Source organism: Actinomadura luzonensis (genome assembly GCF_022664455.2).
In the GTDB taxonomy this organism is placed as follows: Bacteria; Actinomycetota; Actinomycetes; order Streptosporangiales; family Streptosporangiaceae; genus Nonomuraea; species Nonomuraea luzonensis.
Map to the genome: position 1 here is coordinate 393,196 of NZ_JAKRKC020000001.1, position 55,879 is coordinate 449,074.

General features: G+C 73.8%; 55 protein-coding genes, 1 tRNA gene, 1 pseudogene and 1 riboswitch (1 of these 58 cut by a window edge). Of the genes and pseudogenes, 28 read left to right on the top strand and 29 right to left on the bottom strand.

Annotated features, from left to right (window positions below; translation table 11 throughout):
* Positions 1-41: 41 nt before the first annotated feature.
* A riboswitch (cyclic di-AMP (ydaO/yuaA leader) is annotated at positions 42-177 on the bottom strand.
* Between the two features lie 128 nt (positions 178-305).
* Positions 306-506, bottom strand: a complete 201-nt coding sequence (locus tag MF672_RS01900) for a DUF5302 domain-containing protein (protein WP_242379801.1) — start codon at positions 504-506, stop codon at positions 306-308.
* Between the two features lie 48 nt (positions 507-554).
* On the bottom strand, positions 555-2,015 hold the full coding sequence (locus MF672_RS01905) for an MDR family MFS transporter (RefSeq protein WP_242379803.1): 1,461 nt from the start codon (positions 2,013-2,015) through the stop codon (positions 555-557).
* A gap of 56 nt (positions 2,016-2,071) precedes the next feature.
* Between MF672_RS01905 and MF672_RS01910 the strand changes: the two genes are divergently transcribed.
* From MF672_RS01910 to MF672_RS01920, 3 genes are all read left to right on the top strand, one after another.
* Entirely contained in the window at positions 2,072-2,572 is a 501-nt protein-coding gene (locus MF672_RS01910) for a PadR family transcriptional regulator (RefSeq protein WP_242379805.1), read from the top strand.
* Between the two features lie 87 nt (positions 2,573-2,659).
* Entirely contained in the window at positions 2,660-3,655 is a 996-nt protein-coding gene (locus tag MF672_RS01915; protein WP_242379807.1) for a rod shape-determining protein, read from the top strand.
* Between the two features lie 161 nt (positions 3,656-3,816).
* Positions 3,817-4,353, top strand: coding sequence for a hypothetical protein (locus tag MF672_RS01920; protein ID WP_242379809.1), 537 nt, complete (start codon positions 3,817-3,819; stop codon positions 4,351-4,353).
* On the opposite strand, the gene MF672_RS01925 is transcribed toward MF672_RS01920, so the two are convergent.
* From MF672_RS01925 to MF672_RS01940, 4 genes are all read right to left on the bottom strand, one after another.
* On the bottom strand, positions 4,296-5,471 hold the full coding sequence (locus MF672_RS01925) for an ABC transporter permease (protein ID WP_242379831.1): 1,176 nt from the start codon (positions 5,469-5,471) through the stop codon (positions 4,296-4,298). The two genes, MF672_RS01920 and MF672_RS01925, sit on opposite strands and share 58 nt — an antisense overlap.
* Before the next feature lie 50 nt (positions 5,472-5,521).
* The gene (locus MF672_RS01930) at positions 5,522-6,289 is read right to left on the bottom strand and encodes an ABC transporter ATP-binding protein (protein ID WP_302893142.1); all 768 of its coding nucleotides are present in this window, start codon (positions 6,287-6,289) and stop codon (positions 5,522-5,524) included.
* Positions 6,286-7,335, bottom strand: coding sequence for an efflux RND transporter periplasmic adaptor subunit (locus MF672_RS01935; protein WP_242379812.1), 1,050 nt, complete (start codon positions 7,333-7,335; stop codon positions 6,286-6,288). Before MF672_RS01935 ends, MF672_RS01930 begins: the two co-directional genes overlap by 4 nt.
* Before the next feature lie 227 nt (positions 7,336-7,562).
* The gene (locus MF672_RS01940; protein WP_242379814.1) at positions 7,563-8,096 is read right to left on the bottom strand and encodes a hypothetical protein; all 534 of its coding nucleotides are present in this window, start codon (positions 8,094-8,096) and stop codon (positions 7,563-7,565) included.
* A 184-nt stretch (positions 8,097-8,280) separates the two neighbouring features.
* Here MF672_RS01940 and MF672_RS01945 point away from each other — a divergent pair, with 184 nt between their 5' ends.
* Together MF672_RS01945 and MF672_RS01950 are read left to right on the top strand one after the other, a co-directional pair.
* Complete coding sequence (locus MF672_RS01945) at positions 8,281-8,937, top strand: response regulator transcription factor (RefSeq protein WP_242379816.1); 657 nt, start codon at positions 8,281-8,283, stop codon at positions 8,935-8,937.
* Positions 8,938-9,006: 69 nt separating this feature from the next.
* Entirely contained in the window at positions 9,007-10,251 is a 1,245-nt protein-coding gene (locus MF672_RS01950; protein WP_247815137.1) for a sensor histidine kinase, read from the top strand.
* A gap of 13 nt (positions 10,252-10,264) precedes the next feature.
* Here MF672_RS01950 and MF672_RS01955 read toward each other — a convergent pair whose 3' ends face one another.
* Positions 10,265-10,720: a YciI family protein gene (locus MF672_RS01955; protein ID WP_242379820.1), complete on the bottom strand. Its 456-nt coding sequence runs from the start codon at positions 10,718-10,720 to the stop codon at positions 10,265-10,267.
* Positions 10,721-10,886: 166 nt separating this feature from the next.
* On the opposite strand from MF672_RS01955, the gene MF672_RS01960 reads away from it, so the two are divergent.
* Positions 10,887-11,330, top strand: coding sequence for a VOC family protein (locus tag MF672_RS01960; protein WP_242379822.1), 444 nt, complete (start codon positions 10,887-10,889; stop codon positions 11,328-11,330).
* Here MF672_RS01960 and MF672_RS01965 read toward each other — a convergent pair.
* The 8 genes and pseudogenes from MF672_RS01965 to MF672_RS02005 all read right to left on the bottom strand — a co-directional run bounded on the left by MF672_RS01965 (position 11,327) and on the right by MF672_RS02005 (position 20,747).
* The gene (locus MF672_RS01965; protein WP_242379825.1) at positions 11,327-12,283 is read right to left on the bottom strand and encodes a hypothetical protein; all 957 of its coding nucleotides are present in this window, start codon (positions 12,281-12,283) and stop codon (positions 11,327-11,329) included. The genes MF672_RS01960 and MF672_RS01965 overlap by 4 nt on opposite strands.
* Positions 12,280-13,539 (bottom strand): SbcC/MukB-like Walker B domain-containing protein, encoded by a 1,260-nt coding sequence (locus MF672_RS01970; RefSeq protein ID WP_247815138.1) that lies wholly within the window; start codon positions 13,537-13,539, stop codon positions 12,280-12,282. The genes MF672_RS01965 and MF672_RS01970 overlap by 4 nt, the downstream gene beginning before the upstream one ends.
* A gap of 602 nt (positions 13,540-14,141) precedes the next feature.
* Positions 14,142-14,717: pseudogene (locus tag MF672_RS52000) on the bottom strand (AAA family ATPase); the annotation flags it as partial.
* Positions 14,717-15,859 (bottom strand): exonuclease SbcCD subunit D, encoded by a 1,143-nt coding sequence (locus MF672_RS01980; RefSeq protein ID WP_242383718.1) that lies wholly within the window; start codon positions 15,857-15,859, stop codon positions 14,717-14,719. The gene MF672_RS01980 and the pseudogene MF672_RS52000, both read right to left, overlap by 1 nt.
* A 30-nt stretch (positions 15,860-15,889) precedes the next feature.
* On the bottom strand, positions 15,890-17,662 hold the full coding sequence (locus MF672_RS01985) for an ATP-binding protein (RefSeq protein ID WP_242383719.1): 1,773 nt from the start codon (positions 17,660-17,662) through the stop codon (positions 15,890-15,892).
* 75 nt (positions 17,663-17,737) lie between these two features.
* A complete protein-coding gene (locus MF672_RS01990) occupies positions 17,738-18,697 on the bottom strand; it encodes a glycoside hydrolase family protein (protein WP_242383720.1) in 960 nt (319 codons plus the stop codon).
* A gap of 5 nt (positions 18,698-18,702) precedes the next feature.
* Positions 18,703-19,833, bottom strand: a complete 1,131-nt coding sequence (locus MF672_RS01995) for an ROK family transcriptional regulator (RefSeq protein WP_302893143.1) — start codon at positions 19,831-19,833, stop codon at positions 18,703-18,705.
* Between the two features lie 80 nt (positions 19,834-19,913).
* Positions 19,914-20,747 (bottom strand): SDR family oxidoreductase, encoded by an 834-nt coding sequence (locus MF672_RS02005; protein WP_242383721.1) that lies wholly within the window; start codon positions 20,745-20,747, stop codon positions 19,914-19,916.
* Between the two features lie 511 nt (positions 20,748-21,258).
* Here MF672_RS02005 and MF672_RS02015 point away from each other — a divergent pair.
* The 6 genes from MF672_RS02015 (at position 21,259) to MF672_RS02040 (ending at position 28,654) form a co-directional block, all read left to right on the top strand.
* Positions 21,259-21,969: a phosphotransferase gene (locus MF672_RS02015; RefSeq protein ID WP_328517125.1), complete on the top strand. Its 711-nt coding sequence runs from the start codon at positions 21,259-21,261 to the stop codon at positions 21,967-21,969.
* Between the two features lie 92 nt (positions 21,970-22,061).
* Positions 22,062-22,850 (top strand): hypothetical protein, encoded by a 789-nt coding sequence (locus tag MF672_RS02020; protein ID WP_242383940.1) that lies wholly within the window; start codon positions 22,062-22,064, stop codon positions 22,848-22,850.
* A gap of 55 nt (positions 22,851-22,905) precedes the next feature.
* Positions 22,906-23,724: an ABC transporter ATP-binding protein gene (locus MF672_RS02025; RefSeq protein ID WP_242383941.1), complete on the top strand. Its 819-nt coding sequence runs from the start codon at positions 22,906-22,908 to the stop codon at positions 23,722-23,724.
* 30 nt (positions 23,725-23,754) lie between these two features.
* Complete coding sequence (locus MF672_RS02030; RefSeq protein ID WP_242383942.1) at positions 23,755-24,735, top strand: ABC transporter substrate-binding protein; 981 nt, start codon at positions 23,755-23,757, stop codon at positions 24,733-24,735.
* Positions 24,732-26,846, top strand: a complete 2,115-nt coding sequence (locus tag MF672_RS02035; RefSeq protein WP_247815141.1) for an iron ABC transporter permease — start codon at positions 24,732-24,734, stop codon at positions 26,844-26,846. The genes MF672_RS02030 and MF672_RS02035 overlap by 4 nt, the downstream gene beginning before the upstream one ends.
* Before the next feature lie 194 nt (positions 26,847-27,040).
* Complete coding sequence (locus MF672_RS02040; protein WP_242382645.1) at positions 27,041-28,654, top strand: hypothetical protein; 1,614 nt, start codon at positions 27,041-27,043, stop codon at positions 28,652-28,654.
* A gap of 107 nt (positions 28,655-28,761) precedes the next feature.
* Here the strand turns inward: MF672_RS02040 and MF672_RS02045 are convergent, their stop codons facing one another.
* The gene (locus MF672_RS02045) at positions 28,762-29,160 is read right to left on the bottom strand and encodes a YbaB/EbfC family nucleoid-associated protein (RefSeq protein WP_242382646.1); all 399 of its coding nucleotides are present in this window, start codon (positions 29,158-29,160) and stop codon (positions 28,762-28,764) included.
* A gap of 130 nt (positions 29,161-29,290) precedes the next feature.
* Between MF672_RS02045 and MF672_RS02050 the strand changes: the two genes are divergently transcribed.
* Positions 29,291-29,590, top strand: coding sequence for a hypothetical protein (locus tag MF672_RS02050; RefSeq protein ID WP_242382647.1), 300 nt, complete (start codon positions 29,291-29,293; stop codon positions 29,588-29,590).
* 18 nt (positions 29,591-29,608) lie between these two features.
* On the top strand, positions 29,609-30,313 hold the full coding sequence (locus MF672_RS02055; RefSeq protein WP_242382648.1) for a hypothetical protein: 705 nt from the start codon (positions 29,609-29,611) through the stop codon (positions 30,311-30,313).
* 70 nt (positions 30,314-30,383) lie between these two features.
* Here the strand turns inward: MF672_RS02055 and MF672_RS02060 are convergent.
* A tRNA-Lys gene (locus MF672_RS02060) sits at positions 30,384-30,460 on the bottom strand.
* 100 nt (positions 30,461-30,560) lie between these two features.
* On the opposite strand from MF672_RS02060, the gene MF672_RS02065 reads away from it, so the two are divergent.
* Positions 30,561-31,400 carry an AAA family ATPase gene (locus MF672_RS02065; protein ID WP_242382649.1) on the top strand — a complete coding sequence of 280 codons (840 nt, stop codon included), beginning with the start codon at positions 30,561-30,563 and terminating at the stop codon, positions 31,398-31,400.
* Positions 31,393-32,769 (top strand): vWA domain-containing protein, encoded by a 1,377-nt coding sequence (locus MF672_RS02070; protein ID WP_242382650.1) that lies wholly within the window; start codon positions 31,393-31,395, stop codon positions 32,767-32,769. Before MF672_RS02065 ends, MF672_RS02070 begins: the two co-directional genes overlap by 8 nt.
* A gap of 108 nt (positions 32,770-32,877) precedes the next feature.
* Here the strand turns inward: MF672_RS02070 and MF672_RS02075 are convergent, their stop codons facing one another.
* Positions 32,878-33,651, bottom strand: coding sequence for a nuclease-related domain-containing protein (locus MF672_RS02075; protein ID WP_242382651.1), 774 nt, complete (start codon positions 33,649-33,651; stop codon positions 32,878-32,880).
* Positions 33,652-33,839: 188 nt separating this feature from the next.
* Here MF672_RS02075 and MF672_RS02080 point away from each other — a divergent pair, with 188 nt between their 5' ends.
* Complete coding sequence (locus MF672_RS02080; protein ID WP_242382652.1) at positions 33,840-34,430, top strand: TetR/AcrR family transcriptional regulator; 591 nt, start codon at positions 33,840-33,842, stop codon at positions 34,428-34,430.
* Here MF672_RS02080 and MF672_RS02085 read toward each other — a convergent pair.
* From MF672_RS02085 to MF672_RS02095, 3 genes are read right to left on the bottom strand one after another with little or no spacing between them, the layout of a single operon-like run.
* Positions 34,389-35,444 (bottom strand): acyl-CoA dehydrogenase family protein, encoded by a 1,056-nt coding sequence (locus MF672_RS02085; protein ID WP_242382653.1) that lies wholly within the window; start codon positions 35,442-35,444, stop codon positions 34,389-34,391. The genes MF672_RS02080 and MF672_RS02085 overlap by 42 nt on opposite strands.
* The gene (locus MF672_RS02090) at positions 35,441-36,604 is read right to left on the bottom strand and encodes an acyl-CoA dehydrogenase family protein (protein WP_242382654.1); all 1,164 of its coding nucleotides are present in this window, start codon (positions 36,602-36,604) and stop codon (positions 35,441-35,443) included. The genes MF672_RS02085 and MF672_RS02090 overlap by 4 nt, the downstream gene beginning before the upstream one ends.
* A gap of 49 nt (positions 36,605-36,653) precedes the next feature.
* Positions 36,654-37,856, bottom strand: a complete 1,203-nt coding sequence (locus MF672_RS02095; RefSeq protein ID WP_242382655.1) for an acyl-CoA dehydrogenase family protein — start codon at positions 37,854-37,856, stop codon at positions 36,654-36,656.
* Positions 37,857-37,962: 106 nt separating this feature from the next.
* Between MF672_RS02095 and MF672_RS02100 the strand changes: the two genes are divergently transcribed.
* From MF672_RS02100 to MF672_RS02110, 3 genes are all read left to right on the top strand, one after another.
* Positions 37,963-38,544, top strand: coding sequence for a GNAT family N-acetyltransferase (locus MF672_RS02100; RefSeq protein ID WP_242382657.1), 582 nt, complete (start codon positions 37,963-37,965; stop codon positions 38,542-38,544).
* Positions 38,545-38,565: 21 nt separating this feature from the next.
* Positions 38,566-41,070 (top strand): nSTAND1 domain-containing NTPase, encoded by a 2,505-nt coding sequence (locus tag MF672_RS02105; RefSeq protein ID WP_247815142.1) that lies wholly within the window; start codon positions 38,566-38,568, stop codon positions 41,068-41,070.
* Positions 41,071-41,181: 111 nt separating this feature from the next.
* Positions 41,182-41,814 carry a VOC family protein gene (locus MF672_RS02110; protein WP_242376064.1) on the top strand — a complete coding sequence of 211 codons (633 nt, stop codon included), beginning with the start codon at positions 41,182-41,184 and terminating at the stop codon, positions 41,812-41,814.
* 3 nt (positions 41,815-41,817) lie between these two features.
* On the opposite strand, the gene MF672_RS02115 is transcribed toward MF672_RS02110, so the two are convergent.
* The gene (locus tag MF672_RS02115; protein WP_242376065.1) at positions 41,818-42,411 is read right to left on the bottom strand and encodes a TetR/AcrR family transcriptional regulator; all 594 of its coding nucleotides are present in this window, start codon (positions 42,409-42,411) and stop codon (positions 41,818-41,820) included.
* 85 nt (positions 42,412-42,496) lie between these two features.
* Here MF672_RS02115 and MF672_RS02120 point away from each other — a divergent pair, with 85 nt between their 5' ends.
* Positions 42,497-43,675 (top strand): FAD-dependent monooxygenase, encoded by a 1,179-nt coding sequence (locus tag MF672_RS02120; RefSeq protein WP_242376067.1) that lies wholly within the window; start codon positions 42,497-42,499, stop codon positions 43,673-43,675.
* Here the strand turns inward: MF672_RS02120 and MF672_RS02125 are convergent.
* From MF672_RS02125 to MF672_RS02135, 3 genes are all read right to left on the bottom strand, one after another.
* Positions 43,650-44,585 carry a DMT family protein gene (locus MF672_RS02125; protein WP_242376069.1) on the bottom strand — a complete coding sequence of 312 codons (936 nt, stop codon included), beginning with the start codon at positions 44,583-44,585 and terminating at the stop codon, positions 43,650-43,652. The genes MF672_RS02120 and MF672_RS02125 overlap by 26 nt on opposite strands.
* A gap of 260 nt (positions 44,586-44,845) precedes the next feature.
* Complete coding sequence (locus tag MF672_RS02130) at positions 44,846-45,223, bottom strand: VOC family protein (RefSeq protein ID WP_242376070.1); 378 nt, start codon at positions 45,221-45,223, stop codon at positions 44,846-44,848.
* Positions 45,224-45,354: 131 nt separating this feature from the next.
* A complete protein-coding gene (locus MF672_RS02135) occupies positions 45,355-45,699 on the bottom strand; it encodes a PRC-barrel domain-containing protein (RefSeq protein WP_242376071.1) in 345 nt (114 codons plus the stop codon).
* Between the two features lie 180 nt (positions 45,700-45,879).
* On the opposite strand from MF672_RS02135, the gene MF672_RS02140 reads away from it, so the two are divergent.
* From MF672_RS02140 to secA2, 3 genes are all read left to right on the top strand, one after another.
* Positions 45,880-46,695 carry an SAM-dependent methyltransferase gene (locus tag MF672_RS02140; RefSeq protein ID WP_242376072.1) on the top strand — a complete coding sequence of 272 codons (816 nt, stop codon included), beginning with the start codon at positions 45,880-45,882 and terminating at the stop codon, positions 46,693-46,695.
* A gap of 159 nt (positions 46,696-46,854) precedes the next feature.
* Positions 46,855-47,745 carry a DMT family transporter gene (locus tag MF672_RS02145; protein ID WP_242376073.1) on the top strand — a complete coding sequence of 297 codons (891 nt, stop codon included), beginning with the start codon at positions 46,855-46,857 and terminating at the stop codon, positions 47,743-47,745.
* A gap of 138 nt (positions 47,746-47,883) precedes the next feature.
* Complete coding sequence (secA2, locus tag MF672_RS02150) at positions 47,884-50,085, top strand: accessory Sec system translocase SecA2 (protein ID WP_242376075.1); 2,202 nt, start codon at positions 47,884-47,886, stop codon at positions 50,083-50,085.
* Here secA2 and MF672_RS02155 read toward each other — a convergent pair whose 3' ends face one another.
* The gene (locus tag MF672_RS02155) at positions 50,086-51,039 is read right to left on the bottom strand and encodes a TIGR03557 family F420-dependent LLM class oxidoreductase (protein ID WP_242376076.1); all 954 of its coding nucleotides are present in this window, start codon (positions 51,037-51,039) and stop codon (positions 50,086-50,088) included.
* Positions 51,040-51,109: 70 nt separating this feature from the next.
* Here MF672_RS02155 and MF672_RS02160 point away from each other — a divergent pair, with 70 nt between their 5' ends.
* Both MF672_RS02160 and MF672_RS02165 read left to right on the top strand, forming a co-directional pair.
* A complete protein-coding gene (locus MF672_RS02160; RefSeq protein ID WP_020543887.1) occupies positions 51,110-51,259 on the top strand; it encodes a GPGG-motif small membrane protein in 150 nt (49 codons plus the stop codon).
* Positions 51,260-51,403: 144 nt separating this feature from the next.
* A complete protein-coding gene (locus MF672_RS02165) occupies positions 51,404-53,185 on the top strand; it encodes a PP2C family protein-serine/threonine phosphatase (protein WP_242376077.1) in 1,782 nt (593 codons plus the stop codon).
* Between the two features lie 20 nt (positions 53,186-53,205).
* On the opposite strand, the gene MF672_RS02170 is transcribed toward MF672_RS02165, so the two are convergent.
* The 3 genes from MF672_RS02170 to MF672_RS02180 are packed head-to-tail and all read right to left on the bottom strand — an operon-like array spanning position 53,206 to position 55,157.
* On the bottom strand, positions 53,206-53,937 hold the full coding sequence (locus MF672_RS02170; RefSeq protein ID WP_242376078.1) for a metallophosphoesterase family protein: 732 nt from the start codon (positions 53,935-53,937) through the stop codon (positions 53,206-53,208).
* Positions 53,930-54,178: a BON domain-containing protein gene (locus MF672_RS02175; RefSeq protein WP_242376080.1), complete on the bottom strand. Its 249-nt coding sequence runs from the start codon at positions 54,176-54,178 to the stop codon at positions 53,930-53,932. Before MF672_RS02175 ends, MF672_RS02170 begins: the two co-directional genes overlap by 8 nt.
* Before the next feature lie 43 nt (positions 54,179-54,221).
* Positions 54,222-55,157 (bottom strand): DNA topoisomerase IB, encoded by a 936-nt coding sequence (locus tag MF672_RS02180; protein WP_242376081.1) that lies wholly within the window; start codon positions 55,155-55,157, stop codon positions 54,222-54,224.
* 233 nt (positions 55,158-55,390) lie between these two features.
* Between MF672_RS02180 and MF672_RS02185 the strand changes: the two genes are divergently transcribed.
* Complete coding sequence (locus MF672_RS02185) at positions 55,391-55,549, top strand: hypothetical protein (RefSeq protein WP_242376082.1); 159 nt, start codon at positions 55,391-55,393, stop codon at positions 55,547-55,549.
* A gap of 7 nt (positions 55,550-55,556) precedes the next feature.
* Positions 55,557-55,879, top strand: the 5' portion of a protein-coding gene (locus MF672_RS02190) for an SDR family oxidoreductase (protein ID WP_242376084.1). Its footprint extends 685 nt past the window's final position; the window shows 323 of its 1,008 coding nt (coding positions 1-323); its start codon is at positions 55,557-55,559; its stop codon lies beyond the right edge, outside the window.

Consider the following 55,879-nt stretch of genomic DNA (forward strand, 5'->3'; position numbering starts at 1 on the left):
GGGAGCCGGCGTCCGGGGGTGTGACGCGGTGGGGCATGCGGGGTTCCTCTCCATCACGCCTACCGGGTTAGCTGACGGGTTCGGGCGAGGAGATGCCCTACCGGCGCAGTGCCGGATTCACCCCAACAAGGTGGGTCCCCGGTTCCCGAGGGGCTCGGGATTCGGCTGGTTGATTGGCTGACACTTAACCACGCGTACCGGACGAACGCAAACGAATCGTCATGAATCGGGCGAAAGATCTACCTATCTCCTGGGCAAAGAAAGAGGGGGCGCGGAATAACCGCGCCCCCTTCGTCAAGCCGGCCTCAGCCGCCGCTCTTGCGCCTGAAGGATCGTTTGTTCGCAGCCGGACCGTGCGTCCCATGGATCTTCGACGGGTCGCCGCCCCTGCCACCAGCGCCGTTGCCCGCGGCCTGGCCGCGCTTGCGCTCCAGCGCCTCGCGGAACTTGCGCTTCATCTCGTCCTCGGGAGTTTCGCTGACTTCCGGCTCCGGTGATTCCGCCATTGAGGACCTCCATGGTGTTGGGACCCCTCCAGCTTCGCACGATGCTCCTTACGATGCGAAACCGGCTTCAATCTTGCTCGGCGGCGCAGCGGGCGTCTCCAGCCGCCTGCCGGGCATGGCCGCCAGCGCCACGAAGGCGATCAGCGCTCCGGCCACGCCGATCGACGGGATGACGGCCGCCGCGGCGGCGGCGTGGGCGGCGGGCAGGCCGTGCGCCGGGGCCTCCGCCGCGACGGTCGAGGTGTAGAGGGTGCCGCCCACGGCCAGCGCCACCGAGCCGCCGATCTGGCGGAAGAAGGTGAGGTTGGCCGAGGCCGTGCCGATGTACTGGGGCGGCACCGCCTGCTGCACGGCCACGGTCAGCCCCGACAGCATCGGCCCCATGCCGAGCCCGATCAGCGCCATCCAGGCCGCGAGCGCCAGGCCGCCGGTGTCGCGCGCGAGGTTGAGGCAGAGCAGCGTGCCGGCCGTCAGCAGGAACGGGGAGACCAGCAGCCACGGCTTGTAGACCCTGGTCCTGGACATGAGCGTGCCCATGAGCGCGCTGCCGGCGACCATCGCCAGTGTCATCGGGTAGATCCGCAGGCCCGACTCCGTGGCGCTGGCGCCCAGGGCCTCCTGGAAGTAACGCGGCAGGAAGACGACTCCCGCGTACATGCAGAAGGCCGTGACGAACGAGGTCGCGTTCACCAGCGTGTACGTCCGCACGCCGAACAGGTGCAGCGGCATGATCGGGTTGGCCGCCCGCCGCTCCACCGCCACGAACGCGGCGAGCGCGGCCAGCGCGAGCAGGATGGGCCCCGCCACGGCCGCGTCGGTCCAGGTGTGGCCGTCGAGACCCTTCTCCGTCAACCCCAGCAGCAGAGCGGTGACGGCCACCGTGAACACCGCGATCCCGGCGTAGTCGGGACGCCCGCCCGCGCCGGAGCCCGGCCGGTTCGGCAGCCGCAGCACCACGGTCGCGATCACCGCCGCGCCGAGCGGCACGTTCACGTAGAAGGCCCAGCGCCAGCTCGCGTGGTCGGTGAACAGGCCGCCGAGGAACGGCCCCGCCAGGTACGTCAACGCCATCACGCCGCCGAGCGCGCCCTGCGTGCGGGCGCCGCGCGGGCTGCCGGGCGGGAACATCTCCATCACCAGCGCGAGCGACAGCGGCAGCAGCGCGCCCGCGCCGAGGCCCTGGAGGGCGCGGAAGGCGATGAGCTGCACCATGTCCTGGGCCACGCCGCACAGGGCCGAGCCGAGGACGAACACCACCATGCCGACCAGCAGCAGCGGCTTCCTGCCGTGCTGGTCGGAGAGCCGGCCGTAGAGCGGCACGGTCACCGTCGAGGTGAGCAGGTACGCGGTGACCACCCACGTGTACAGCTCGCCGCCGCCGAGGTCGCCGACGATGCGCGGCAACGCCGTGCCGACGATCGTCTGGTCGAGCATCGCCAGGAACATGCCGCCGAGCGCGGCCACGAGCACGGGCACGTCGCCGCCTCGCGTCTTCATGTCATCAGTCACAGGTGAACATTGATATGTAAAAGCTTACATGTCAAGTCTTCGCTATGCTGGCGGGCATGTCCCTGCGGATCGCGCTCCTGGGGCTGCTCTCGGCCGTGGGCCCCGCGAGCGGCTACGACCTGGCGAAGAAGTTCGACCGGTCGCTCAACCACGTCTGGCAGGCCGGGCACACGCAGATCTATCCGGAGCTGGTGAAGATGGCGGCCGACGGGCTGGTGGACGCCGGCTCGGAGGGCGCGCGCGGTCGCAAGACCTACACGATCACGCCCGAGGGCGCCCGGCAGCTCCACGAGTGGATGCTGGAGCACACGCCCTCGGTCGTGGTGCGCAACGAGGTCGCGCTCCAGGCGTTCCTGCTGCCGCTGCTCGATCGCGACGACGCGATCGCGGTGGTCGAGCGCATCAGGGCCGGGCTGGAGGCGCGCCTCGCGACGCTGCAGTGCCAGCAGGCCGGCGCGTTCGGCTCGTACGCGCTGAAGCTGGGGCTGGCCCAGCTCCGCACCAGCATCGGCTGGACGGAGGAGACGCTGGCCGACCTCAGGAGGGCCGCCGGGTAAAGGGGAACCGTTCGGTTCCTGGTGTTGCGTTGGGACGCTGCCGGATAGAAAACCCGACATGGTGGACATATCCCCTGGGCGGCGGGCATGAGCGTCCTCGGCCTGGACGTGGCGGTGGATCTGGGGGCGGCGCGCACGCGGATCTACGTCAAACGCAGGGGCATCGTCCTCGACGAGCCCTCCGCCGTCGTCCGCGACGCCATGACCGGCAAGGTCGTCGAGTACGGCGCCGAGGCACACCCTGACGGGGGCCACGAGACCTGCTGGCCCGTCAACGCCGGCCTGCCCGCCGACGGCGAGCTGACCCGGCGGCTGGTCCGCCACTTCCTGCGACGGGTGCACCGGCGGCGGCCCTTCGCCCGGCCGCGCCTGGTCATGGCGCTGCCCGAGGGCGCCACGCCGATCGACCGGGCCGCGCTGCGCGACGTGGCGTACGAGGCCGAGGCCCGCACCCTCCTGCTGGTCCCGCACGGGCTCGCGGCGGCGCTCGGCGCGGGCCTGCCGGTCAAGGACGGCGCCGGGCGGATGGTCATCGACATCGGGCGGGACACGGCGCGGGTCGCCGTCCTGTCCCACGGGGCCGTGGTGGCCGCCGGGACGGTGCCGGTCGGCGGGCGGGCCATGAACCTCGCCATCGCCCGCCTGGTCGAGCGCGAGCACGGGCTGCTGCTCGACGAGGCCGCGGCGGAGGACGTCAAGCGCCGCGCGGGGACGGACTGGAAGCCGCTGCACCGGCACGTGATCGTCCGGGGGCGGGACGCCGGGACCGGCCGCGAACGCGCGGTGACGCTGCCCGTGCAGCTCATCTACGAGGCGACCCGGCAGCCGATCGAGACCGTCGTGCGGGCGGCCGTCGGCACCGTCGAGCGCTGCCCGCCCGAGCTGGTGGCCGACCTCGGGGAGCGGGGGGCGGTGCTGGTGGGCGGCGGCGCGCTGCTGCGGGGGCTCGGGCGGCGGCTGCGGGCGGCGCTGTGCATGCCGGTGCGGCGGGCCGAGCAGCCGCTGGAGTCGGTGGCGCTGGGGCTGGGGCGGTACGTGGAGGACCTGAGCCTGGTCCGCCGCCTGAAGGCGACCGTCCACTGACCCCGCCCCGCCTCACCGCCCCGACTCGCGCAATCCGCCCCTCGCCCTCGCCCTCGCCCTCGTTCTCGCCCTCGTTCTCGTCGGGTGTTCATCGGCGGGGACTTGCGCGATTTGCGGCATTTGCCCTATAGGGCGCGCGCACCTTCGGTAAGGTCCGATCCATGCGTACCCGCCGATACGCTGCCACCACGGCGCTCCTCTGCGTCGCGGCGGTCACCGCATGTGCGGCGGGCCACGGCCTCCCCACGCTCGACGAGGCCACCCGCCGCCTGACCACCGACGCCGACCGCCTCCTCGGGACGCCCGGCCTCCGGCCCGGCGGCCTGCACCGCTCAGGGCCCCAGCAGATCGAGGACACCACCTGCGTCCCCGGCGAGGTGCGCGGCTTCCTCCAGGTCGAGGCCGAGCGCGTGGACGCCTCCTCGGGGCTGCAGGAAGAGCTCCAGGCCATGGGGTACGACAAGGTCGCCGACGACCTCGACCTGCGGGACGACACCCAGGACGTGTCGGTGCTGCGCAACCCCGAGACCTGGCTGACGTTCGAGCTGACCGTGGTGCACGGCGAGCGGCCGGGGGTCCGCCTGGTCGGCAAGACGACCTGTTACGCGGCCACCGGCCGGCCCGCGTCCCCCGATCACGATCAGGGCGTGGACAACGCCTCGGTCGGAGCGAGCCGCGAGGCGCGCACCGCCGGGTAGAGGCCCGCCACCGCGCCGATCGCCAGCGTCGCCGCGAGGCCGCCCGCCGTCGCCCAGAGCGGCACCACCGACGGCCAGCCGCTGTACAGCGCGTACCCCATGGTCACCGCCGTCCCCAGCAGGACGCCGCCCGCCCCGCCCAGCGCCGACAGCAGCAGGGACTCCGCCAGGAACTGGGTGCGGATCTGTCCCCGCGTCGCGCCCAGCGAGCGGCGCAGGCCGATCTCGGCCCGGCGTTCCAGGACGGAGATGACCATGGTGTTGGCCACGCCGACCCCGCCCACGAGCAGCGCGACCGCGCCCACCCCCAGCAGCAGGTTGGCGAAGGCCTGGCTGGTGGCCTGCTTGGCGGCCAGCGCGTCGGACGGGCGGGAGACGTCCACCTCGTTCGGCGCCTCCGGGTTGGCGGTGCCGGCCAGGACCTCCCGCACGGCCTCCAGCTTCGCCTCCTCCGAGCGGGTGTAGAGGGTGGTGGGGTGCCCGTCGAAGCCCAGCCGTTCCTCGGCGACCGGCCAGCCGACCAGCACGCCGCTGTCCAGGTCGGTGGCGAGGGCCACCGGGTTCAGCACGCCGACCACGGTGAAGCGCACGCCGCCGACCACGACCTGCGTGTCCGGGCCGGCCGCGCCGATGCCGAGCCGCTGCGCCGCGGACGCGCCGAGCACGGCGGCCGGGTACCGTTCGGTGGCGGCGTTCAGCCAGATGCCGTCGCGCAGGGTCGCGCCGAGCGTGCCGAGCAGGTCGAGGCGGGCGGCGTAGGTGACGAGACCGCCGGTCTGGGCCTCGGGGATGCGCTCCGTCCGGTACACCTTCGCCTCCGGCACCTTGCCCACGGACGAGACCGCCTCCACGGGGCCGATGCGCTCGATCATCGCCTCGGCCTCCGTCGGCATCTGCGCCGCCTCCCCCATGAGGGTGGTGCCGGCGGAGACGGTGAGCAGGTTGGTGCCGAGGGCCGAGAGCGTGCGGTCCAGCTCCGCGCCCGACGACGACGACAGCCCGACCACGCCCACCATGGCCGCGATGCCGATGGCGATGCCGAGCGCGGACAGGAACGCCCGCAGCGGACGGGTCCGCAGGCCGACCGCGCCGACGCGCATGACGTCGCCGGGCCGCATCCGGGCCGGGGACAGCTTCGGACGTTCCACCACCACCTCCAGGGCGGCCATCACAGCGCCCGCCCGTACTCGGCGGCGCGCGACGCCGACCCGTTCTCGGCGGCGCGCGACGCCGGCTCGTGGACCCGCTCGTTCTCGCGGTGGCGCGCCGAGTCGGCGACGACGCGGCCGTCGCGCATGCTCACCTGGCGCGGCAGCCCGGCCGCGATCTCACGGTCGTGCGTGATGATCACGATGGTGGTGCCGGCCGCGTTGAGCTCGTGCAGCAGCTCCATCACGCCCGCGCCGGACACCGAGTCGAGCGCGCCGGTCGGCTCGTCGGCCAGCAGCAGCGGCGGCTCGCCGGCCACCGCGCGGGCGATGGCGACCCGCTGCCGTTCGCCGCCGGACAGCTCGTGCGGCTCGTGATCCATGCGGTGCCCCAGCCCCACGCGCTCCAGCGCGGCCGCGGCGCGGCGGCGGCGCTCGGCCCGCCCTTGACCCGTGTAGATCAGGCCGTCGGCCACGTTGTCCAGCGCCGGGACCTTCGCGGCCAGGTGGAAGTGTTGGAAGACGAAGCCGATCGTGGTGGCGCGCAGCGCGGACAACTGCCCGTCGGACAGCCTGGACACGTCGTAGCCGTCGATGTGGATGGTGCCGGAGGTCGGGCGGTCCAGGGTGCCGACGACGTTCAGCATCGTGGACTTGCCCGACCCCGACGGGCCGACGATGGCGACCAGCTCGCCGTGGTCGATGCGCAGCGACACCTCGCGCAGCGCCGCCACCCCGCCCGGATAGGTGCGGGAGACGTCCGCGAGGGCGATCATCGGGTACGTCATCGCGGCATCCCCACGGTCATGCCCTCGCTCAGCCCTTCACCCTTGACCTCGACCCGGCCGCCGGAGAACAAACCCGTCTCGACCGCCACGTACCGGGCCGTGCCGCCCTCGACGACCTGCAGCCCGAAGCCGCCCTCGCGCAGCGCGACCAGCGCCGCGACCGGCACGGTGAGCACGTTCTTGCGCTGCGAGGCGGTGAACGTCACGTCCACCGAAGCCTTGTCCAGGCCCTTGGCGGACTTCGCGTCGCCGATCGAGACCAGGGCCTCGACGCGGGTCTCCGGGTCGGCGTTCTGGCCCTCGCCCGGCTCGATCACGGTGGCGACCTCGGTCACCTTGCCCGGCACGCTCTTGCCGTCGGGCAGCGTGACCTCGACCTTGGCACCCTTCCTGGCCATCCGCTGGTCCTCGGCCGCCAGCTCGGCGGTGACGACCTTGGACGTGCCGGTGTAGCTCAGCACCTTCTGGCCCGGCTGGGCCGGCTGGCCCTCCTCGGCCTCCAGGCTCTCCACGCGTACCTTGCCGGGCGCGAAGACGACCCGGCCCAGCTCGACCACGCCCGTCTCGGGCAGGCCGCGGTCGTCCTGCCACTCCCTGACCGCTTCGGCCGTGTCGTAGGTGTACTCGTCGTCCACGGTGAAGCCGTCATAGCCGAGCTTGCTGAGGTTGCGCTCCAGGTTCTCGACGTCCTCGCCCTCCGTGCCGGGCCGCAGGTCGCGGTAGGCGGGCGTGTCGCCGTACATGAGCGTCACCGGCTGGTCGTCGAGGCGGTAGAGCGAGCGGCCGCGGGTGATCTGGCGGCCGGTGTCCGGCAGCCAGGTGATCGTGCCGGGCTTCCTGGCGACGGCGCCCGTGACCGGGCCGTAGCCGAGCTCGCCGTCGGCGTCCACGGTGTCGTTCAGGGTCTCCCTCTTCACCGGGGTGGTGGCCGGGGGCAGGACCGGCGCGGAGCTGGTGGGGCCGGCCGCGCCTGCCAGCAGGCCCGCGCTGTTGATCGCGACGAAGCCGCCGCCGGCGGCGGCCACCACGACCAGCAGCCCGGCCACCACCCTGCCCCGTCCACGCCGGCGACGCGACCGCACGGGTGCGGGCCCGGACGCCGGCCCGGACGCCGGCCCGGACACCGGGCCTGCTCTGCCGCTCCTTCCGTCCTCCCCGCCGCTTCCTCCCTTTCCTCCCTTTACGTCCTTCTCGCTGTTCCCGTCGGTCCCGTCGGTTCCGTCCGTTCCGTCTGTACCGTCTGTACCGTCTGTACCGTCGAGCGCGGCCATGCTCATCCCAGCGCCCCCATGCCGGCCTCGGCCATCTCCTTCTGGCACTTCTCCTGGGCGGCCTTGAAGTCGGGGTCCTGACCGACGTCACCGGTGATGCGGACCGCGTTGCCCTCGGGGTCCGGGTACTTCTCGACGCCGTTGTCCCGCATGCACTGGGCGGCCTTGCGCAGCGCCTCGGCGCGCTTGGGGTCGCCGCCGCCCTGCATCTGTCCGCTCGGGGCCCACTCCTTGCACGCCTCCTGGGCCTTCTCCAGCTTCTCCGGCGGCGTGTCGGGGCCGACCTTGAGCATGATGCCCTTGCCCGGCTCGGGGTCGTCCATGTCGATGCCGTTCTCGCGCATGCACTGGGCGAACTTGATGCCCTTCTCCTGCGGATCCTGGCTCGGCTTGGGGGCGGCGGACGCGCTCTGGCCGCCGGTGCCGGCGACCGACGCCACGTCCGCGCCGCCGCCGTCGTCCGCGCCACAGCCGGCCAGGAGCAGGGTGACCGCGACGGGTGCCGCGGCCAGCGCGCTGAGGACTCGTCCTCGCATGAGTGATCTCCCATCTCGTCGGACGGTGCACGTCCGGGTGTCTTCGAGGGGAGATGCAATAGGGCGCGCTGTTTCCTCCGCGTTTCCACCCACGGCCCTGCAGGCCCGGGCCGCGCTTACTTCGAGCAAATGCCGCCTGCGACACACTCGGCCTGTAAGCGAACGAAAGGGTCAGAGGGACGTCATGCGGGTGCTGGTGGTTGAGGACGAGCCCGTGCTCGCCGACGCGATCGCCGAATGGCTGCGCGAGGAGACCCACGCGGTCGACCTCGCGCACGACGGCGAGACGGCGCTCGAACGCATCGCGGTCAACGACTACGACGTGGTCGTGCTGGACCGCGACCTGCCGCGCGTGCACGGCGACGACGTCTGCAAGGAGCTGGTCGCCTCCGAGCGCGACGCGCGCGTGCTCATGCTGACCGCCGCCGCCCAGCTCGACGACCGGGTGACGGGCCTGTCCCTCGGGGCCGACGACTACCTGTCGAAGCCGTTCGCGTTCCCCGAGCTGGCGGCCCGGGTGCTGGCGCTGGGACGGCGTTCGCGGCCGGCCGTGCCGCCCGTGCTGCGGCGGGCCGGGATCACGCTGGACCCGGCGCGCAGGGAGGTGTTCAGGGACGGGCGGTTCGTCCCGCTGTCGAAGAAGGAGTTCGCGGTGCTCGCCGAGCTGCTGCGGGCGGCGGGCGGCGTCGTCTCGGCCGAGCACCTGCTGGAGAAGGCGTGGGACGAGCACGCCGACCCGTTCACGGGTGCGGTCCGGCTCACGATCTTGAAGCTGCGCCGCAAACTGGCCGACCCTCCGGTCGTCGAGACCGTGCCCGGGGTCGGCTACCGCATCCCCTAGCCCGCAACGAAGATCACCACCAGGAGTCCGCGCGTGCCGCCCACCCTTCGTGCGTCAGGAGCCCCGCGGGTGCCGGGCTCCCGCGATGTGCCCGCGTTCCTCCGCCTCCCCCGGGCCCTGTCGCGGCACCGGCCGCGCACCCTGCGGCTGCGGCTCACCCTCGTCTACGGAGCGCTCTTCCTGCTGGCCGGCCTGGCCCTGCTCGGCGTCACGTACCTGCTGTTCAACCAGCAGCTCACGCGATCGTTCGAGGACCGCACGACCGCGCCGCCCGGACGGATGAAGCAGATGATCGTCGTCGACAACGGCGTCCGCCTCACCGGGGACATGGCCGTCGAGTGGCTGCGGCAGCAGGAGCTGGAGCTGCGCGGCGCCGCGGTGACCTCGCTGCTCACGCAGGGCGTCATCGCGCTGACCGTGGTCGGCGGGACGGCTGCCGTCCTCGGCTGGGTGGTCGCCGGACGGGTGCTGGCGCCGCTGCACCGCGTGACCGACACCGCGCGCAGGATCGCCGCCGCGCCGATGGCGGAGCGCGGGCTGCACGAGCGGATCGCGCTGGAGGGGCCGGAGGACGAGGTCAAGCAGCTCGCCGACACCTTCGACACCATGGTCGAACGGCTGGACCACTCCTTCGACGGGCAGCGCCGCTTCGTCGCGAACGCCTCGCACGAGCTGCGCACGCCGCTGACCCTGAACCGGGCGCTGGTCGAGCTCGCCATGCACCGCCGTACCGCGTCGCGGGACGTCAAGGAGCTGGGCGAGAGCCTGCTGGAGATCAACGCCAGGCACGAACGCCTCATCTCGGGCCTGCTGCTGCTCGCCAGGTCGGAGCAGGAGATCGCCGACCGTTCGCCGGTGGACCTCGCCGACGTGGTGACGCACGTCGTGCGGCAGACCGCCGGCGACGCCGCCGACGCAAAGATCACGGTGTACGAGGTCACCGCCCAGGCCCCCACGACCGGGGACGCGCTGCTCCTCGAACGACTGGTGCACAACCTGGTGGAGAACGGCATCCGGTACAACCTGGACGACGGCAGCGGGTGGGTGCGCGTGGTGAGCCGCACCGTGGGGGACGGGAAGGTCGAGGTGGAGGTCAGCAACACCGGGCCCGGCGTGCCGCCGTACGACGTCCCGCTGCTGTTCAAGCCCTTCCACCGGCACGGCGCCGAACGCGTGGTCACGGCGCGGAGCGCGGGGCTGGGGCTGTCGATCGTCCGGTCGATCGCGCTCGCGCACGGAGGCGACGTACGGGCGCGGCCGCGCGAGGACGGCGGCCTCGTCGTCATCGCCTCCCTCCCCCGCGCCCGCCACTGACCACCCACCGGGCTCACGAGAGCAGCGCGCGCAGCGCCGCGCCGGCCCGGCCCGCCTCGACGGTGACGATCTCGTACGCGGCCACGCCCGCCACCGCGAACGGGTCCTCGGCCGCCGCCTTCTCCACGTGCTCCCGATCGCCGACGGCGAGGATCACACCGCCGAGGTCGTCGGGCACGGTTTGCCCGGACAGCAGGAACGTGCCGTCCGCATGCCGCCGTTCGAGGTAGGCGACGTGCCCTGGGACGTGCGGGGCGACCTCGGCGACCGGGACGGTGTAACGCACCAGCAGCACGTGCACCATGGGCACGGCCGCAGCCGCAGCGGCGGGGGCTGTGGGCGCCGTGAGCGGCGACGTCCCGCCGTCGCGGGGGGATATGGAGGCGGCAGGCGGTGCCGACGCTTCGGGGGGTGCCGGGTGGCCGGCGTAGTAGCGGCGCAACTCGGGGGCCGCCAGTGGCGCGAACATCGGTGTCTCCCGCCTCGACGTGGATCAGGTGCGGGACCACTCTGCCAGGGCGGACCGACAGAATCGGCTGCCCTTTCGAGTGACCAGGCGAGGGGGTGGAAAGGGTGGGTTCGGGTGGGGGCGGGGGCGGGTAGTGATCGGCGAAAAGGTCGGGAGGGAGTCCCCCATGTCCGGTCCGTCGATCCCCCGTTTCCACCTGGCCGTGCCCGTTGACGATCTTGACGCGGCCCGGCGGTTCTACGGCGAGCTCATCGGGTGTGAGCAGGGCCGCAGCTCCGACAGGTGGATCGACTGGAACCTGCACGGGCATCAGTTCGTGACGCATCTCGCGCCCGTCGCCGGGCGGTTGCGGGCGCACAACGCGGTGGACGGGCACGACGTGCCGGTGCCGCATTTCGGACTGATCCTGACGATTCCGGAATTTCATGAACTGGCGGCACGGTTCCGGGACGCCGGGACGGAGTTCGTCATCGACCCCTACCTGCGCTTCGCCGGCGAGCCCGGCGAGCAGTGGACGATGTTCCTGCTCGACCCGGCCGGCAACGCCCTGGAGTTCAAGGCGTTCGCCGACGACTCCCAGGTCTTCGCCGTCCAGCCGGCGGGCGGCTAGGCCAGCCGGTCGCCCAGCGCGGCCGTGCGCAGCGAGCGGTACAGCAGCCGGGCGTCGCCCAGGTGGTGCCGCAGCAGCTTCTCCAGCCCGCCGATCGGGACGAGGTTCTGCGGCGCGCGCGGGTCCTTGTAGTCGACCCCGGCGAGCGGCGGCAGCGCCAGCGTCACGGCGTCGGCGAGCGCCACGACCTGGGCGGGCTCCAGCTCGGCGCTCGCCTCGCAGCGCGCCACCCCCGCCCACGGCGCGGACGACCGCACCGGCAGCCGCACGTACCAGGCGTGCCGCCGCCAGCTCGTGCCCATGAGGAACACCGGCGTCCGCTGCCCCGGCGCGAGCGCCCCCACCACGGCGGACTGCGGCGACGGCAGGTACGCCGTGTGGTGGGTCTTGATGTAGCCGACCGTGCGCGGCAGGTGGCTGCGGCCCCGCAGCGGGCCGTCCACGAGCAGCAGGTCGTCGGTCGTGGAGCGGTGGCGCACCGCGAGGTCCACCTCGAGCTGGGTGACCTGCCGCTGCAGCGCCAGCGACAGCTCTTCGAAGCTGGCGTCGGCGGCCTTGCTCGGATGGTACGTGGCGTGCGCCGTCTTCACCTCGGGCGCGTGCGGCGAGGCGGAGATGAGCGTCCTGCTGACCTCGATCTCGGCCAGGTCGGCGCCCTCGGCCCCGCACCTGACGATCCCCGCCGCGTACGAGGCCGCGATCCCCGGCACCGGCATGGGCGCGTCGGGGTCGTCGACCCAGACCCGCGCGTCCACGCGCCGCACCCCGTCGGCGACCAGCAGCGTCGCGGGCGGGACGGCGTCGGGCCCGGGCGTGACCGGCCGCCAGGCGGCGGGCGGGCACTCGATGTCGAGCACCAGCTCGGCGCTGGTGGCCCCCATCTCGGCGACGTTCTCGACGGCGAGCGCGGCGGCGTAGCCGGGGTCCCATGGATCGACGGTGAAGCCGCTCACGAGGCGGCCCCGCTCGCGATCCCGGTCTTGGTGACGTGCGAGCCCTTGCCGTCGCGCCGCACCTCGAAGCGCACCGGCACCCGCTCGGCCAGCGCGGGCACGTGCGTGACGACGCCGATCATGCGGTCCTGGCCGGCGGCCAGGCGTTCGAGCGTGGTGGCGACGGTGTCGAGGGTGGCGGGGTCGAGGGTGCCGAAGCCCTCGTCCAGGAAGATCGAGTCGAGGCCTTTGGCGACGGCCCCGGACAGCGCGAGGGCGAGGGCGAGCGCGGCCTGGAAGGTCTCGCCGCCGGACAGGGTGCGGGCGCTGCGCCGCAGGCCGGCCTCGGCGAAGTCGATGACCTCGATGTCGCCGGTCCGGTCGGCGAGGGCCAGCTCGTACTGGCCGTCGGACAGCTCGCGCAGCGTCTCGGAGGCCGCGGCGACGAGCACCGCCAGGGCCTCGGCGCACAACCAGCGCTCGAACGCGTTGGCGCGCAGCCGGAGCGCCAGCTCGTGGGCGACCTTGGCCTCGTGCTCCTTCATCGCGACGCGGTTCTCCAGGTCGGCGGCGCGCCGGCGCTCCTCCCTGAGCCGTTCGAGGTCGCTCTCGGCGCGCGCGAGCGCCCCGGCGACGGCGGCGCCGAGCTGGTCGGGCGAGGCCTCGCGGGGCGCGACGACGCCGTGCCCGGCCAGGCGCTCGGCGAGCCTGCGGCGGTCGGCGGCGAGCCGGTCGCGGGCCTCGGCGAGCGCGCGCTCCCGCTCGGCGAGCGCGGCGCGGGCGGCCTGCGCCGCCCGGTCGCGCCAGCCGAGCAGCTCCTCCCAGGCGCGGTGCAGGTCGTCGCGGATGAGGGGCGGCGGCGGGTCGTCGGGCGCCCCGGACACCAGCAGCCGGTCGCGGGCGGACTCGAGCGCCTGCCAGGCCGACGCCTCCTGGCGTTCGACCTGGCCGGCGTGGTCGCGGGCGCGTTGCAGCCGGCCGCGGGCGGCCCGGACGGCGCTCCGCGCCTCCCCCGCCACCGAGTCGGCCTTGGCGATGGCGGCCAGCCTGGCCTCCAGCTCGGCCCGGTCGCCGGGGGCGGGCAGCGCGGCCAGCTCGGACTCCATCCGCTCGGCCTGCCGGGCCAGCATGGCGGCCGACGTCTCGGCCTTGGCGTGGGCGGCCTGGGCGCGCTGGGCGCGTTCGCGGGCCTGGGCGAGCGCGCGGTCGGCGGTGCGCATGTCGGCGGGCGAGCGGTGCAGCGGCAGCTCGGCGACCGGGTGGTGGCAGACGGGCACGGCTCGCCGACGGCCAGCCGGTGCACCAGGTGGGCGGCGGCGTGCGCGTCGCGCAGCCGTTCGACGCTCTCCTCGGCCTCGGCCGCGGCCTGCCCGGCGGCCTCGGCGGCGGCGGCCAGGCCGGCGAGGGCGGCGGCGGCCTCGGCCGCCTCGACGCGGGTGCGCGCGGCGTCGGCGGCCAGCCGTTCGCGGGCGTCGAGCGCGGCGAGGGCGGCGCGGGGCGCGCCGCGGTCGCCCAGCGCGGCCAGCGCCTCGAACGCCTCGTGCTCGTCGGCCTCCAGCGTGGCGACCTCGCCGGCCAGCGTCTCGACGGCCGCGGCGGCGGCGCGGCGGGCCGAGGCCAGGGTGGGGACGGCGTCCGGCATGGCGAGGCGGCCCAGCACGGCCTGCCGCTCGGCGACGGCGGCCCGCTCCTGCTCGGCGCGGCGGATGTCGGACTCGCGGGCCCGCAGCAGGTCGAGGTCGGCGCCGATCGCGTCGGACAGCCGGGCCAGCGCGGCCAGCCGGTCGGTCAGCTCGCGCTCGGCCTCCTCGCTCGCCCCGGACAGCTTGGCGAGCTGGTCGCGGGCGAAGGACGCCTCCTGCCTGGCGGTCTCCTCCTCGCGGGCGGCGCGCTGCCTGATCAGCTCGTAGACGTCGGCGTCGAGGAGCTGCACCAGCAGGTCCTGCCGCTCGCGCGGGGCGGCGTGCAGGAACTCGGCGAAGCGGCCCTGCGGCAGCACCACGCACTGGGTGAAGAAGCGGTATTCGAGGCCGGTGACCCGCTGCGCCTCGGGGGTGACGCCCTCGCCCTCGGCGAGCGGCTTGACCACGGCCTCGAACGCCTGCTCCAGCGGCGCGGCCGGGTCCAGCTCGTCCAGCCGGGCCTCCTTGGTGCGGACCGCGCCCTTGGCGTCGCGGACCATGGCGCGGACCACGCCGTAACGCCGGCCGTCGCTGTCGAAGACCATCGCGACCTTGCCCGCCGCGACGGACGGCGCGAGCGCGTGGGCGACCGCGCCCTCCCGGCCCCAGCGCGGGACGGTGCCGTACAGGGCGAAGCAGATCGCGTCGATGATCGTGCTCTTGCCCGCGCCGGTCGGGCCGATCAGCGCGAAGTACTCGGTGTCGGAGAAGTCGACGACGACCGGCTCGCGGAAGCTGCCGAAATGGTCGAGATGGAGCAGCAGGGGACGCATCAGCCGGTCACCTCGTCGTAGAGCCGGTCGAACAGGGCGGCCACCTGGTCGTCGTGGCGTCCGGTGGCGGCGAGGTAGTCGCGGAACAGCTCGCGCGGGCTGCGCCCGGCCGTGCCGGCACGGCGGGTGGCGGGCACGGGGCGGAACTTCTCGTCCAGCATGACGTCCACGGCGGCGCCGGACAGCAGCTCGCGGACGTCGTCGGCGAGCCCGACGCGGGGTTTCTCCTCCACGACGACCTTGAGCCAGTCGTCGCCCGGGTCGATGCCCTCCAGCTGCTCCAGCGTGCCGCGGACGGTGCGGAGCCGGCGGGCGGAGGCGAAGGTCAGCTCACGCACGACCGCCGGGCGGCCCGGCGAGACCTCGACCAGCAGCGCGCCCGGGGTGTTGCCCTCCTCGCCGAAGTCGACGTTGAGCGGCGAGCCGCTGTACCAGATCGGGCAGGGGCCGGGGATCTGCTGGCGGCGGTGCAGGTGGCCGAGGGCGGCGTACTGGGTGGCGGGCGGGAACGCGGTCGGCTCGAAGTAGTAGGAGAAGATCGACTGGGCCTCGCGCTCGCCGCCGCCGAACGCGCCGCCGGGCAGGGTGCCGTGGGTGGTGACGAGGTTGACGGTGTCGCCGTGGAAGCCCGCGGTGAGCGCGCCCATCAGCTCGCCGATGCGGGAGGCGTAGTCGCGGTTGTGCTCGGCGGCGGTGCCGGTCAGCACCTCGGCGGCGCGGACGACGTACCGGTGCGACAGGAACGGCAGCACCGCGAGCCGCACCGGCTCGCCCGTGCGCGCGGTGAAGGCGAGCGTGCCGCCCGCGTCGGGCCGCCGGAAGACGCCGACCACGTGCAGGCCGAGCTTGCCCAGCACCGGCCGGTAGACCTCCAGGAGCTGCGGGTTGTCGTGGTTGCCGGCCAGCACGATCACGTCGCGGTCCTCGCCGCGCAGCGCCATGAGGGCGCCGAGCACCAGCGACTGGGCCTCGGGCGTGGGCGCGGAGGTGTCGAACAGGTCACCGGCCACGATGACGGCGTCGACGTCGTGGGCGCGGGCGGCGGCGACCAGCTCGCGCAGCACCTCGCGGTGCTCGTCGAGACGGGAGCGGCCTTTGAGCACCTTGCCCACGTGCCAGTCCGCGGTGTGCAGGATCTTCACGGAACCACCTGTACGGATCGAGAAGGGCGGTCAGAAGGGCGGGATGTCGTCCTCGACGGCGGACGGGAGCCCCTGGAACGGGTCGGCGTGCGCCTTGGCGGCCGGCAGGGGCGCCGCCTCGGCGGGCCGGGTGGCCCACGCCGGGAACGGGAACGCCACGGCCAGCGGCACCGGGATCTCCGGCTGCGCCACGAACATGGTGCCCGGCTTGGCGATCGTGGCGCGCTCGCGCACGGCCGGGGGCATCCAGCCGTACTCCGACCGGGCGGCCTCGGCCGGGTCGAGGCGGCCGGCGACGCGGACCGCGCTGTTGGAGACGATGCGCCGCTCCACCTCGGAGGCGGTCTGCTGGGCGCCGATGAGGATGACGCCGAGCGAGCGGCCGCGTTCGGCCACGTCCAGCAGGATCTCCTTGATCGGGGAGTCGCCCTCGCGCGGGGCGTACTTGTTGAGCTCGTCCAGCACCACGAACAGCAGCGGCTTGGCCGTGCCCGAGGACTCCTTGCGGTGGAACTCGCCGCGCAGCACGACGCCGACCACGAACCGCTGCGCCCGCTCCGGCAGGTTGTGCAGGTCGACGATGGAGACCTGGGCGTCGGAGGTGCTGACCGAGTGGGCCCGGTAGAAGGGCAGGTCGCCGCGGACGATCGGCGACAGCGGGCGCACGGCGCTGCGCAGGCGGCGCAGGAAGGCGTTGACGGTGCCGAGCGGGGTCTGCGCGCCCGTCCAGTCACGCCGGCTCTCCTCCTCCTGGAGCTGGTCGGACAGCATCTCCACCAGGTCGGCGAACGTGCGGCAGGTGGTGCCCTGGACGCGGACCGCGCCGCCGTCGCCGACCGGCTCGGCCCACGACTTCAGCCGGGCCGCGACCTGCCCGACGAGCAGGGAGTAGCCGGCCCGCTCGTCGTCGGCGTCGGCGAAGACGAAGCGCAGCAGCTCCTCCTGGCAGAACTCGACCAGCGTCCAGTAGAAGGCGCTGACGCCCTGCGTGCGAGCGGCGACGTGGGGCACGCCGTTGGGGTCGTTCGGGCGGGGCGGGGCGAAGACGTGGACGCTGCCGAAGGCCCGCGCGGGCAGCCCGAGCCGGGCGTAGACGTCGCGGGCGCGCTGGTCGAGGCGGGTGTTGTCGTGGTCGAGGAAGAGCAGGTCCTCGCCCTTGACGGAGAAGATGAGCGCCTTGGTGTTGGCGGACTCGGCGTCGAGCACGCCGGAGTTGAAGATCGAGTAGAGCAGGAACGTGGCGAAGGACGTCTTGGTCGCCACGCCCGACACGCCGGAGATCGACACGTGCGCGCCGCGGGTGCCGTCGAGGAAGTCGAAGTTGACGTAGAGCGGCTGGCCGTCGCGGCCGGTGCCGAGCGGGATGCGCCGCTCCATCACGTCGAAGTAGAGCGCCTGGTCGCGGTCGCCGGCGCCGGCCAGGTAGACCTGGGCGCCGGGCAGCGGCGGCACGAACACCTCCGGCTCGACCCTGGTCACCCGCACCTCGGCCACCTCGACGACGGCGGCCGGGAGCGCGCCGTCGGCGATGAGGAAGACGTCGGAGTCGTAGGCGGCGCCCTCGTGGCGGGCCTCCACCGTGGTCACCACGCCCGCCACCAGCACGGGGCCGTGGCCGGGCACCTCCCGCCTGGTCACCACGACGTCGTCGAGCTGGACGACCTTGCCCGGCTCCAGGCCCACCCAGAACGACAGCGGCGAGGCCGCCTGCGTGCCGAGGACCCGACCGACCACCTCACCGGTCACCTGCGCCCCGGCCGCCGCCTGGGCCGCGTGCGGGCTCGCCGCTCCGTTGACCGTCACCAATCCCTCCGCCCCCATCAATGCCCTTCTCAAGGAGAGTAGTGGGGCGGACGGGGTGCGTCCGGCTCATTACCCTCAATGCGGGATCGGGAGGCGCTGCACGCGCAGCTCGTGCGCGCCGTCGGCGCGCGACATCTCGTAGTAGAGCCACCAGTGGCCGTCGTGGATGAGCGCGTCGACATAGCGGACGGAGCCGGTGCCGTACGGGGAGGTCACCCAGGGGCCGTACTCCGACAGCCGCCGCCAGGTGAACAGGTCGGAGGAGATGGCGACGCCGCAGCGTTCCTCGTAGTTCTCGGTGTGGGAGGCGGAGCCGTCGTAGAAGCCGACGTAGCCGCCGGCGACCGGGACGACGCTGTTGAGCCGGGCCTGGTAGCGGTCCCAGCCGGTGCCGACCGGCAGGACCGTGCCGCGCCAGGTGAACGACTCGCCGTCCAGGCTGGTGGCCAGGCCGGTCGGGTGGGTGGTCGCGCCGACGTTGTAGATGTCGGCGGTGGCGTGGGCGGCCGGGTCGGGGCGGCCCATGGGCTCGGCGAAGCTGGCGAACAGGTACGTGACCGGGCCGGCGCGCAGCACGTACGGGTCCTTGACCCCTTCGGTGCCGGTCGAGGCCGCGGTCAGCACCGGGCGGGCCCGGGTGACGTCGAACGCCGACGGGTGCTCGGCGGTCAGCGCGTCGATCCGCCACCGGTTGTCGGCGGGGTCCACGTACGACAGGTACAGCCGGTAGCCGCCGCTGACCGGCATCAGGCAGAACCGTTCCATGGAGGGGGTGCCCAGCTCGTCCTTGTGCACGCTCCACACGTCGGTGAAGCTGAGGCCGTCGTCGCTGACGGCCACCGCGCACTGCCAGCCGCGCTCGGCAGCCGCGCCCCTCGGCCGGCGCCGCCGGTAGGTGAGCCAGAACCGCTCGCCGTCGTGCAGCACGCCGGCCGCGCCGGACCAGTACCCGGAGGCGTCCTTCTCCGGCTCCAGCACGACGGAGCCCGCCAGCGGATCGAACGCCGACAGCGGCGCGTATACCCGATGAGCCACAATGCCTACCTTTCGTACAAGAAACTGTCCAGGGCGACGGCGGCCCCGCCCACCACCCCGGCGTCGCCGGCGAGGGTCGGACGTCCCACCCGTACCAGGTCGCGCAGCACCGGGAACGTCTTGGCGCGCAGCGCGGCGCGCACCCGGTCGAAGACCGGCTCGGGGGCCGCGCCGAAGATCCCGCCGAGCAGGATCAGCTCGGGGTTGAGCAGGTTGACGGCGCCGGCCAGGCCGGTGGACAGGTGGCCGGCCACCTCGTCGAGCAGCGCGTCGTCCAGCTCCGCGAGGAGGTCGGCGGAGCGCCGGCCGAGCCGCGCGGCCAGGTACGGCTCGGACACCACGGTCTCCAGGCAGCCGGTCGCGCCGCACGCGCAGGGGCGGCCCTTCTCCTGCACGCGCAGGTGGCCGAGCTCGGTGACGCCGTGCGGGCCCGGCCGGAACGGCTGCCCGCCGATCACCAGGCCGGCGCCGACGCCGGTGCGGACGTGCACGTACAGGAGGGGGTCCGCGCCGCCGGTCGCGCCGTAGCGGCTCTCGGCGAGCGCCATGGAGCGCACGTTGTGGTCCACGACGGCCGGCACGCCGAGGGCGCGCTCCAGCAGGTCGGCGAAGGGCACGTCGCGCCAGCCGAGGTTGACCGACAGGACGACGCGCCGGCGCGCGGCGTCCACCGGGCCGGGGGCGGCGACGCCGACGCCGAGCAGCCGGCCGGCGGGGACGGCCGCGGCCAGCCCGGACGCCTCCTCCGCGATCCGGGCGGCCACCCGTTCCGGGCTCTCGGCGGCGGCGTCGAAGGCGAACGACCTGCTCTCCCGCACCCGGGCCCGCAGGTCGCACAGTCCCAGCTCGACCGCGCCCGCGCCGACGCGCACGCCGATGACGTGCCGGGCGTCGGCCCGGATGCCGATGCCGGTGGACGGCCGGCCGACCCGCCGGCCGGCGCCCGCCACCGCGCCTTCGGCGACCAGGCCTTCGTCGAGGAGCTGGCCGACGACCTTGGTCATGGTCGTGGCGGACAGGCCCAGCCGGCGCGCGAGGTCGGCGCGCGGCTGGGGGCCGTCGTCGCGCAGGCTGCGCAGCACGAGGCGGCGGTGGTGCCGGCGCACGTCCTGAACCGGTGAGTACCGCTGGTCCATGGATCGCCCCTTTAACTAACTACCCGTGAGAAAATAACGGGGACCGGACGATTCGGTCAAGTCTCCCAAAAGGGATTCCGTCAGCCGCCGAACAACTCCGCCAGCGAGGTCGCCGGATGCCCGGTGAGCGCGGGCACGGCGTCGCTCACGCCGTCCAGCTCGCCCGCCGCGATCGCCAGATACGTGGACACCCACGCCTCCACCTGCCAGCCGGGCGCCCCGTGGACCTGGCGGGAGGCGTACGCCTCATCCAGCGTCTCCTCGTGGTAGACGTGGCGGCGGCCGGTGGCCGCGGTCAGGACGGTCGCCACCTCCTCCAGCGTCAGCGCCTGCGGCCCGGTCAGGTCGTAGGTCGCGCCCGCGTGGGCGGCCGGGTCGAGCAGCACGGCGACGGCGGCGTCGGCGATGTCGTCCTGGGCCACGGCCGCCACCCTCCCCCGGCCCGCGGGGCCGCGGATCACGCCGTCCTCGCCCGCCATGCCCGGCAGGAAGTCGGCGTAGAGGTTGTCGCGCAGGAACGTGAACGGCACCCCGCCGGCGCGGATGTGCTGCTCGGTCGCCCAGTGGTCGCGGGCCAGGGTGAACGTCGCGTCGGGGGCCGCGCCGAAGAAGGAGACGTAGACCAGGTGCGACACGCCGGCCGCGCGGGCCGCGTCCACGAACGCGCGGTGCCGGTCGAGCCGGTCGGCGCTCTCGGCCGCCGAGACGAACAACACGGTGCCGGCGCCGTCGAGCGCGCGCCGCACCGCCTCAGGATCGCCGTAGTCGGCGCTCACCGCGCTCGCGCCGGGCAGTCTCGGGGCGCGCCCGGCGTCCCTGGAGACCAGCCGCTGCTCGACGCCGGCCGCCGCGAGCCGGGCGGCGACCCGCCCGCCGAGCTTGCCGGTGGCGCCCGTGGTCACGACGAAGGCCATGGCGCACAGCCTAGAGGCCCGGCGGCGCGGCGGACCGTCGGCGCGCTGCCGGAGGGCGCCCGAGCGCGCCGCCGGAGGGCGCCCGGCCGCGCCGCCGTGATCGTCCGGTCCCGCGGGAGGCCGTAGGCTGCTCGGATGACCGGCAGTCCCGCTGAGGTGGAAACGCTGCTGTCCGACGCCGTCGCCGGGTGGGAGCCCGTGCCGCCCTGGGCCGTGGCGCGGGCCCGGCTCGCCGGGGGCGGCACCGCGATCGCCAAGTGGACGCGCCCGCACGTCCTGCAGGCGCGCGAGCGCGGCTGGCGCACCCGTACCGAGGTGGCCGCGCTGCGCTTCCTCGCCGACGACCTCGGGCTCGCGCTGGCGCCGCGCGTCCTCGCCGCCGACCTGGACGCCGGCCTGGTCGTGCTGGAGGACCTGGCCCCGCGCACGCCGCTGGACGGGCTGCTGCGCGCCGACGGCGCCGCCGCGCACGCGGACCGGCTGGCCGCCGCCGCCCGCGCCCGCGGCGCTGCTGAACGCCGCCACCGCGGGCCGGGCGGAGACGTACTACGCGCGGCGCGCCGCGCTCGGCCCGGTCGACCCGCGCGCGACCGCGCCGGGGCCTTCGCCGGCCACCACGAACGCGGGCTGCGGGCCGGCGGCCGAGTTCGGCGCGCCGGTCACCGGCCCGGCCGGGCGCGAGCTGGCCGCCGCCGTCGCGGAGCTGCTGGAGCCGGGGCCGTTCCTGGCGCTCGGCAACGGCGACGCCGAGACCAACAACGTGCTCGTGCGCGCCGGCGGCGACCCGGACGCCCGCCTCATCGACTTCGAGTTCGCCGGTTACGGGCACGCCCTGCACGACGCGGTCCCGCTGCACCTGCCCGGCCCCGGCTGGCTGACGGTCGCCGCTCCCGGGCCCGCCGCCGAGTACCGCCGCGCGCTGGCCCGGGGCGTGCCCGAGGCCGAGGACGACCGCCGCTACGGCCTCGGGCTGGCCGCGGCCTGCCTCTGGTACGCCCTCGTCCGCGTGGAACGCCTGCCGGCCCTGGCCGCCCGCCCGCCGGGTGACGACAGCCGGGCCCAGCTCGTGTCGATCCTGGAGGCCGCGGCCGGCGTCGCGCACGGAGCACTGCCGCACCTGGCCGGCTGGGCGCGCCGCACAGCAGAGCTGCTGCGCCGCCGGTGGCCGGACGCCGACCGGGACCTCGGCGCGCTGCCGCCGTACACGCCGCGCCGCCACTGACCCGCTTCCGGGGGAATCGGGCACGCTTGCCCGGATGCGTAGATCGTGCAAACTTTGACGTCTTCGCCCTGCCCTCTCCCCGGGAGCCCGCCGTGCGTGTCGCTCTGATCGCCCCCGTCGTCGCCCTTCTCCTGGCGAACGCCCCCGCGGCGTCCGCCGCGGCCCCCGAGGTGATCGACTACAGGTGCACGACGACCGCCACCGGCGACACACAGAACATCAAGCTCAGCGTCGAGCTGACGGTCCCGGCCACCGCCGGCGTGCAGCAGAACGTGACGATCGGCTGGAAGGGCTCCTACTCCGGCTCGGCCCAGCTCCTCGCGCCCGCGACGGGCCTGGAGGCCGGGCTCAACCTGTACGCCTACGTGGGCATCAGCGGGATCACCGGCCTGACCTCGGCGACCGGCGTGGCCCAGCTCACCGGCGTGACGCCGAGCGCCGCCATCCCCCTCCCCACGACCACGGTCAACCTGACGACGACCCCGCCGCAGGCGGGCCAGGGCAAGGTGCACGTCGCGGCCGTCAACTTCGGCTCCAGCCCGCAGGAGCCGGTGATCGAGTGCGAGGTCGCGAACGCCGCCGGCCGCACCGAGCACCCGCTCAGCGTCACCGCCGGCGGCACGTCGAGCAGCCCCTCCCCCACCCCCACCGCGAGCAGCACCCCCACCGACGACGCCGACGACGAGGAGACCGAGGACCCGGAGACCAGCGCCACGCCGGAGGAGAGCGACGCCGGGACGAGCACCCCGTCAGGCGGCGTCGCGACCGGGGGCGGCGGCGAGGCGGGCCCGGACGGCCGGTCGCTGATCCTGGCCGGCTCCCTGCTGCTGCTCGCCTCCACCGCGGGCCTCGCGCTGCGCCGCCGGAGGCTGTCGGCGTAGCCGGTGACCGACCCCGGTATTCCGCAGGAGGGAAGGTTAGCCTAACCTTAGGCCCATGACCGAGGAGATCTCCCTCCGCGGCGCGGAGCTGTGCCTGAGCTACCACGGCACCCCCGTGGTCCGGGACGCCCGCATCGCCCTCCGCCCGGGCCGCGTCACCGCCCTGGTCGGCCCGAACGGCAGCGGCAAGTCCACCCTGCTGCGCGCGCTGGCCCGGCTGCACCGCCCCGACAGCGGCGCCGTGACCCTGGCCGACGGCACCCCCTGCCTCGACCTCACCGCCCGCGACTTCGCCCGCCGGGTCACCCTGCTCGCGCAGAGCCGTCCCACGCCGGGCGGCGTCCAGGTGCGCGACGTCGTCGGCTACGGCCGCCATCCCTACCGGCGGCGCTGGCGGGCCGGCGACCCCGGCGGCGAGGCGGCCGTCGCCCGCGCGATGGAGCTCACCGGCGTCGCCCCCATGGCCGAACGTCCCGTGGACGAGCTGTCCGGCGGCGAGCTGCAACGCGTCTGGCTGGCCACCTGCCTGGCCCAGGACACCGGCGTCCTGCTGCTGGACGAGCCCACCACGTTCCTCGACCTGCGCTACCAGGTGGAGCTGCTGGAGCTGGTCCGCGACCTGGCCGACGAGCACGGCGTCGCCATCGGCGTCGTGCTGCACGACCTCAACCAGGCCGCCGAGATCGCCGACCACGTCGTGCTCCTGCACGCCGGCCGGGTCCGCGCCGACGGGCCGCCCGCCGACGTCCTCACGACCGAGCTGCTGAGCGACGCCTACGGCATCCGCATCGAGGTCTCCCGCGATCCGCGTACCGGCACCGTCACCACCCGGCCGATCGGCCGCCACACCCGCGCGGTCCCCGCCGCCACCTGAGCCCCGCACCACCACAAGACAGGAAAGACCATGCGCAAGACCCTGCTCGCCCTCGCCTCCGCCGTCCTGCTCGCCGCGTGCGGGACGACCGAGGCCCCCGTGACCGAACAGGCGGGGCCGAGCGGCAGCCCCTCCGCCGCCACCAGGATCACCGTGACCGACAGCCGGGGCAAGCAGGTCACCCTGGACCGCCCGGCGACCCGGGTGGTCAGCCTGGAGTGGGGCGAGACCGAGATGCTGGCCTCCCTCGGCGTCATGCCGGTCGGCGCCGCGGACGTCAAGGGCTACGCCACCTGGGTGACCGCCGCCAAGCTCGACGCCTCCGTCAAGGACGTCGGCAACCGGCAGGAGCCCAGCGTCGACTCCATCAGCGCGCTCCAGCCCGACCTCGTGGTCATGGAGGCCTCACGCGACTCGGCGCTGGTCGGGCAGCTGGAGAAGTTCGTGCCGGTGCTCGTGACCAAGGGCAGCGACGCGCGCGACAACCTCACGCGCATGCGTGGCGACCTCAACATGATCGCCACCGCGGTCGGCAGGACCGACCAGGCGGCCAAGGTGCTGGCCGACTTCGACGCGGCCCTCGCCGACGGCAAGCAGAAGATCGCCGCCGCGGGCGCGGCCGGCAAGCCGTTCGCCATGGCCGACGGGTGGAAGCAGGGCAGCACGATCTCGGTCCGGATGTTCGGCAAGGGCTCGCTGGTCTCCGAGGTCGCCACGCGGCTCGGCCTCACCAACGCCTGGACCGGCGAGGTGGACCCCGACTGGGGCCTCGGCACCACCGACGTCGAGGGCCTGACCGCGCTGAAGGACCCCGAGACCCGCTTCTTCTACAACGCCTCCGACGGCCTCGACGTCTTCGCCGACGGCCTCGCCTCCAACGCCATCTGGAAGAAGCTGCCGTTCGTCGAGAAGCAGCAGGTCACCAAGCTGCCCGACGGCATCTGGACCTTCGGCGGGCCGCTGTCGTGCCGGCAGTACGCCGAGGCGCTGGTGAAGGCGTACGCGGGTTGAGCACCGGAGCACGGCGAGGGACGGGCGTCCCGTCCCTCGTGCCCGCGCCGCCCGCCACGCCGCTGCGGCGGCTCGGCACGGCGGGCGTCCTCGTGCTCGCGCTGGCCGCCACCGTCGTGGTGGCGGCCGTGCACGTGACGCAGGGCACGTCCTCGGTCGGGGCGCTCGACCTGCTCCGGCTGCCGTTCGGGGGCGGCGGCGACGAGGCCGCCCGGGTCCTGCTGGCCTCGCGGCTGCCGCGGCTGCTGGCCGGGATCGCCGTCGGCGTCGCGCTCGGCGTGGCGGGCTCGCTGCTGCAGTCGGTCGCGCGCAACCCGATGGCCTCGCCCGACACGCTCGCGGTCAGCTCGGGGGCGTACCTGGCGGTGGCCGCGGCGGCGGCGTTCGGGCTGGCGCTGCCGGTGCCGGTGTCGGGCGGGCTCGCGCTGTTCGGCGGGCTGGCCGCGGCCGGGCTGGTGATGGCGCTGGCGGCGGGCGGGCGGGCCGGGACGACCCGGCTCATCCTGGCCGGGTCCGCCACCGCGCTGGCGCTGCAGTCCCTCACCAACCTCGTCATGATCCTCTTCGAGGAGGAGACCACCGGGCTGTTCGCCTGGGGCAGCGGATCGCTCGTGCAGAGCGACTTCGGGGCCGTCGCCCAGCTCGGGCCGGTCATCGCCGCGGTGCTGGCGGCCGCGATGCTGGCCGCGCCGCGCGTCGACATCCTCGGCCTCGGCGACGACACGGCCGCCGTGCTCGGCGTGAACGTGCGCCGCCTGCGCGGCCGGCTCACCCTGCTGGCCGTCCTGCAGGCGGCCGCCGCCGTGACGATCGCGGGGCCGATCGGGTTCGTCGGGCTGTGCGCGCCGGTGATCGTCCGGCTGCTGCCCCGGTCCATCCCCGGCCTGCACCGCAACCGGTCGCTGCTGCCGCTGTCCGGGCTGGCCGGCGCGTTGATCGTGCTCGGCTCCGACATCCTGCTGCGGGCCGTGCTCGGCGCGCAGGCCGGCGTCGAGGTGCCGCCCGGCGTGGTCACCACGGTGCTCGGCGCCGTCGTGATGATCTGGCTGGCGCGCCGCTACCGGGACGCCGGGCCGACCCGCCGGCCGCCCGCCGTCAGGACCGGGGCGACCCGCACCCGCGGCGCCTTCCTCGCCGTGACCGCGGTCGCCGCCGCGCTGCTCGTGGCCGCGCTGGTCGCCGGCCTGCTCGGCGGCGACCGGTGGCTGCTCACCGGCGACGTGCTCAACTGGCTGCAGGGCCGCTCCGGGCGGGCGCTGACGTTCGTGCTCGACCAGCGCTGGCCGCGCGTGCTGGCCGCCGCGCTGGCGGGGGCCGCGCTGGCCGTGGCGGGCGCGGCGGTGCAGGCCGTGTGCCGCAACCCGCTCGCCGAGCCCGGCGTGCTCGGCGTCACGGCCGGGGCCGGGGTCGGCGCGGTCACGCTGCTGGCCGCGGCGCCGCTGGCCGGCGTCTGGCTGATGTCCGCCACCGCCGGGGCGGGCGCGGTGGCCGCCTTCGCCCTGGTGTACGCGCTGGCGTGGCGCGGCGGGCTGCACTCGGACCGGCTCGTGCTGATCGGCATCGCCGTCCAGGCCGCGTGCACGTCCGTCACCGTCCTGATCATCGTCAAGGCCGACCCGTGGAACACCGCGATGGCCCTGACCTGGCTGTCCGGCTCCACCTACGGCCGGGTGCCGGCCCAGCTCGTGCCGGTGGCGGTGGCCCTGCTGCTGGCCGTCCCGCTGCTGGCCTGGCTCCGCCGCGACCTGGACCTGCTCGCGCTGGACGAGGACACGCCGCGCGTGCTGGGCGTGCCCCTGGAGCCCGTCCGCCTTGGGGCGCTGGCCGCGGCCGTCGTCCTGACCGGGACGGCGGTGTCGGCGGTGGGCGTGGTCGGCTTCGTCGGCCTCATCGCGCCGCACGCCGCCCGCGCCCTGGTCGGCTCGCGGCACGCTCGGGTGCTGCCGGTGGCCGCCCTGCTGGGCGCGCTGCTGGTGAGCCTCGCCGACACCCTGGGCCGCACCGTCATCGCCCCGGCCCAGGTGCCCGCCGGCCTCGTCACGGCCCTGATCGGCACTCCGTATTTCGTCTACCTGCTCTGGCGCGCCCGCGCCCACACCGACGCGACTTGAGGGATTCGAGAGACCGGAGGGGCCGTCGTAGGCAAAGCTTGCACCAAGAGCTTTTGCCCCCTGAAAAGGCGGTGGGGAGCGGCCCTTCCGGGCGGCTCCCCTGCCTAAGTGACACCAACGATAGTTCCCTGACGGTCCCGCCGCAATCCCTTCGGCGACACTCCGTCACGGGGACGCGACGCGGCGGAGGGAAGATGAACGTCTCGGGTCGGCCGGAGGCCGACGTCCTGATCAAGGCTCGCATCTGCGAGCTGCTGGAGTCGTGGCGCCCCTGGCACCGCCGGCTCTGGGACGTTGGAACGGTCCACGCCATGCGAGAGGCCGTGGAGGCCGCCGACTGGGTGGGGCGGCACGTGCTCTCGTCCAACGCGATGGCCTGGTGCGTCCGGCACTCCCTCATGCCCCGGCTCGCCACCGACAGCGCGCTGCGCGACGGGGAGATCCGCCGGCAGCTCCACCGCGTCTGCAACGCCCCCGTCAAGGCGGGAGCACGTGGCCAGCGGGCGCTCGGCCTGCTCGCCGAGCTGGTCGCGGACGGGTACCTGCGCCGCTGGCGCGACCTCGTCGCCGAGGAACGGGCTCATGTGGAACGTTCCGCCCGCTGCGTCGCCTCCCACATGCTGGACGGCGGGTTCCATCAGGAGTTCCTCCGGCAGCAGGTCCGCGCCCACCTGGACGGCTCCGCCACGGCCGTCGACCTGGTCGAGCTCCTCATGAGCCTGGAGGACCAGGGCGAGCGCGACTACGAGGGCATGGTCGTCGTCCAGGACAAGGTCCCGGCGCCGCAGGCGGCCGTCAAATCGGCCCTCTGGCTGCCGAAGGAGCAGGTGAAGGCCATCCTCGAGGAGGCGTACCCGACGGCCACCGCCGTACGGGCGAGCGGCGGGCTGCTGTTCCGCGTGCGGGCCCGCGACCACATCTCCGCCGCCCACGAGATCACCGAGCGGCTGGACCGCATCCGCAACCGCGTCCGGTACCGCCGCAACCACGTCCCGCTCGACGTCTATCCTAAGATCTTCCTGACCGGCTTCGCGGAGCCGCAGGACTTCCGGCGGGGCGACCCGGCCGTCAACGTCATCTCGCTCGAACGCCGCGGCGTCCTCTACGACCTGCCGGAGGCCGGCACGCCCGGATCGCGCATCGACGACGCCCTCGAACTCGCCGCGGCGCTCACCGAGAGCTCCCCCAGCAAGGCGGTGGCCGGGGCGTGGGCGGCGCTGGAGGCGCTGCTGTTCTGCGACACCGACGAGGCCGACCGCGACGAGGGCCGGGCCGTCGCCGCCGACCGGGCCGCGGCGCTGGTGACGGCCGGCTGGCCCCGGGCCGAGCTGACCAGCCTGAGCTACGACAAGGACATCCTGGCCGCCAGCCCGCGCCTGGCCCGCGACCTCGCCGCGATCGGCGGCAACAACCGGGAGCGGACCCGCCGCATGGTGGAGTGGCTGCGCACCGCTCCTCCGCGCCCGGTGGCGGCCCCGGCCACCGTGGCCGCGTTCGAGCGCGCGACGGAGCTGGCGGGCAGCCCGGCCGCGCCGCTCGGCCGGGTGAACCGCTACCTGCGGGCGAGCTTCCGGCGCCTCTACCGCCAGCGCAACATCGTGCTGCACGGCGGCTCGACCCGCTCTCTCGCGCTGGCCGCGACGGTGCGGACCGCGGGCCCGCTCGTGGGCGCGGCGCTGGACCGGCTCGCCCACGGGCACGCCGGCGTCAGCGCCGCGCCCCTCGACCTGGCCGGCCGCGCCGACCTCGCGCTGCGCATCGCCGGCGACCGGGACGGCTGGCGGCTGCACGAGCTGCTCGGGGCCTGACGCGGCGGGGCGTCGCTCCTCCGGACGCCGGCCGCCGACGAGGGGGCGAGCTTGACGAAGACCGGCAGAACGCGGAGGGCGAGGTCGTGCACGCGGGGCGGCGCGGCTCAGAAGTCGCCCAGTTCCTTGACGAACGCCTCGTGGGTCTGCATCAGACGGCGTTCCATGGCCTGGATCGCGGCCTCGTCAACGGGGGCGGCCACGCCCGCCTCGGCGATCAGCGCCTGCGCCTGGCGGGCGCAGTCGTCCTGGGCGGCGGTGACCGCCCGCAGCAGGTGATCGGCCAGTTCCTGGCTGCCCAGGCGCATCACGCGGGGGTTCAGCTTGATGGAGTCGACCCGGCCGGTGCTGTCCGCGCCCACGACGATCATGCCGTCCGCGGCCGTGCCGGTGCCGCGGACGTCGCCGAGGCGGCTCTGGACATCGGCCAGGCGGCGCAGCGCGGTCTCGGTCTCCCTCGCCACGCGCTCCAGGTCTTCGGGACCGATATCACCGGGATCAAGCACGTTTCGCCCCTTCTTGTCATTTCTGTAACACTGATCACCCCTGACTCGGGACAAAATACTCGATACGCTCATGACGCGTTAAGCCGATGTTTCGTCATCCGCAAAGCACGACGGCGTCTAGGGGGAGAACTTGGCCCAGGACATCCATGTCACGTCCAAGACCATCGCCGACATCCAGCGCAACCTCCGCGAGTACGTCATCCCTGGCCTGGAACGGCTCAAGGGCACGGTGGACAGCACGCACGTGCCCTTCCCCGGCTTCGGCACCCTGGGCCTCGTCCTCGTCGGCAAGTACGACAGCGTCCGCGACGACGTCAAAGGCCACGTGGACGAGGCCATCGAGACCATCGGCAAGTGGATCGAGGCCCTGGAGACGATCAAGAAGAACTGGCGGGACGCCGAGGACGCCAGCAAAGTCGTCTACCAGTGACACGAGGAGGACTGCTTCATGCCCTACGCCGCGCTCCACGCCAAGGCCGCGCTGGACGACCTCAAGCTGGCGGCGAAGTCCGCCCCGGCCATCATGGTCGGCATCACCATCGCCACCACCGCCATGGCGAACCTGCCGGCCATGGGCGACGCCAAGGCCAACTGGAACTCGCTGGCCAAGGCTCTTGAGGTCGAGTACCCGGGCCTGATCGGCAACGCGGTCTTCCTGTCGCGGGCGGGCTGGATCGCCGACGACCGCGAGGAGTTCCTGAACGCGGCCAGCGTCTTCGGCGGCGACCTGCAGAAGCTCAGCGGGCTCTGCTACAACATGGAGTCGCAGGTCGACCAGGTGCGCGACGCCTACGCGGTCTACTGGATGCAGATCGGCGTCCTCGCCGCCGCCGTCCTCGGCTACATCGTCGCCTGCCAGGCCATGAAGGCGACGCCCTACATGCGCGCGGCGGGCGACGTCCTGCTCCAGCGCCTGAGCGCGCTCACCAACTCCATGATCGCCCAGAAGACGAAGGTCCTGTACGGCTTCCTCGCGGTGGCGGGCGGCACCCTCGCCACCAGCTCGCAGTCCATGGGCCAGCTCTTCAACGTCCAGCCGACGCAGGGCGCCGCGATCGACTTCGAGCGCGCGGTCATTCACACCACGCCGCCCTCGCAGTACCTGGCGCCGAAGCGGGAGCTGCCCGCGCCGCCGGAGAAGAAGGGCCCCTGACCCGGGCCCACGGGCCGGGAGGGCGACAAACGACGAGACCGTCTGGCGGGCCAGACGGTCTCGTGTGTGCTGGTGCGCCGCCAGGGACTCGAACCCCGGACCCGCTGATTAAGAGTCAGCTGCTCTGACCAACTGAGCTAGCGGCGCCTGCAGGAAGGAATATACCGGTCATCCCCATCCTGGTCGAATCGGCCGTGGCGGCCGCCCTGTTGCTAGAATATAGTTCGGTCTGCAGACAGGAGCATCGATGTTCGACTCGCCCGCCGACGTGACGGAGCGGCTCGCCGCCGTGGACTACCTCTCCGACGAAGCCATCTCCACCTCGGTGTTCCTGGCCGCGGCGCTGGGCAAGCCGCTGCTGGTGGAAGGCCCGGCCGGGGTCGGCAAGACGCAGCTCGCCAAGGCGGTCGCCGCCGCGACCGGGGCCGAGCTGATCCGGCTGCAGTGCTACGAGGGCCTGGACGAGGCCCGCGCCCTGTACGAGTGGAACTACAAGAAGCAGCTCCTCCGCATCCAGGCCACCAGCCAGGACGACGACATCTTCACCGAGGAGTTCCTGCTGGAGCGCCCGCTGCTCAAGGCGATCCGCTCCGAGCGGCCCACCGTCCTGCTCATCGACGAGACCGACAAGGCCGACGTCGAGGTGGAGGGCCTGCTGCTGGAGCTGCTGTCGGACTTCCAGGTGACGATCCCCGAGCTCGGCACCATCGAGGCCAGGCGGCGGCCGTACGTGGTGCTGACCTCCAACGCCACCCGCGAGCTGTCGGAGGCGCTCAAGCGGCGCTGCCTCTACCTGCACATCGAGTACCCGACGCCGGAGCGCGAGCGCGACATCGTGCTCAGCCAGGTGCCGAGCATCCGGGCCGACCTCGCCGAGCAGCTCGCGCGGACCGTCGCGACGCTGCGGGCGCTGGAGCTGAAGAAGGCGCCGTCGGTGGCCGAGACCGTCGACTGGGCCAACACCCTGCTCGCCCTCGGACGGGAGGAGCTGGACGAGGCGACCGTGGCGGGCACCCTGGGCGTGGTGCTGAAGCACGCCGCCGACCACACGCGGGCGGTCAAGGAGCTGGGGCTCCCCGATGCCTGAGCAGGGGTCGCTGGTCGACCGGCACGTCGGCTTCGTGCGGGCGCTGCGCGAGGCCGGGGTGCCGGTGTCGGTGGCCGAGGGGCTGGACGCCGCCAACGCGCTGCGCGTGGTCGAGCTGGCCGACCGGGAGTCGCTGCGGGCCGCGTACGCGGCGACGCTGGTCAAGAAGCCCGCCTACCGGCCGGGGTTCGACGTGCTGTTCGACCTGTGGTTCCCGGCCGCGACCACCGGCCTGCGGGCGGCCGCCCCCGAGCGGCCGGTGGACCCGGAGACGGCGACGGTCGAGGAGCTGCGCGCGTATCTGGCCCGGCTGCTGACCGACGGCGGCGAGGCCGAGCTGCGGGCCTTCGCCCAGGCCATGGTGGGCCGGTTCGGGCGGCAGCAGGCGTCCGGCCCCGGGCGGCAGAACTGGTTCTCCTACAGCGTCCTGCGCGCCCTGTCCCCCGAGACGCTGATGGCCCGCATCCTGCGCGAGGTCCTGGCCGGGCAGGAGCGCGGCGGGCTGGCCGAGAAGACCGCGCGGCAGCGGGTCAACGCCGGGATCCGGCGCTTCGAGGAGGAGGTCGCGACCGACGTCCGCCGCCGCATCGCCGAGGACTCCGGCGTCGAGCGCATCGCCCGCTCCGCCGTGCGTCCCCCGCTCGACCAGATCGACTTCCTGCGCGTCACCAAGGCCGACCTGGCCCGGCTGCGCAGGGAGGTGCACCCGCTGGCGCGTCGGCTCGCGGCCCGGCTGACGATCAAGCACAGGAAGGGCCGGCGCGGCCGGCTCGACTTCCGCCGCACCGTGCGGGCCTCGCTGCAGAGCGGCGGCGTGCCGCTGACCACGCACTTCAAGCCGCCGCGCCCGCACAAGCCGGAGCTGGTCATCCTCTGCGACACCAGCGACTCGGTCTCGTCGTTCGCGCACTTCACGCTGCTGCTGACGTACGCGCTGCGCGAGCAGTTCACGAAGGTGCGGGCGTTCGGCTTCGTCGACACCGTGGACGAGATCACCCGCTTCTTCCAGCCGGGCGCCGACGTGGTGGAGGCCATGACCCGGCTGGCGAACGAGGCCGACATGGTCCGCTTCGGCCGCACCAACTACGGCCACAGCCTGGAGCGCTTCGCCGAGCGCTACGGCGACGCGATCGGCCCGAAGACCTCGCTGCTGATCCTCGGCGACGCCCGCTCCAACTACCAGCCGCCCGCCCTCGACCTGCTGAAGTCGCTGGCCGCCAAGGCCCGCCACGCCTACTGGCTGAACCCGGAGCCCCGGCAGCAGTGGGACACCGGCGACTCGGTGGCGAGCGACTACGGCACGATCGTCCCCATGTCGGAGTGCCGCAACGTGGCCCAGCTCACGGCGTTCATCGAGTCCATCGCCTAGTCCCGCGTCGCGGCGGGCGGCCCGGACGCCGTCGTGCCGCCGTTCGCGGGGAACGGCGGCACGACCAGCGTTCCGGCCGGGGCCTGGCCGGCGCTGCGGGTGAAGGCCCTAAGCGGCGGCCTTGAGCAGCTCTTTGGCCGCGGTGCGGGTCAGCAGCTCGATCTGCTCGTCGGTGTAGACGCGGCCGGGGACGGCCCGGATGACCTTGGCCGCCACCCGCGGCTTGAGCACGGTCAGGCCCTCGGCCACGAAGACCCCGCCCTTGGGCAGCAGGCCGCAGTGCACGGCGAGCATGGGCGAGATGGTCACCGGGATGCCCGTCTCGCGGCTCAGCAGGTCGCCGAAGGACTCGGCGGTCCGCACCAGGCCCTGCGCGTACTTGGAGCCGTACTTCTCGCCGAAGAACAGGCGGCCGGCGTAGACGTTGATGTCGGTGTCGGGGCTCCAGGACTCGTTGTCCACGACCCACACCCCGGCCGGGCCGATCACCAGGTGGTCGATCGACGCCTCGCCCTTGACCGCGCGGCCGTCCAGGACGGTGTAGCCGTGCCTGGCCAGGGAGCGGCGCAGCAGGCGGGCCGTGATGGCCTCACCGTGCTTGGCGCCGCGCCACACGGCGGTGGCGTGGAAGGCGCGCCAGTCGAGGTACCAGTCACCGGCCGCCACCAGGGCGGCCACCAGGACCCCGATCAGGACGGAGGCGGCCGCCGCCTCGAAGCGCAGGGCCACCGCGACGCCGATGACGAAGCCCACGCCCGCCTTGACGTACCTGGATCGGCGCCTGTTCTGCGCGTCCTCGCGCCAGAGTTTCTCGTACCACCATTGCGCGGAGTTTCCTGTGTACTTGTCGCTTGGCTGCACGTAGATCGAGCCACCGGGCACGGCAAACTCCCCGAGAAGAGTAGGAAATGTACAGGATCTGCCACGCCGAAGATCCCTCGCCGGTCAAGGGATACCCGTCCCCAAACCAAGGCAAGCCTAAGGTGAGGTCTTTAGCACCGGCAAGACGGCCTGCCACTCCGGTGCGACCGACCAGTCGGTATGCTGACCCGGTGACCAAGGGGGACCATGTGAAAGAGGAACCGGTCCGGCAGCGGCTGCTGGCCGAGGCGACCCGGCTGTTCGCCGAGCGCGGCTTCGAGGGCACCTCCGTGCAGGAGATCGTCGTGGCGGCAGGCGTCACCAAGGGCGCCATGTACCACTACTTCGACTCCAAGGACGACCTGCTGCGCGAGATCTACGGCCGGGTCCTGCGCATGCAGATGGACCGGCTGACGCAGATCGCCGACGGCCCCGGCACGGTCGAGCAGCGCCTGCACCGCGCGGCGGCCGACGTCGTGGAGACGACGACGGCCAACCTCGACGACTCCAAGATCTTCTTCCGGTCGATGCACCTGCTCGCCCCGGAGACGCAGAAGATCGTCCGGGCCGAGCGCCGCCGCTACCACGAGCGCTTCCGCGACCTCGTGGCCGAGGGGCAGCGCGCCGGCGTCCTGTCGAGCAAGGTGCCGGCGGAGCTGGTCGTCGACTACTTCTTCGGCTCGGTGCACCACCTGGGCACGTGGTTCCACGTCGCGGGGCCGCTCACCGGCGCCCAGGTGGGCAGGCACTTCGCCGACCTACTGCTCGCCTCCCTCGGGGCCGGGGACGTCGGCGAGTGAGGCCAGCGCCTCCCGGTGGTCGCCGGGCGTGCCGAGCGCGATCTCGGCCGACTTGGCGCGCTTGAGATAGAGGTGCACGGGATGCTCCCACGTCATCCCGATCCCGCCGTGGAGCTGCAACGCCTCCTCGGCCGCCCGCACCGCCACGCCGGCGTTCCACGCCTGCGCCACGGCCACCGAGACCGCCGAAGGGTCGGCCACCGCGTTGCGCGCCGCGGCCCGCGCCCGTACGACGTCCAGCCACAGGTCGGCCAGCCGGTGCTTGATCGCCTGGAAGGAGCCGATCGGCCGGGCGAACTGGTGGCGCTCCTTGACGTAGGCGAGCGTCGTCTCCAGGCACCACTCGGCCACGCCGAGCTGCTCGCTGGCCAGCAGCGCCGCGCCGAACCGCAGCGTCGCCGCCAGGTCGCAGGCGCCCACCCGGCGGCCCTCGGCGCGGTCGAGGGTGACCGTGGCGACCGGCCGGGTCAGGTCCAGTGACGGCACGACCTCGGCCGCCACCCCCTCGACCGCGTACAGGTCGCCGTCCACCGGCACCAGCAGCACGTCGGCGACGTCCGCGCCGGCCACGCCGGTGACGGTCCCGGACAGCCGCCCGCCCTCGGCCCGCACCGACGAGCCCCGCCCCGGCCGGTACGGCGAGGCCGCGAACGACACCGCGAGCGCCGCCGTGCGCCGCCCCTCGGCCAGCTCGCCGAGCAGCGCGTCCCTGGTCGGCAGCAGCGCCCGGGTGGCCAGCACCGCGCTGGTGAGGAACGGCACCGGCGCCACCGCCCGGCCCAGCTCCTCCAGCACCACGCCCGCCTCGCCGGCCCCCGCCCCGGCGCCGCCGAGCTCCTCGGGGATCAGCAGCCCGGCCACGCCGATCTCGCCGGCCAGCGTCTTCCACAGGTCCAGGTCCGTCGGCTCGGACTCGACGCGCTTCAGCACGGCGGCCGGCGGGCAGCGGTCGGCCAGCAGCGCGCGCACGCTCGCGCGCAGCTCCTCCTCGACCTCGGAGTACAGCAGGGTCATCGCGGCAGGTCCTTCCAGGGCACGTCCTTGTCGACACGGGGTTCCGAGGGCAGGCCGAGCACCCGCTCCGCGATGATGTTGCGCAGGATCTCGGACGTGCCGCCCTCGATCGAGTTGCCCTTGGCGCGCAGGTAGCGGTAGCCGGGGCCGCGGCCGAAGAAGTCGACGTCCTCCGAGCGGCGGAACGTCCAGTCGTCGTAGCCGAGGTCACGGTGGAACTCGACGTCAAAGCCGGACAGCGCCTGGTTGAGCCGGGCGAAGGACAGCTTCATGCCCGACCCCTCGGGCCCGGGATGCCCGGCGACGAGCTGCTCGCGCAGCCGCGCCCCCGACAGGCGGGTGACCTCGGCCTCCACCCACAGCGACAGCAGCCGCTGGTGCAGGTCGTTCGTGCGCAGCTCGGGGTGCTCGCGCCAGGCGTTCAGCACGGTCGCCATGACGCCGCCGCCGCGCCGGCTGGGGCCGCCGCCGATGGCCACGCGCTCGTTCATGAGCGTGGTCTGCGCGACCCGCCAGCCGTCGCCGACCTCGCCGAGCCGCAGGTCGTCGGAGAGCCGCACGCCGGTGAGGAAGACCTCGTTGAACTCGGCCTCGCCGGTGATCTGCCGCAGCGGGCGCACCTCGACGCCGGGCGCCTGCATGTCGCACACGAAGTACGTCATGCCGCGGTGCTTCGGGACGTCGGGGTCGGTGCGGGTGACGAGGATGCCCCAGCGGGCGTGGTGGGCGCCGGAGGTCCACACCTTCTGGCCGTCCACGACCCACTCGTCGCCGTCGCGGACCGCGCGGGTGCCGAGGGTGGCCAGGTCGGAGCCGGCGCCGGGCTCGCTGAAGAGCTGGCACCAGATCTCCTCGCCGGTCCAGAGCGGACGCAGGAAGCGGCGCTTCTGCTCCTCGGTGCCGAACGCCAGGATCGTCGGCGCGGCCATGCCGAGCCCGATGCCCTGCTTGCCGCCGTTGATCTGCGGGGTGTCGGCCAGCTCCCGCTCCACGACCTGCTGCAGCTCGCGGTGCGCGCCGAGCCCGCCGAGCCCCTCGGGGAACCACACCCAGGCGAGCCCCGCGTCGAACCTGGCCCGCAGGAACTCCAGCCGGTCACCCGCCGGATCGTGCTCCTCCAGGAACCGGGCGACCCGCTCCTTGATCTCCGCCTCGTTCAATGTCTCACGTGCCCTCTCTCTGTGTGGCCCCCGTCAGGGTTTGCGGCGACTACATCCACTTCTTCAGCTCGCGATAGGCCAGGGAGCGCTTGTGCACCTCGTCGGGGCCGTCGGCGAGGCGCAGGGAGCGGGCGCCCGCCCAGAGGGCGGCCAGCGGGAAGTCCTGGGAGACGCCGCCCGCGCCGTGCACCTGCACGGCCTTGTCGAGGATCCACTCCACGGCGATCGGGGTGGCGATCTTGATGGCCTGGATCTCGGTGTGGGCGCCCTGGTTGCCCGCGGTGTCCATGAGCCAGGCGGTCTTGAGCACGAGCAGCCGGAGCTGCTCGATCCTGATGCGGGACTCGGCGATCCAGTCCTGGATGACGCCCTGCTGGGCGACCGGCTTGCCGAAGGCGGTGCGCGACAGGGCGCGCCGGCACATCAGCTCGACCGCCCGCTCGGCCATGCCGATGAGGCGCATGCAGTGGTGGATGCGGCCGGGGCCGAGGCGGGCCTGGGCGATGGCGAAGCCGCCGCCCTCCTCGCCGATGAGGTTGGCCACCGGGACGCGGACGTCCTCGAAGACGACCTCCGCGTGGCCGCCGTGGTCGGCGTCGGTGTAGCCGAAGACCTGCATCCCCCGCTCGGCCCGCAGGCCGGGGGTGTCGCGCGGCACCAGGATCATGCTCTGCTGGCGGTGCTTGGGCGCGTCGGGGTCGGTCTTGCCCATGACGATGAAGATCTTGCAGTTGGGGTTCATCGCGCCGGTGATGAACCACTTGCGGCCGTTGATGACGTACTCGTCGCCGTCGCGGACGATGGAGGTGGCGATGTTGGTGGCGTCGGAGGAGGCCACCTCGGGCTCGGTCATCGCGAACGCCGAGCGGATCTCGCCGTCGAGCAGCGGTCGCAGCCATTCCTTGCGCTGCCACTCGCTGCCGAACATCGACAACACCTCCATGTTGCCGGTGTCGGGGGCCGCGCAGTTGGTGGCCACCGGCGCGATGGACGGACTCCGGCCCATGATCTCGGCCAGCGGGGCGTACTGGAGGTTCGTCAGCCCGGCGCCGTGCTCGCCGGGCAGGAACAGGTTCCACAGGCCGCGCTTCCTGGCCTCGTCCTTCAGGTCGTCGAGCAGCGGCGGGGCGCTCCAGCCACTGGTGGCCGCCTGTTCCTCGAAGGCGGACTCGGCCGGGTAGACGCACTCGTCCATGAAGCGGAGCAGGCGCTCGCGCAGGTCCTCGGTGACTTTGTCATAGGCGAAGTCCATGCGGTGAGCCTACCGACCGGCCGGTATGACTGTCGACAGGTGGTCTCTCACAAAAACCGTCATGTGGTCATCATCGCGACAATCCTCGCCACCTAGAGTGACCGTCATGACCAAGAAGCTCCCCGACCCCGTGGTGCTCGAGAACGACGTCGTCCGGCTCGAACCGCTCACGCTCGCCCACGTCCCCGACCTGTTCGCCGCCGGTGGCGGGGACGACGAGGTGTGGCGATGGCTGCCGGTCGCCACGCCGCGCGACGAGGAGGAGCTGGGCAAGACCGCGCTCGCGCTCATCCACGACGACCGGCACGTCCCGTTCGCCGTGGTGCCCAAGGACAGCGGCCGGGCCGTCGGCTGGACGACCTACGCCGACGTGCCCGGGTTCGAGGCCAGCGTCGAGATCGGCTGGACCTGGTACGGCCGCGCGGTCTGGCGCACCGCCGTCAACACCGCCTGCAAGCTGCTGCTCGTCGAGCACGCCTTCGCCCTCGGGTACAACCGCGTCCTGCTCAAGACCGACGTGCTCAACGTGCGCTCGCAGAACGCCATCAGGCGCATCGGCGGCGTGCACGAGGGCACGCTGCGGCGGCACCGCGAGCGCCCCGACGGCACCTGGCGCGACACCGTCGTTTTCGGCATCCTCGAAGAGGAGTGGCCGGAGCACCGGGCCCGGCTGCTGAACCGCTCGTAGAGAGGCGGCGTCCCATCCCGCATGACTGACCGGCTGGGCGGCTACTGCCTCGGCGCGCGGCTCGACGGCGGCGGACGGGTCGCCGTCCACGAGGCGTACGACGAGGCGGGCGAGCGGTACGCGCTCGCCGCGCCCGCCCTGGGCGACGTCGCGGCCGCCCGCCGGGTGCGCTCGCTCTCGGTCGCCGCCGTCGTCGCCGCCTGCCCCGAGGCGGAACCGCCCTACCTGGTCAGCGAGTACGTGCCGGGGCCGACGCTGCGGCAGGTGGTGGCGCGGCACGGGCCGTACGCGGGGGACGACCTCTACCGGCTGGCCGCCGCCACGGTCACGGCGCTGGCGGCGGTGCACGAGGCGGGGACGGTGCACGGGGGGCTGACGCCGGACCGGATCGTGCTGGGCGCCGAGGGCCCCCGCCTCACCGGCCTCGGCCTCACCCCACCCCTCCCCGCTCCCGCCGATCCCCAGGATCGCGTCCACGACGGCCGCGCGCCGCGGGCCGGCCCCCTGTCCACCCGCGGCGCCACCCCTGAGGACGAGGGCGGAGCGGCCGGGGACGTGTCCGCCTGGGGCCGGCTGATGCTCTTCGCCGCCTACGGGCCCGACCGCCCCTCCGACGGCGGCGAGCGCCTGGACCGCCCGCTCCGCGCCCTGGTGGCCGCCGCCCTGCACCGCGACCCCGACCGCCGTCCGCCCGCCCGGCAGCTCCTGCTGTCCCTGCTCGACGTCCCCCAGTCCCAGCAGGGCCGGCTGCTGCCTCCCGAGCCGGTGGACGACCCGCCGCTCGGCGACCGTGCCGAGGCCGTCTACCGGCGGCTCGACCCGGCCGAGCAGGACCTGGTGCCCGAGGTGTTCCTGCGCCTGGCCGGGCCCGAGCCCGGCACGGTCGCCTCGGCGGCCCGCGGCGACCTGGTGGCGGGCCGGGGCGAGGAGGAGGCGGCGGCCATCGGCCGCGTGCTGGCCGCGTTCGCCGCGGCGGGCCTGCTCACGGAACAGCCCGGCACGGCCGGGGGCACGGCCGGGGACGCGGTCGGGGGCACGGTCGGGATCGGTTGTGCCGCTCTTCCCCGGGCCTGGCCGCGGCTGCGGGAGTGGCTGGACGGCGAGCGGGACGGCCTCGCCGTGCACCGGGAGCTGGCGGGCGCCGCCCGGCGGTGGGAGGCGGGCGGCCGGCGGGAGGCCGAGCTGCTGCGCGGCGAGCCGCTGGAGCGGGCGCTGGCCTGGGCGGCCGGCGGGCGGCGGCGGGTGACGCTGAGCGCGGGCGAGCAGTCCTTCCTGGACGCGGCCCTCACGCGGAGCCGCCGCCGCACCCGCCGGGCCCGCCGGCGCTGGACCGCCGTGGCCGCGCTGCTGCCCCTGGTGCTGGCCCTCGGCCTCGGGCAGGCGCTGGCGCAGCGCGGCGCGGCCGAGGCCCGCCTGGAGCTGGCGATGGCGAAGGTCGCGGCCTCGCGGGCGGAGCAGGTGCGCCCCGCCGACCCGGTGACCGCGCGGCGGCTGAGCCTGGCCGCCTGGCGGCTGGCGCCGGCCGTTCCCGAGGTCCGGCGGGCGATGGCGGCGGTGGACCCGGCGGTGGCGGCGTTCGCCGACCCGGCGGCGGGGCCGCGCACGCTGCACGCCGTGAGCGGCGACGGGGCGCTGCTGGCCGCGCTGGAGGAGGACACGCTCCGGGTGTACGACGTGGCGACCGGCCGCGAGCTGGCCCGTACGGCGGGGCCGGAGCAGAGCGTCCGGGCGCTGGCCTGGTCCCCGGACGGGCGGACGCTGGCGCTGGTCGGCGTGGACCGCTCGTACCTGTGGACGCCGGGCTCCCCCGCCGTCGGGCCGCCGTTCGGGCGGGGGCTGGGCGCGCCCGGCGAGCAGGCGGCGTGGTTCAGCCCGGGCGGCGGGCTGCTGTTCGCGGCGGCCCGGCAGTCGGGCGAGCGGTGGGCGTGGGACCTGCGGGCGCGCCGGGCGGCCTTCGTCGGCGAGTACGCGGTGGTCGGCCCGGCCGACCGGGTGGCGCTGGTGTTCGCGGGCCGCCGTTCGCAGCTGAGGCGGGACGGCCGGGCGACGCCGGCGGCCTGGCTGGACCGGATGCCGTGGGAGTACACGGCGTTCGCGCCGGACGGCCGCCGGGTGGCGATCGCCGAGGAGAGCGGCATCCAGGTGTACGGCCTGGACGGCGTGCCGGCCGACGCGCCCCGATTACGTCCCTCGCCCGCGTACCTGCGTTTCAGCCCCGACGGGCGGCTGCTGGCCGCGACGGACGACGAGCGGGTCCGGGTGTGGCGGCTCGGGTCGATCCCGTGGCTGGTCGCCGAGCGGGCGGTGCCCGCGTCGGGTGCGGACCGGCCGGCGCGGGCCGTGTTCACGCCCGACGGGCGGCTGCTGCGGGTGCTGGCCGGGCGCGGCGTCGTCCTCACGCTCGACCTGGAGCCGGCGCCGCCGCCCCGCGATCCCGCCGCGCACGTCTGCGCCCGTTACGGCCCGCTGTCCCCGCAGGAGTGGGCCAGGCACCTCCCTGAGCTGCCCTACCGCCCGACCTGCTGAACCCCCGCCGTCCGGCCCGCCCGCACGGCCCGCCCGCACGGCCCGCCCGCACGGCCCGGCGAGCAGGCCCGGCGAGCAGGCCCGGCGAGCAGGACCGGCACAATGGCCGGCATGAGGCTCGACCATCTCGTGTACGCCACCCCCGACCTGGACGCCACCGTCGCCGAGCTGGAGCGGCGGCTCGGCGTCCGGACCGCCGAGGGCGGGCGGCACCCGGGGCTCGGCACCCGCAACCGCCTCGTCGGGCTCGGCGGCCGGAGCTACCTGGAGGTCATCGGGCCGGACCCGGAGCAGCGGGCGCCGGCCGGGCCGCGGCCGTTCCTGATCGACGAGCTGACCGAGGCCACGCTGGTGACCTGGGCGATCGCGGTCGAGGACATCGACGCCGCCGTCGCGGCGGCCCGCGCCCGCGGGTACGACCCGGGCGAGCCGCGTGACATGTCGCGCCGCACCCCGTCCGGCGACCTGCTGGCCTGGCGGCTCACCCCGCCGCAGCGGGCCGGGCTGGTGCCGTTCCTCATCGGCTGGGGCGCGGCCCGGCACCCGACCGAGAACGACCTGCCGCAGGCCGAGCTGGTGTCGCTGACCCTCGCCGCCCCGGACGTCGAGCCGCTGCGCGCGGACCTGGCGGCGGTCGGCGTGACCGACGCCCGCCTGGCGCGGGAGGCGGCGCCGCGCCTGGTCGCGGTGCTCGCGGGCCGCTACGGGAACGTCACGCTCGGCGGGAGCGGGCTTCAGCCGTAGAACTCAGCGCAGCATGCCCGCCAGCAGGTCCTGGACGGCCTGCTCCAGCTCGCCCAGGGTGGGGGTGGCGCCGGCGCCGGCGATCGCGTCGAACATCAGGCCCTCGGCGAAGGCCACGAGCTGCCGGGCGTGCCGCGCCGGGTCGGCCGAGCCCAGCGCGGTCAGCAGCGCCACGGCGGGGTCGCGGAAGCGGCGGCCCGCGCGGTCGTAGATCGCGCGCAGCTCGGGGCGGCGGGTGGCCTCCAGGGCCAGCTCGTAGCGGGCGAGCGTGCGCCCGCGGTCGCCGAACTGCACGTGCAGCGCCCCGGCGAGCAGCCGGGACACCTCGGCCCGGTCCACCGGCTCGCCGCCGGTCGCGGGGCCGGGTGCGCCGCCGGGTGCAAGGCCGGGCACCGCCGCCTTCAGGACCGCCGCCTCCAGCTCGGTCAGCCGGGCGAGGGTCAGCTCCAGCAGCGCCGCCCGGGTGCGGGCCAAGTTGGACGTGGAGCCGGGCGGCAGGCCCGCCGCCTCGTCCACCGCCCGGTGGGTGAGGCCGCGCATGCCGCGTTCGGCCAGCAGGGCGATGGCGGTGTCGGCGACGAGGTCGGAGCGCTTCACGGGAGTCGATACTACAGCGGTAGTGCGACCGGACTACAGGCGTAGTACGCTGACACTACAGACGTAGTGAACGGGAGGCGCTGACATGCCGCAAGCTGTGGTCGTGGGAGCCGGGATCGGCGGGCTGACCAGCGCGGTCGCGCTGCGACGACAAGGGTGGGAGGTGACCGTGCTGGAACGCGCCGCCGCGATCGAGCCGGTGGGCTCCGGGCTGGCGATCGCGGCCAACGCCCTCAAGGCGCTCGACACGCTCGGCCTCGGCGACCGCGTCCGGGCGTTGTCCCGGGTGCAGGGCCAGGTGGGGATCAAGCGCGCCGACGGGCGGTGGCTCACGCACACCACCCCCGAGGCCGCCGAGGGCCGCTACGACGACTCGGTGGTCGTGTTGCTGCGGGCCACGCTGATGGAGGTCCTGACCGACGCGATCGGCCCGGACGCCCTGCGCCTCGGCATCGGCGTGAGCGAGGTGGACCCCGAAGGCGGCGTGGTCAGGACCGAGGCCGGCGAGGAGCTGCGGGCCGACCTGGTGGTGGGCGCGGACGGCATCCGCTCCCGCACCCGGCAGGCGTTGTTCCCCCGGCATCCCGGGCCGGCGTACTCGGGGGTGACGGCCTGGCGCGGCCTCGTGCCCCGGGGCGAGCTGGAGATCCGCAGCACCGAGAGCTGGGGCAGGGGCCTGGTGTTCGGGGTGAACCTGCTGGCCGGCGACCTCGTCTACGTCTACGCCACCGACGTGTCACCCCCGGGCCTGGCGGGCGGCGACGAGCGGGCGGAGCTGATCCGCAGGTTCGGCGGCTGGCACGACCCGATCCCGGCGCTGCTGCGGGCGGCCGACCCCGCGCTGATCATCCGCAGCGACGTCCACCACCTGGCCGAGCCGCTGCCCGCCTACCACCGAGGCAGGGCCGTGCTGGTCGGCGACGCGGCCCACGCGATGACCCCGAATCTCGGCCAGGGCGCCTGCCAGGCCATCGAGGACGCGGTGGTGCTGGCACACGTGGCCGGTTCCGGCGGACCGGCCGCCTACACGGCGGCGCGACTGGCGCGGACGCGGAAGATGGTGCGGCGCTCGTGGGCCGTCTGCCGGGTCACCAAGGTGCGCAACCCGCTCGTCGCGGGGCTGCGGGACGCGGCGGTGTCACTGGGCACGCGGCTGGTGCCGGACCTGCTGGTGCGCTCGCTGGACGAGGTGCTGGGCTGGCGTCCGCCGGGGCAGGAGGCGGCGCCCGGCGGGGTGGTCAGCTCGCGTCCGAGGCGGCCGTGATCGCGGTGGCCGGGGAACCGGAGGCGGTGGCCGGGGAACCGGGGGCGGCGGCCTGAGCGCCGGGCGAGGCCGGGAGCTGCGCGGCCGGACGGCTGTGGTCGGGGGCCAGGCGGCCCAGCGTGACGGTGCCGCCGATGGTCAGCGCCGCCGCCAGCACGGCGGGCACGGCCGTGCCCGGGCTGGTCGGCAGCGGCTCGCCGAGCAGCAGCGCCCCGGCCAGCACCGAGGTGATCGGGTCGATGACCTGCACGCCGGCGTACGCGATGCCGAAGTAGCCCACCGCGTACGAGCGCTGCAGCAGCACCACGGCGCACACCAGCAGCACCGGCACGGCCAGGGTGAACCAGTGGACGAGCCGCCCCCAGTCGCCCTCCAGCCCGCCGCCCACGACCCGCACGAACGTCGACACGCTCGCGGTGACCACGCCGGCCCCGACCGACAGCGCCATGGCCCGCCCCGGGCCGTGCATGCGGGCCGCCGCCACCTGCGTGACCAGCACGATCCCGCCGATCACCGCCAGGAACCCGAGCGCGGCGCCGTCGCCCAGGTGAGGCGTCACGTCGTGCTCGGGAACCAGCAGCATGAGCCACAGCAGGCCCACCGCGACCGCGAGCGAGCCGAGGATCTCCGCCTTGTAGGGCCGGCGCCCGTACATGAACGCGGCCAGCGGCACGGCGAACACCAGCGTCGCCACGCTGATCGGCTGCACCACCACCAGCGGGGCGAGGCTGAGCGCCACGGCGTGCAGGCAGGCGCCGGTGAAGCCGATGACGCCGCCGATCCACCAGCGGGGGCGGCGCACCAGCTTGAGCGAGGCGCCCTCGGTCACGGCCTCGTACTGCTGCAGGGCGGCGCCGAGCGCGTAGCCCAGCGCTCCCACCAGGGCGATGATCAAGCCGGCCCAGGTCATGGGCGCCCACGCAGGGGTACGGATCCTTCCACGAGCATTGCTCCAGCTTAGGAGGCGCGCGGAGCGGACGAATCATACTTTAGGCGGATCATTGCCTAGATATCGCCTGCCACCTGCACGGACATCTTCCCCTAGGAGTATGCCCGGCCCCCCGAGAGGACGCGAGGCCGAGAACCGCCCCACGCCCGGGTCTCCTGAAGGGACGGAGGCGAAGCGCCGCCCCACGCCCGGCCCTTCCGTGTTGCGAGGAGGTGGAGGGGTCAGGAGGGCTCGGGGCAGACGCAGAAGGCGTGGCCGGCCGGGTCCTGGAGGACGATCCAGCGCACCCCCTCCTCCGTCACCCCGGGCTGGAAGTCGGGCCGGGTGGCGCCCAGCTCGACGTACTCGGCCGCCGCCTTCTCCACGTCCGGCACCCGGAAGTCGAGGTGGAACTGCTTGTTCGGGCTGGGCCAGGTCACGGCCTCGCGCTCGGGGAGCTGCCCGAAGTAGATGTTGAGGCCGTCGCCGTCGCTCACGGCGGCGTACTCGTCCGTCGCGTAGGTGATCTCCCAGCCGGTGATCTCGTGGTAGAACTCGGCCAGCTTCTTGGGCTCCGGGCAGTCGAGGCTGACCGCGAGGAGCTTCGCCTTCGTCGTCATGTCCGTCAGCCTTCCAGCCGTACCTGCCACCTTTTGTCAGGTACGTCACGGAACACGGAACACGGAAAACGGAAAGGCGAAGGGCCGCGCCCACACCGGGGCACGGCCCTTCTCTTGCGGCGTGTCAGGAGTTACCGCGGAAACCCGCCGTAGTAGTCCCCAAGGCGGGCCCGGTACTCGGGCTCCTTGAACCTGCCCTCGTCGAACTCGGGCGCGTCCTTGATCTCGGCCTTGGTGCGCGCGACGTAGACGTTGCGCTCCTGAGGGTCGATGCTCGTGACGGTCTGCGCCGGGAGCATGACCTTCTTACCGAAGATCCAGGGGCCGGTGTCGACGATGATGTAGCTCTCGCCGACCTCGTACGTCGCCTCGTCGACGGACCCGATCTTGCCGTCCGTCGCCTGCACGTGGTAGCCCACCAGGTCCAGGCTCTGGCCTCGGTCGTAGACTTCAGGTCGATAGTCCCAGAGCTCCATGGGAAGCTCATCCTCTCTCTTCCGTGGTCTCGTTCCTCGGGCTCGTGTCCTCTACCCGGTCACGAACCCCTAAACGCGCGGCAAAGCCTGACTCTCCTGACAAACGACCGTCAGAGGCACGTCGGAGCGCCAGGGGCGGATACGATCCGCGCATCGGACCGACCGTGACAAGGGGGTCAGGTGAGTCTCGACAGCGCCCAGGAATGGGCTCCACCAGGCGTGGACCCCTCGCGGCCGAGCGTCGCCCGGGTGCACGACGCCCTGCTCGGCGGCCTGGAGAACTTCGCCTCCGACCGCTCCGTGGCCCGCAGGCTGAAGGACGCCGTCCCCGAGGTTGTGGACCTGGTCTGGTGCAACCGCGCGTTCATCGGCCGGGTCGTGGACTTCCTGGTGCGCGAGGCCGGCATCCGCCAGATCGTCGACCTCGGCGCGGGGCTGCCCACCGTGGAGAACACGCACGAGGTCGCCCAGTTCGCCGACCCGCGCTGCCGGGTCGTGTACGTCGACCTCGACCCCATGGTCGAGCCGCACGCCCGCGCGATCATGAAGGGCAACCCGTACGCGGACGCGATCACCGCCGACGCCCGCGACGTCGCCGCCGTGCTCGGCCACCCGTCACTGACCCGGCTCATCGACCTGGCGCAGCCCACCGCGATCATGGCCATCGGCCTGCTGCACCTGTTCTCCGACGACGAGGACCCGCACGGCCTGGTCCGCCGCTACATGGCGGCGCTGCCGAGCGGCAGCTACCTGGCCGTCTCCAACTTCATGGCCTCCCCCAGCCCGCAGGCCAAGGCCCTGGAGGTGCTGCTCCAGGCCACGATGGGCACCGGCTACTTCCGCGAGCCCGAGGCCATCGCGGCCTACTTCGACGGCCTGGTGCTGGAGGAGCCCGGGGTGGTGCACTTCCCCGAGTGGCGGCCCGACGAGCGGGTGCCCGGGCCGCTCGCTCCCTGGGAGGAGCTGCTGCTCGGCGGCGTCGCCCGCAAGCCGTAGGCGCTAGGGTGGGGCTCGTGCCGCGACGTCTGATCTGCTCCCCGCCGCCCGCCCGCTAGCGGGCGGCCTCTCCTGAGTTCTCCGGGCCTGACCGGTCCGGGGGTGGTTGCTGCCCGCGTACGGGCCCCTTTCCACCACCTCCTCCGGAGAGCTCCTGTCATGACCCATGTCACCGCCCGGCGGGGCGCCCTGTACGTGTCCGTGGCCGCCACCGCCTGGGGCACCGGCGGCGCGGCCGGCTCCCTCCTGTTCGAGACCGGCGGGCTCGGCCCCGTCGGCGTGTCCCTGTGGCGCTACCTGCTCGGCGCCGCGTTCCTGCTCGCCCTCACCCCCCGCGCCGCGCTCCCCCACCGGCTCCCCCACCGGCTCCCCCGCCGGCTCGGCTGGCGGATCCTGCCGGTCGGGGCCGGGATGGCCGTCTACCAGACGGCGTACTTCGCCGCGATCGCGCACGCGGGCGTCGCGACCGCGACGGTCGTCACCATGGGCGCCACGCCCGTCTTCGCCGCGCTGGGCAGCCGCTTCCTGCTGCGCGAGCGGCTCGGCGGGCTCGCGCTCGGCTCGCTGGCCGCCGCGCTGGCCGGGCTGGTCCTGCTCACCGCCGAGAGCGCGACGCAGGCGCGCGCCTCGGTCGCCGGGATCGGCCTCGCGCTGGTCTCGGCCGCCGGGTACGCCGGCGTGACGCTGTTCTCCCGGCACCACCGCGACGACCCGGCGGGGACGGCGATCGGCGGCTTCGTCGTGGCCGCGCTCTGCCTGGCGCCGTTCGCCCTGACCGGCCGCGTGGCGCCGGAGCTGAGCCTGGCCTCGGCGGCGCTGCTGCTCTACCTGGGCGCGGTGCCGACGGCGCTGGCGTACGGGCTGTTCTTCCGCGCGCTGACCGCGCTCCGCGCCACCACCGTCTCGATCATCTCACTGGGCGAGGCGGTGGGCGCGGCGCTGCTCGGCGTGCTGGTGTTCGGGGAGCGGCTGACGCCCGTGGCCTGGTGCGGGTGCGCGTTGCTGCTGGCCGCGGTGGCGGTGCTCGCGGCCCGGCCCGAGACCGGCTGAGGCGGGCCCGGGAGCGGTGTGACGGCGCGGGCCGCGACATGGGTTAAGGTCCGGTACGGCGGCGCGTGCCGTGCCGTCGCTGCGCTCCCACCCCGCCATCGGGGGAACGGTGTCGGCGAAGCGTGCGTTGGAGGAACTGTGGCCTCACTCAAGGGAATTTTCAGGAACCTCCTGGACCGTCCGGGCGGCGTTCCCCTGACCCCCTACCAGAAGGTCGTCAAGGCGGCCGGCGAGCGCGCCGAGCGGGTCAAGGAGCTCGCCGAGCTGCCCCGGCCCGGCATGGACGACCTGGCCGGGTTCTGCGCGGTGGCGCGCGAGGCCGCCGACCGCACGCTCGGGCTGCGCCCGTACGACGTGCAGCTCCTCGGCACGCTCGCGCTGCTCGACGGCAAGGTGGCCGAGATGGCGACCGGCGAGGGCAAGACCCTGTCGGGCGCGATGGCCGCGGCCGGCTACGCGCTGCAGGGCAAGCGGGTGCACGTCATCTCCGTCAACGACTACCTGGCCAGGCGCGACGCCGAGTGGATGGCGCCGTTCTACGAGGCGCTGGGCGTCAGCGTGGGCTGGATCGACCAGAACTCCACGCCGGAGGAGCGGCGGGCGGCGTACGCGAAGGACGTGACGTACGGGCCGGTCAGCGAGATCGGCTTCGACGTGCTGCGCGACCGGCTGCGCACCGACGCCGCCGAGATCATCGTGCCGGCCCCCGAGGTCGCGGTGATCGACGAGGCCGACTCCGTCCTGGTGGACGAGGCCCGCGTGCCGCTGGTGATGGCCGGCGCGGCCGACCCCGGCGACGCGGTGCCGGAGATGGCGGCGCTGGTCAGGCAGCTCGTCCGCGGCTACCACTACGAGATCGACGAGCAGGCCCGCAACGTCTACCTGACGCAGAAGGGCGCCGACAGCGTCGAGAACCTGCTCGGCGTCGAGCTCTACGACGAGAACGAGCCGGGCGCGCTCATCGAGCTCAACCTCGCCCTGCACGCCCACGCGCTGCTGACCCGCGACGTCGACTACATCGTGCGCGACGGCAAGGTGCAGCTCATCAACCCCTCGCGCGGCCGGGTGGCGGTGCTCCAGCGCTGGCCCAACGGCCTGCAGGCGGCCGTCGAGGCCAAGGAGGCGCTGCCGCCGAGCGAGAAGGGCGAGATCCTCGACTCGATCACCGTGCAGGGCCTCATCCGCCGCTACCCTCAGATCTGCGGCATGACCGGCACGGCGGTCGCGGTCAGCGAGCAGCTCGGCGAGTTCTACGGGCTGAAGGTCGCGGTGATCCCGCCCAACCGGCCCTGCGTGCGGAACGACGAGCCCGACCGCGTCTACCCGACCGGGCCCGACAAGGACGCGGCGCTGGTGGAGGAGATCCAGGAGGTCCACGCCACCGGCCGGCCCATCCTCATCGGCACGCTCGACGTGGCCGAGTCGGAGAACCTCGCCAAGCTGCTCCAGCGGCGCGGCATGGAGCCGGTCGTGCTCAACGCCAAGAACGACGCCGAGGAGGCGTCGATCATCGCGCGCGCCGGCGAGCGCGACGCGATCACGGTCTCCACCCAGATGGCCGGGCGCGGCACCGACATCCGGCTCGGCGACGGCGTGGCCGAGCTGGGCGGCCTGTACGTCATCGGCTCCGGCCGGCACGCCAGCAGCCGCCTGGACGACCAGCTCCGCGGCCGGGCCGGCCGCCAGGGCGACCCCGGCGGCTCGGTGTTCTTCGTCAGCATGCAGGACGACCTCATCACCCAGTTCGTCCCCGACGAGCGCCCGCCCGCGGCCGACCCCGACGGCATCGTGCGGCACCGGCGCGGGGCGTACCTGGTGGGGCACGCCCAGCGCGTGGCCGAGGGCGTCAACCTGGAGATCCACCGCAACACCTGGCGCTACACCCGGCTGCTGGAGCAGCAGCGCGAGCTGATCCTGGAGTGGCGCGACAAGGTGCTGCACGGCGACGCCGCCTCCAGGGCGCTGGAGAAGGCCGATCCCGGGCGCTGGGCGGAGCTGCCCGAGGACACCCGGGACGAGACGGCCCGGCAGATCGTGCTGCACGCCATCGACACCTGCTGGACCGAGCACCTGGCCTTCCTGCAGGACCTCCGCGAGGGCATCCACCTGCGGGCGCTCGGCCGGATGTCGCCCGTCGACGAGTTCCACCGCGAGGCGGTGGCGGAGTACAAGGCGCTGCTGGCCGAGGTGGAGCGGCGTTCGCTGGAGGCGTTCGAGTCTCCGGAGCCGGACCTGAAGCGGCCGTCGGCGACGTGGACCTACCTGGTGCAGGACAACCCGTTCGGCACCGAGTGGGACCGCATCCTGCGGCGGGTCAAGAACGCCGCCCGCCGCGGCTGATCAGCGCACGCGGGGCAGCACCTCGCGGGCGTAGAAGTCGAAGAAGGCGTCCTGGTCCTGGCCGATCTGGCTGACGTAGACCTCGTCGAAGCCGGCGTCCACGTACTGCCGGATGGCCTGGACGTGCGTCTCGGGGTCGGGCCCGACGGGGCTGCCGCCGACGGCGTCGTCCTCGCTCACCATCTCGGCGAGCTGCTCGAAGTGCCGCGGCAGCGGCAGGAGCTGCGAGGCCTCGCCCTTGATGCCCTGGGTGGGCCACAGGCGGTGCACGGTCTTGCGGGCCGTGGCCTCGTCGGCGGCGTAGCACGCCTTGAGGCCGCCGCAGACCGGCTTGCCGGCGCCGCCGGCGTCGCGGTAGCGCTTGACCGCGTCGGCGTCCGGCATGGTGGTGATGTAGCCGTCGGCGATGCGCCCGGCCAGCTCGGTCGACTTCTCGCCGAAGCCGGACATGAGGATGGGGGCCGGCTCGTCCGGCAGCGTGTAGAGGCGGGCGGTGTCGACGTTGTAGTGGCGGCCGCGGTGCGTCACGAGCTTGCCGGTGAACAGCTCGCGCATGATCTCGACGGCCTCCTCCAGCATGTCCAGCCGCTCGGCGAGCGGGGGCCAGCGGGAGTCGACGACGTGCTCGTTCAGCGCCTCGCCGGTGCCCACGCCGAGCCGGAAGCGCCCGCCGGTCAGCGCCGCGCTGGTGGCGGCGGCGTGCGCGATGATGACCGGGTGGGTGCGGACCAGGGGGCAGGTCACGGCGGTGGTGATCGGCAGGGACGTGGCCTCGGCCAGGGCGCCGATCACCGACCAGACGAACGGGGCCTGGCCCTGCTCGTCCAGCCAGGGGTGGAAGTGGTCGGAGATCCACAGGGCCTCGAAGCCGGCGCGTTCCGCGGCCTTGGCCTGGCGCACCAGTTCCTTCGGGCCGTGCTCCTCACTCGACAGGAAATAGCCGAAAGTCGTCATAAATCTCCCCTGCCCCTTAAGGCGGGGAAAAACATGTTATGGGGTCGCGGCTGAGGGCAGTGATGGGCTCATGGCTACTTTGCTCTGGATCATCGCGGTAATCCTCGTCATCGCCGGGATCTATGTGATCCTGGCCCGGCGCGACCTTCTCTGGGGGATCGTGCTCATCGTCCTCGGGTTCCTGGTCGGCCCGGGTGGCGTCAGCATCTTCAATGTCTAGGGGCGTCGTCCGCCCGCACAGCTCCATCCGACCAGTGCCGCTGGGCCGGTCTTCGAGAACGGCCCAGCGGTTCCATCATGTTTGTTTTGCTGAAATATCGTGTGCAGTGCACCTCTTGGCCGTCACTTCGGGCATGAGAGGTGAGTGAGCAAGTATCCGCCGTTCGGCCGCTACGAGACCGGAGCGGCCACGGCGCGAGTGCGTGAGCAGCTCGCCAGGCTGCGGCACCGCATGCGCAACGAGGCCATCCTCGACGAGGCCACGGCACGGCTCGCCACCGAGATGAACATCCGACCGGGCGAGGCCGCCGAGCAGCTCGCCAGGATGGCCCAGCACAGCGGCCTCGACCTGGTCGAGGTCGCCAAGGGCATCGAACGCCCGCACGAGGAGCCGCCTGCGCCCCAGGACGTCCCCGTGTGGGTGCGCAGCATGCTGGAGGCCGTGCACGCCTCGGCCATGTACCTCACCCCCGTCACGGACGACGCCGGCCGGGTCGTCGACTTCCGCATCCTGGCCGCCAACCGGCACGCCAGGACCCCCGCCGGCATCACGGCGGACGAGCTGTCCGGCCGCCGGCTCATGGCCGCGAGCCCCGGCGTGGCCGGCTCCGGCCTCGTCGACGACTACATCGGGGTCTACGAGAGCGGCGAGCCGGTGCACCGCGAGCCGATGGAGTTCGTGGAGGTCGTGGACTACCTGCTCTGGCCGGCCACGCTCAGCGTGCGCGCGGCCCGCGTCGAGGACGGCCTGCTGGTCACCTGGCGGCAGCTCGACGACGAGGAGCTGCTGGTCTCCGGCTGGGAACGCGCCCAGCGCCTGGCCGAGCTGGGCTGGGGCGAGTGGAACCTGGCCACCGAGCGCACGCTCTGGACGCCTCAGATGTATGAGATGTTCGGCCGCGACCGCGCCGACGGCCCCATGGCGCTGGAGGACCTGCCGAGCGTGGTGGTGCCGGAGGACCTGCCGATCGTCGAGGACCAGATGCGCTCGCTGCTGCAGTACCGCGAGGCGGTCGAGACCGAGTACCGCATCCAGCACCGGCACGGCGTGCGCCACCTGAGCATCCTCAGCGAGCCGATCCTGGACGGCGACGGCCTGCCGGTCAAGGTGCGCTGCCTGGCCCAGGACGTCACCAGGAGCCGCCGCAGGGAACGCGCCCTCGCCGTGGCCCATGAGCAGACCCTCTCCCAGCGCCGCCGCGCCGAGGAGGAGCACCGGGTCACCGTGCAGCTCCAGAACACGATCCTGCCGCTGCGGCGCGGCCTGGTCCACCTGCCGAACCTGACCGTCGGCGTGCGCTACCTGCCCGGCGAGCACCTGGCGCGGCTCGGCGGCGACTGGTTCAAGACCCGGCACATCCCGGACGGCCGGGTGCTGCTCTGCATCGGCGACGCGATGGGCCACGGCCTGACCGCGACCAGCATCATGCTCCAGATGCGCTCGGGGCTGGCCGGGCTGGCCTACACCGGCGCGTCCGCCGGGCAGCTCACCACCTGGCTGAACGACCTCATCGTGCACGGCAACGAGGGCGTCACCGTGACGGGCACCGCGATCATCGGGCACTTCGACCCGCGGGAGCGCACGTACTGCTGGACCAACGCCGGCCACCCCACGCCGCTGCTCATCAGGGACGGCCGGGCCGAGCCGCTGAGCGGGCAGCCCGGCATGATCCTCGGCGCGTTCGACGCCGCCGAGTACCGGACCACGCTGACCCGGCTCGAACCGGGCGACGTGCTCGTGCTCTACACCGACGGCGTCGTCGAGCGGCGCGGCGCGGACCTGGAGGAGGGGATCGCCGCCCTGGTCCAGGCCGCGCACTTCTGCGTCGGCGACGATCCCGAGGAGATGATCGACTGCCTGCTGCGGCGGCTCGGCGGGGACAGCGCCGAGGACGACGTGTGCGTCCTCGCGGCGCGGGTGCTCTGAGCTGATGCGGGGGGCGGGGGTCAGCAGGAGCCGTTCTCGCCCAGGCAGTAGACCGCGTAGGCGCGGCCGAGCACCGGCAGCGCGACGTTGCGCACCCGGATGCCGCCCGGCGTCATGCCCTTCTCGCGCCCCTTGTGCGCGTGCCCGTGCAGGATCAGGTCGGCGCCGGCCGTGTCGACCGCCTCGGCCAGGAGGTAGCTGCCGAGGAAGGGGTAGATCTCCGGCGGCTCGCCCTCCAGCGTCTCCTTGATCGGGGAGTAGTGGGAGAGCACCACCTTGAGGTCGGCGGTCATCTCCTTCAGCGACACCTTCCACGCCTCGGCGATGTAGCGGGTGTGGGCCACGAAGTTCTTGATCTCGCGCTCGCCGAACTCGCTCGCGCACTTGCCCGCGTACCCGCCGCCGAAGCCCTTGCCGCCGACCACGCCCAGCTTGGTGTCGCCGCACTGGATGACCACGCCGTCGTCGTGGAGCACGATCACGCCGGCGTCGCGGAGCGCGGCCGCGATCTCGTACTGCAGGTCGGAGTGGTAGTCGTGGTTGCCCAGCACGGCCACGGTGGGGATGGGCAGGCCGCGCAGCTCGTCGGCCACCAGCCGGCCCTCCTCCAGGGTGCCGTGCCGGGTCAGGTCACCGGCCAGCATGAACACGTCGGCGCGGTCCTCGATGCCCTCCAGGCGCTTGCGGTACTGGCCGCGCACGTCCTCGCCCAGGTGGATGTCTCCGACGGCCGCGATGCGCAGTTCAGTCAAGGTGCTCATCCTCTCCCGGCTCGGTGACCTCCACGACCATGATCTCGTTGTGCACGCGCAGGTCCGGCGCGGCCTCGTGGGCCACCTGGCCGAGCCGCTCGCGCTGCTCGGCCCCGCTCACCTGACCGCGCAGGAAGAGCTGGTCGCCACGGATGTCCACGCGGATGCCCAGCTCGTGGGTGCGTCCGTCCTCGGCCAGCGCCTGCTGGACGCGGGCCGCGACGTACTGCGGAGCTTCCATCTCGCCTCCTTACTCTGTCGTCGCGTGCCCGGGCAGAAACGGATCAAACGGTGTGAATCAGGTCGATGACCGCCCGTTCCACCGGCCCCGCGGTGGCGAGCTGGCCGAAGTCGGCGTCCGCGCCGAGCTCGGTCAGGGCGCCCGCGATCGTCCGGCCCTGGTCGTACGCCTCGACCACGCGCGGGTCCACGTACGACGTCCGGGCCACGGTGGGGGTGTTGCCCAGGTACTCGGAGACCTCCCGCATCACGCGGGTGATCGCCCTCTTCTTCTTGGTCGGCCCCTCGCTGACCGCCGGCCGGGACACCGCCAGCCCGACGGCCGCCAGCACCGTCGCGTGCCAGGTGCGGAAGTCCTTGGCGGTGACCTCCCAGCCGATGACCTCGCGGAGGTAGTCGTTGATGTCCTCGCTGCGGATGTCGGCCCAGCCGCCGTCGCGCCGCCGGTAGCGCAGCAGCTCGCCCTCGCCGCCGGAGCGCTTCAGCGAGCGCAGCACCGCGCAGGCCGCCGGGTCGGCCACCTCGACCTCGCGCGGGATGTCGCCCTTGGCCTGGTAGGAGAAGATCACGTAGCCCTTGGCGAAGGTCAGGTGCTCCATCCGCAGCGTCGCCAGGCCGTAGCTGTCGTAGCTCTCGCCGCCGATGCGGAAGAAGCCGATGTCGAGCAGCCGGGCGGCGGTGGCGAGGACCCGCTCCCTGGTCAGGCCGCGGCCCTGGAGCTGCTCGTCCACGGTCTTGCGGAACGCGGGCAGCCGCTCGGCCACCTCCAGCACCCGGTCGAACTTGGCGCGGTCCTGCTGCTCGCGCCACAGGTCGTGGTAGCGGTACTGCAGGCGGCCCGCCGAGTCCGTGCCGACGGCCTGGAGATGGCCGGAGGGGTCGGTGCAGATCCACACGTCGGTCCAGGCCGGCGGGATCGCCAGCGCCTTGATGCGGGCCAGCGTCTCGGGGTCGCGGACGGGGCCGCCGTCGGGGTCCACGTAACTGAACCCGCGACCCCGCCGTCGCCGGACGATCCCCGGCTCACTGTGGTCACTCGGATGCAGCTCGGGCACGAGGGGCGGGCTACCCAGCACGTTAGGCGACAAACAGGACGGGCAGGTGAGCGGACATGTCTGATAGAGGAGATTGGCACGAGGAACGGTCCGCAAGGGGCCACGCCATGGTGCCGGCGACCCCTCGCGATGTGGTGCACATCAGGGTGGGGTCGTTCATGCTGGTGTTCCTGTTCGCCTTCACGGTGCTGGGACTCATCGCGCGGGCGCCGGTCATCACCGGCATCGCCATCGCGCTCGCCGTGGTCACGGTCATCGACATGATCCTGGCCGTACGGCGCCAGAAGCAACGACGCGGAGACGGAGAGGCGGGCTGATACGTCCATGGCACCACTGCGAGGGCGGGTAGTCGTGGTGACGGGCGCGAGCGGCGGCGTTGGCCGGGCGGTCGTGCGCGAGCTGGGCAAGCAGGGCGCGAAGGTGGCGCTCCTGGCGCGAGGGACGACGGGGCTCGGCGCGGCGGCCGTCGACGTGGGGGCCGCGGGCGGCGTCGGCCAGGTCTACGAGACCGACATGGCGGACTACGAGCAGGTACGGGCGGCGGCCGAGCGCATCGAGACCGAGATGGGCCCCATCTCCGTCTGGATCAACACGGCCTTCTCCAGCGTCTTCGCCAAGTTCACCGACATCTCCCCGGAGGAGTACGA

Coding starts and splice junctions, on each gene's coding strand:
- MF672_RS01900 (WP_242379801.1), bottom strand. CDS start 506: ATGGCGGAATCACCGGAGCCGGAAGTCAGCGAAACTCCCGAGGACGAG.
- MF672_RS01910 (WP_242379805.1), top strand. CDS start 2,072: ATGTCCCTGCGGATCGCGCTCCTGGGGCTGCTCTCGGCCGTGGGCCCC.
- MF672_RS01915 (WP_242379807.1), top strand. CDS start 2,660: ATGAGCGTCCTCGGCCTGGACGTGGCGGTGGATCTGGGGGCGGCGCGC.
- MF672_RS01920 (WP_242379809.1), top strand. CDS start 3,817: ATGCGTACCCGCCGATACGCTGCCACCACGGCGCTCCTCTGCGTCGCG.
- MF672_RS01925 (WP_242379831.1), bottom strand. CDS start 5,471: ATGCGGCCCGGCGACGTCATGCGCGTCGGCGCGGTCGGCCTGCGGACC.
- MF672_RS01930 (WP_302893142.1), bottom strand. CDS start 6,289: ATGACGTACCCGATGATCGCCCTCGCGGACGTCTCCCGCACCTATCCG.
- MF672_RS01940 (WP_242379814.1), bottom strand. CDS start 8,096: ATGCGAGGACGAGTCCTCAGCGCGCTGGCCGCGGCACCCGTCGCGGTC.
- MF672_RS01945 (WP_242379816.1), top strand. CDS start 8,281: ATGCGGGTGCTGGTGGTTGAGGACGAGCCCGTGCTCGCCGACGCGATC.
- MF672_RS01955 (WP_242379820.1), bottom strand. CDS start 10,720: ATGTTCGCGCCACTGGCGGCCCCCGAGTTGCGCCGCTACTACGCCGGC.
- MF672_RS01960 (WP_242379822.1), top strand. CDS start 10,887: ATGTCCGGTCCGTCGATCCCCCGTTTCCACCTGGCCGTGCCCGTTGAC.
- MF672_RS01995 (WP_302893143.1), bottom strand. CDS start 19,833: ATGGACCAGCGGTACTCACCGGTTCAGGACGTGCGCCGGCACCACCGC.
- MF672_RS02005 (WP_242383721.1), bottom strand. CDS start 20,747: ATGGCCTTCGTCGTGACCACGGGCGCCACCGGCAAGCTCGGCGGGCGG.
- MF672_RS02025 (WP_242383941.1), top strand. CDS start 22,906: ATGACCGAGGAGATCTCCCTCCGCGGCGCGGAGCTGTGCCTGAGCTAC.
- MF672_RS02030 (WP_242383942.1), top strand. CDS start 23,755: ATGCGCAAGACCCTGCTCGCCCTCGCCTCCGCCGTCCTGCTCGCCGCG.
- MF672_RS02040 (WP_242382645.1), top strand. CDS start 27,041: ATGAACGTCTCGGGTCGGCCGGAGGCCGACGTCCTGATCAAGGCTCGC.
- MF672_RS02055 (WP_242382648.1), top strand. CDS start 29,609: ATGCCCTACGCCGCGCTCCACGCCAAGGCCGCGCTGGACGACCTCAAG.
- MF672_RS02065 (WP_242382649.1), top strand. CDS start 30,561: ATGTTCGACTCGCCCGCCGACGTGACGGAGCGGCTCGCCGCCGTGGAC.
- MF672_RS02070 (WP_242382650.1), top strand. CDS start 31,393: ATGCCTGAGCAGGGGTCGCTGGTCGACCGGCACGTCGGCTTCGTGCGG.
- MF672_RS02085 (WP_242382653.1), bottom strand. CDS start 35,444: ATGACCCTGCTGTACTCCGAGGTCGAGGAGGAGCTGCGCGCGAGCGTG.
- MF672_RS02095 (WP_242382655.1), bottom strand. CDS start 37,856: ATGGACTTCGCCTATGACAAAGTCACCGAGGACCTGCGCGAGCGCCTG.
- MF672_RS02100 (WP_242382657.1), top strand. CDS start 37,963: ATGACCAAGAAGCTCCCCGACCCCGTGGTGCTCGAGAACGACGTCGTC.
- MF672_RS02105 (WP_247815142.1), top strand. CDS start 38,566: ATGACTGACCGGCTGGGCGGCTACTGCCTCGGCGCGCGGCTCGACGGC.
- MF672_RS02110 (WP_242376064.1), top strand. CDS start 41,182: ATGAGGCTCGACCATCTCGTGTACGCCACCCCCGACCTGGACGCCACC.
- MF672_RS02120 (WP_242376067.1), top strand. CDS start 42,497: ATGCCGCAAGCTGTGGTCGTGGGAGCCGGGATCGGCGGGCTGACCAGC.
- MF672_RS02125 (WP_242376069.1), bottom strand. CDS start 44,585: ATGACCTGGGCCGGCTTGATCATCGCCCTGGTGGGAGCGCTGGGCTAC.
- MF672_RS02130 (WP_242376070.1), bottom strand. CDS start 45,223: ATGACGACGAAGGCGAAGCTCCTCGCGGTCAGCCTCGACTGCCCGGAG.
- MF672_RS02135 (WP_242376071.1), bottom strand. CDS start 45,699: ATGGAGCTCTGGGACTATCGACCTGAAGTCTACGACCGAGGCCAGAGC.
- MF672_RS02145 (WP_242376073.1), top strand. CDS start 46,855: ATGACCCATGTCACCGCCCGGCGGGGCGCCCTGTACGTGTCCGTGGCC.
- MF672_RS02155 (WP_242376076.1), bottom strand. CDS start 51,039: ATGACGACTTTCGGCTATTTCCTGTCGAGTGAGGAGCACGGCCCGAAG.
- MF672_RS02160 (WP_020543887.1), top strand. CDS start 51,110: ATGGCTACTTTGCTCTGGATCATCGCGGTAATCCTCGTCATCGCCGGG.
- MF672_RS02175 (WP_242376080.1), bottom strand. CDS start 54,178: ATGGAAGCTCCGCAGTACGTCGCGGCCCGCGTCCAGCAGGCGCTGGCC.
- MF672_RS02185 (WP_242376082.1), top strand. CDS start 55,391: ATGCTGGTGTTCCTGTTCGCCTTCACGGTGCTGGGACTCATCGCGCGG.